Origin of the sequence: Bdellovibrio bacteriovorus str. Tiberius (assembly GCF_000317895.1) — a bacterium.
Classification (GTDB): Bacteria; Bdellovibrionota; Bdellovibrionia; order Bdellovibrionales; family Bdellovibrionaceae; genus Bdellovibrio; species Bdellovibrio bacteriovorus_F.
The window spans coordinates 342,623-400,293 of record NC_019567.1; the positions used below are offsets into that span (position 1 = coordinate 342,623).

At 50.3% G+C, this 57,671-nt stretch carries 54 protein-coding genes (2 of these 54 running past the window's edge); 27 read left to right on the forward strand and 27 right to left on the reverse strand.

Annotated features, from left to right (window positions below; all coding sequences use genetic code 11):
* The 3 genes in view from BDT_RS01710 to BDT_RS01720 are tightly spaced (at most 46 nt apart) and all read left to right on the forward strand, a layout consistent with a single transcriptional unit that may run on beyond the window.
* Window positions 1–338, forward strand: partial view of an ABC transporter ATP-binding protein gene (locus tag BDT_RS01710; protein ID WP_015089529.1) — the 3' portion only. It extends 328 nt beyond the left edge of the window; the window shows 338 of its 666 coding nt (coding positions 329–666); the start codon falls outside the window, past its left edge; it ends in the stop codon at window positions 336–338.
* Window positions 338–2,887, forward strand: coding sequence for an ABC transporter permease (locus tag BDT_RS01715; RefSeq protein WP_015089530.1), 2,550 nt, complete (start codon window positions 338–340; stop codon window positions 2,885–2,887). The genes BDT_RS01710 and BDT_RS01715 overlap by 1 nt, the downstream gene beginning before the upstream one ends.
* 46 nt (window positions 2,888–2,933) lie before the next feature.
* Window positions 2,934–3,950 carry an L-threonylcarbamoyladenylate synthase gene (locus BDT_RS01720; protein ID WP_015089531.1) on the forward strand — a complete coding sequence of 339 codons (1,017 nt, stop codon included), beginning with the start codon at window positions 2,934–2,936 and terminating at the stop codon, window positions 3,948–3,950.
* Here BDT_RS01720 and BDT_RS01725 read toward each other — a convergent pair.
* Both BDT_RS01725 and BDT_RS01730 read right to left on the reverse strand, forming a co-directional pair.
* On the reverse strand, window positions 3,940–4,824 hold the full coding sequence (locus BDT_RS01725) for a cation:proton antiporter (protein ID WP_015089532.1): 885 nt from the start codon (window positions 4,822–4,824) through the stop codon (window positions 3,940–3,942). The two genes, BDT_RS01720 and BDT_RS01725, sit on opposite strands and share 11 nt — an antisense overlap.
* Window positions 4,821–5,339, reverse strand: a complete 519-nt coding sequence (locus BDT_RS01730) for a hypothetical protein (RefSeq protein WP_015089533.1) — start codon at window positions 5,337–5,339, stop codon at window positions 4,821–4,823. The genes BDT_RS01725 and BDT_RS01730 overlap by 4 nt, the downstream gene beginning before the upstream one ends.
* A 120-nt stretch (window positions 5,340–5,459) precedes the next feature.
* On the opposite strand from BDT_RS01730, the gene BDT_RS01735 reads away from it, so the two are divergent.
* From BDT_RS01735 to BDT_RS19265, 5 genes are all read left to right on the forward strand, one after another.
* A complete protein-coding gene (locus tag BDT_RS01735) occupies window positions 5,460–6,335 on the forward strand; it encodes a GNAT family N-acetyltransferase (protein WP_015089534.1) in 876 nt (291 codons plus the stop codon).
* Entirely contained in the window at window positions 6,299–7,135 is an 837-nt protein-coding gene (locus tag BDT_RS01740) for a lysophospholipid acyltransferase family protein (RefSeq protein WP_235046226.1), read from the forward strand. Before BDT_RS01735 ends, BDT_RS01740 begins: the two co-directional genes overlap by 37 nt.
* Before the next feature lie 32 nt (window positions 7,136–7,167).
* Window positions 7,168–8,238 carry a DNA polymerase IV gene (gene dinB, locus BDT_RS01745; protein WP_015089536.1) on the forward strand — a complete coding sequence of 357 codons (1,071 nt, stop codon included), beginning with the start codon at window positions 7,168–7,170 and terminating at the stop codon, window positions 8,236–8,238.
* A 212-nt stretch (window positions 8,239–8,450) separates the two neighbouring features.
* Window positions 8,451–8,621, forward strand: coding sequence for a hypothetical protein (locus BDT_RS19260; protein ID WP_015089538.1), 171 nt, complete (start codon window positions 8,451–8,453; stop codon window positions 8,619–8,621).
* Between the two features lie 67 nt (window positions 8,622–8,688).
* The gene (locus BDT_RS19265; protein ID WP_158320216.1) at window positions 8,689–8,838 is read left to right on the forward strand and encodes a hypothetical protein; all 150 of its coding nucleotides are present in this window, start codon (window positions 8,689–8,691) and stop codon (window positions 8,836–8,838) included.
* 26 nt (window positions 8,839–8,864) lie between these two features.
* Here BDT_RS19265 and BDT_RS01750 read toward each other — a convergent pair whose 3' ends face one another.
* Window positions 8,865–9,224 carry an arsenate reductase family protein gene (locus BDT_RS01750; protein ID WP_041576838.1) on the reverse strand — a complete coding sequence of 120 codons (360 nt, stop codon included), beginning with the start codon at window positions 9,222–9,224 and terminating at the stop codon, window positions 8,865–8,867.
* Window positions 9,217–10,272 carry an agmatinase family protein gene (locus BDT_RS01755; RefSeq protein WP_015089541.1) on the reverse strand — a complete coding sequence of 352 codons (1,056 nt, stop codon included), beginning with the start codon at window positions 10,270–10,272 and terminating at the stop codon, window positions 9,217–9,219. The genes BDT_RS01750 and BDT_RS01755 overlap by 8 nt, the downstream gene beginning before the upstream one ends.
* A 154-nt stretch (window positions 10,273–10,426) precedes the next feature.
* On the opposite strand from BDT_RS01755, the gene BDT_RS01760 reads away from it, so the two are divergent.
* The 5 genes from BDT_RS01760 to BDT_RS01780 all read left to right on the forward strand — a co-directional run bounded on the left by BDT_RS01760 (window position 10,427) and on the right by BDT_RS01780 (window position 15,809).
* Window positions 10,427–12,043 carry a peptide-binding protein gene (locus tag BDT_RS01760; RefSeq protein WP_235046227.1) on the forward strand — a complete coding sequence of 539 codons (1,617 nt, stop codon included), beginning with the start codon at window positions 10,427–10,429 and terminating at the stop codon, window positions 12,041–12,043.
* A 53-nt stretch (window positions 12,044–12,096) separates the two neighbouring features.
* Window positions 12,097–13,125, forward strand: a complete 1,029-nt coding sequence (locus BDT_RS01765; RefSeq protein ID WP_148278663.1) for an ABC transporter permease subunit — start codon at window positions 12,097–12,099, stop codon at window positions 13,123–13,125.
* Window positions 13,122–14,141 (forward strand): ABC transporter permease subunit, encoded by a 1,020-nt coding sequence (locus BDT_RS01770; RefSeq protein WP_015089545.1) that lies wholly within the window; start codon window positions 13,122–13,124, stop codon window positions 14,139–14,141. Before BDT_RS01765 ends, BDT_RS01770 begins: the two co-directional genes overlap by 4 nt.
* A 76-nt stretch (window positions 14,142–14,217) precedes the next feature.
* Entirely contained in the window at window positions 14,218–14,811 is a 594-nt protein-coding gene (locus BDT_RS01775) for a hypothetical protein (protein WP_041576844.1), read from the forward strand.
* A 107-nt stretch (window positions 14,812–14,918) separates the two neighbouring features.
* Window positions 14,919–15,809: a hypothetical protein gene (locus BDT_RS01780; RefSeq protein WP_041576845.1), complete on the forward strand. Its 891-nt coding sequence runs from the start codon at window positions 14,919–14,921 to the stop codon at window positions 15,807–15,809.
* Between the two features lie 73 nt (window positions 15,810–15,882).
* Here BDT_RS01780 and speA read toward each other — a convergent pair whose 3' ends face one another.
* Both speA and leuS read right to left on the reverse strand, forming a co-directional pair.
* Window positions 15,883–17,787: a biosynthetic arginine decarboxylase gene (gene speA, locus BDT_RS01785; RefSeq protein ID WP_015089548.1), complete on the reverse strand. Its 1,905-nt coding sequence runs from the start codon at window positions 17,785–17,787 to the stop codon at window positions 15,883–15,885.
* A gap of 85 nt (window positions 17,788–17,872) precedes the next feature.
* Window positions 17,873–20,263, reverse strand: a complete 2,391-nt coding sequence (leuS, locus tag BDT_RS01790; RefSeq protein WP_041576846.1) for a leucine--tRNA ligase — start codon at window positions 20,261–20,263, stop codon at window positions 17,873–17,875.
* Between the two features lie 504 nt (window positions 20,264–20,767).
* Between leuS and BDT_RS01795 the strand changes: the two genes are divergently transcribed.
* The 4 genes from BDT_RS01795 (at window position 20,768) to BDT_RS01810 (ending at window position 23,906) form a co-directional block, all read left to right on the forward strand.
* Window positions 20,768–21,766, forward strand: coding sequence for a GGDEF domain-containing response regulator (locus tag BDT_RS01795; protein ID WP_015089551.1), 999 nt, complete (start codon window positions 20,768–20,770; stop codon window positions 21,764–21,766).
* A gap of 44 nt (window positions 21,767–21,810) precedes the next feature.
* Window positions 21,811–22,848, forward strand: coding sequence for a cation diffusion facilitator family transporter (locus tag BDT_RS01800; protein WP_015089552.1), 1,038 nt, complete (start codon window positions 21,811–21,813; stop codon window positions 22,846–22,848).
* Window positions 22,817–23,515 (forward strand): tRNA (guanosine(46)-N7)-methyltransferase TrmB, encoded by a 699-nt coding sequence (trmB, locus tag BDT_RS01805; protein WP_015089553.1) that lies wholly within the window; start codon window positions 22,817–22,819, stop codon window positions 23,513–23,515. The genes BDT_RS01800 and trmB overlap by 32 nt, the downstream gene beginning before the upstream one ends.
* Window positions 23,516–23,597: 82 nt before the next feature.
* A complete protein-coding gene (locus BDT_RS01810) occupies window positions 23,598–23,906 on the forward strand; it encodes a hypothetical protein (protein WP_015089554.1) in 309 nt (102 codons plus the stop codon).
* Between the two features lie 8 nt (window positions 23,907–23,914).
* On the opposite strand, the gene BDT_RS01815 is transcribed toward BDT_RS01810, so the two are convergent.
* Both BDT_RS01815 and BDT_RS01820 read right to left on the reverse strand, forming a co-directional pair.
* Window positions 23,915–26,377: a hypothetical protein gene (locus BDT_RS01815; RefSeq protein ID WP_015089555.1), complete on the reverse strand. Its 2,463-nt coding sequence runs from the start codon at window positions 26,375–26,377 to the stop codon at window positions 23,915–23,917.
* A 115-nt stretch (window positions 26,378–26,492) separates the two neighbouring features.
* Window positions 26,493–26,783, reverse strand: a complete 291-nt coding sequence (locus BDT_RS01820; RefSeq protein WP_015089556.1) for a 2Fe-2S iron-sulfur cluster-binding protein — start codon at window positions 26,781–26,783, stop codon at window positions 26,493–26,495.
* Between the two features lie 107 nt (window positions 26,784–26,890).
* On the opposite strand from BDT_RS01820, the gene trxB reads away from it, so the two are divergent.
* The 4 genes from trxB to BDT_RS01840 all read left to right on the forward strand — a co-directional run bounded on the left by trxB (window position 26,891) and on the right by BDT_RS01840 (window position 30,970).
* On the forward strand, window positions 26,891–27,835 hold the full coding sequence (gene trxB, locus BDT_RS01825; RefSeq protein ID WP_015089557.1) for a thioredoxin-disulfide reductase: 945 nt from the start codon (window positions 26,891–26,893) through the stop codon (window positions 27,833–27,835).
* Window positions 27,836–27,842: 7 nt separating this feature from the next.
* Window positions 27,843–28,340 carry a response regulator gene (locus BDT_RS01830; protein WP_015089558.1) on the forward strand — a complete coding sequence of 166 codons (498 nt, stop codon included), beginning with the start codon at window positions 27,843–27,845 and terminating at the stop codon, window positions 28,338–28,340.
* A gap of 181 nt (window positions 28,341–28,521) precedes the next feature.
* Window positions 28,522–29,259 carry a hypothetical protein gene (locus tag BDT_RS01835; RefSeq protein WP_015089559.1) on the forward strand — a complete coding sequence of 246 codons (738 nt, stop codon included), beginning with the start codon at window positions 28,522–28,524 and terminating at the stop codon, window positions 29,257–29,259.
* On the forward strand, window positions 29,246–30,970 hold the full coding sequence (locus BDT_RS01840; RefSeq protein WP_235046228.1) for a S8 family serine peptidase: 1,725 nt from the start codon (window positions 29,246–29,248) through the stop codon (window positions 30,968–30,970). Before BDT_RS01835 ends, BDT_RS01840 begins: the two co-directional genes overlap by 14 nt.
* Here the strand turns inward: BDT_RS01840 and BDT_RS01845 are convergent.
* The 4 genes from BDT_RS01845 to BDT_RS01860 form a co-directional block, all read right to left on the reverse strand.
* On the reverse strand, window positions 30,967–32,097 hold the full coding sequence (locus BDT_RS01845; RefSeq protein ID WP_041576847.1) for a hypothetical protein: 1,131 nt from the start codon (window positions 32,095–32,097) through the stop codon (window positions 30,967–30,969). The genes BDT_RS01840 and BDT_RS01845 overlap by 4 nt on opposite strands.
* Window positions 32,098–32,341: 244 nt before the next feature.
* Window positions 32,342–33,202 carry a PilZ domain-containing protein gene (locus tag BDT_RS01850; protein ID WP_015089562.1) on the reverse strand — a complete coding sequence of 287 codons (861 nt, stop codon included), beginning with the start codon at window positions 33,200–33,202 and terminating at the stop codon, window positions 32,342–32,344.
* A 94-nt stretch (window positions 33,203–33,296) separates the two neighbouring features.
* Window positions 33,297–33,959, reverse strand: coding sequence for an HAD family hydrolase (locus tag BDT_RS01855; protein WP_015089563.1), 663 nt, complete (start codon window positions 33,957–33,959; stop codon window positions 33,297–33,299).
* A 26-nt stretch (window positions 33,960–33,985) separates the two neighbouring features.
* Complete coding sequence (locus tag BDT_RS01860) at window positions 33,986–34,501, reverse strand: OmpA family protein (protein ID WP_015089564.1); 516 nt, start codon at window positions 34,499–34,501, stop codon at window positions 33,986–33,988.
* A 110-nt stretch (window positions 34,502–34,611) separates the two neighbouring features.
* Between BDT_RS01860 and BDT_RS01865 the strand changes: the two genes are divergently transcribed.
* Both BDT_RS01865 and BDT_RS01870 read left to right on the forward strand, forming a co-directional pair.
* Complete coding sequence (locus BDT_RS01865; RefSeq protein WP_015089565.1) at window positions 34,612–35,268, forward strand: O-methyltransferase; 657 nt, start codon at window positions 34,612–34,614, stop codon at window positions 35,266–35,268.
* 217 nt (window positions 35,269–35,485) lie between these two features.
* Window positions 35,486–36,574, forward strand: coding sequence for a hypothetical protein (locus tag BDT_RS01870; RefSeq protein ID WP_015089566.1), 1,089 nt, complete (start codon window positions 35,486–35,488; stop codon window positions 36,572–36,574).
* Window positions 36,575–36,616: 42 nt separating this feature from the next.
* Here the strand turns inward: BDT_RS01870 and BDT_RS01875 are convergent, their stop codons facing one another.
* The 5 genes from BDT_RS01875 to BDT_RS01895 form a co-directional block, all read right to left on the reverse strand.
* Window positions 36,617–37,414 (reverse strand): hypothetical protein, encoded by a 798-nt coding sequence (locus BDT_RS01875; protein ID WP_015089567.1) that lies wholly within the window; start codon window positions 37,412–37,414, stop codon window positions 36,617–36,619.
* 49 nt (window positions 37,415–37,463) lie between these two features.
* Window positions 37,464–40,658 (reverse strand): DNA polymerase III subunit alpha, encoded by a 3,195-nt coding sequence (locus BDT_RS01880; RefSeq protein ID WP_015089568.1) that lies wholly within the window; start codon window positions 40,656–40,658, stop codon window positions 37,464–37,466.
* Window positions 40,642–41,964 carry a hypothetical protein gene (locus tag BDT_RS01885; RefSeq protein WP_235046229.1) on the reverse strand — a complete coding sequence of 441 codons (1,323 nt, stop codon included), beginning with the start codon at window positions 41,962–41,964 and terminating at the stop codon, window positions 40,642–40,644. Before BDT_RS01885 ends, BDT_RS01880 begins: the two co-directional genes overlap by 17 nt.
* The gene (locus BDT_RS01890) at window positions 41,912–42,568 is read right to left on the reverse strand and encodes a recA protein (protein WP_015089570.1); all 657 of its coding nucleotides are present in this window, start codon (window positions 42,566–42,568) and stop codon (window positions 41,912–41,914) included. The genes BDT_RS01885 and BDT_RS01890 overlap by 53 nt, the downstream gene beginning before the upstream one ends.
* Before the next feature lie 139 nt (window positions 42,569–42,707).
* The gene (locus tag BDT_RS01895) at window positions 42,708–43,352 is read right to left on the reverse strand and encodes a hypothetical protein (RefSeq protein WP_015089571.1); all 645 of its coding nucleotides are present in this window, start codon (window positions 43,350–43,352) and stop codon (window positions 42,708–42,710) included.
* A gap of 16 nt (window positions 43,353–43,368) precedes the next feature.
* Between BDT_RS01895 and BDT_RS01900 the strand changes: the two genes are divergently transcribed.
* Entirely contained in the window at window positions 43,369–44,343 is a 975-nt protein-coding gene (locus BDT_RS01900) for a hypothetical protein (RefSeq protein ID WP_015089572.1), read from the forward strand.
* On the opposite strand, the gene BDT_RS01905 is transcribed toward BDT_RS01900, so the two are convergent.
* The 9 genes from BDT_RS01905 to BDT_RS01940 form a co-directional block, all read right to left on the reverse strand.
* The gene (locus BDT_RS01905; RefSeq protein WP_015089573.1) at window positions 44,340–44,831 is read right to left on the reverse strand and encodes a methylated-DNA--[protein]-cysteine S-methyltransferase; all 492 of its coding nucleotides are present in this window, start codon (window positions 44,829–44,831) and stop codon (window positions 44,340–44,342) included. The two genes, BDT_RS01900 and BDT_RS01905, sit on opposite strands and share 4 nt — an antisense overlap.
* A gap of 46 nt (window positions 44,832–44,877) precedes the next feature.
* The gene (locus BDT_RS01910; RefSeq protein ID WP_015089574.1) at window positions 44,878–45,297 is read right to left on the reverse strand and encodes a hypothetical protein; all 420 of its coding nucleotides are present in this window, start codon (window positions 45,295–45,297) and stop codon (window positions 44,878–44,880) included.
* A 121-nt stretch (window positions 45,298–45,418) separates the two neighbouring features.
* The gene (locus BDT_RS01915; protein ID WP_015089575.1) at window positions 45,419–46,438 is read right to left on the reverse strand and encodes a hypothetical protein; all 1,020 of its coding nucleotides are present in this window, start codon (window positions 46,436–46,438) and stop codon (window positions 45,419–45,421) included.
* Window positions 46,439–46,518: 80 nt separating this feature from the next.
* Entirely contained in the window at window positions 46,519–47,178 is a 660-nt protein-coding gene (locus BDT_RS01920) for a class I SAM-dependent methyltransferase (protein WP_015089576.1), read from the reverse strand.
* Entirely contained in the window at window positions 47,175–47,939 is a 765-nt protein-coding gene (locus tag BDT_RS01925) for a hypothetical protein (protein ID WP_015089577.1), read from the reverse strand. Before BDT_RS01925 ends, BDT_RS01920 begins: the two co-directional genes overlap by 4 nt.
* Complete coding sequence (locus tag BDT_RS01930) at window positions 47,939–50,755, reverse strand: pyruvate dehydrogenase (RefSeq protein WP_041576852.1); 2,817 nt, start codon at window positions 50,753–50,755, stop codon at window positions 47,939–47,941. Before BDT_RS01930 ends, BDT_RS01925 begins: the two co-directional genes overlap by 1 nt.
* 207 nt (window positions 50,756–50,962) lie before the next feature.
* On the reverse strand, window positions 50,963–51,133 hold the full coding sequence (locus tag BDT_RS19270; RefSeq protein ID WP_158320217.1) for a hypothetical protein: 171 nt from the start codon (window positions 51,131–51,133) through the stop codon (window positions 50,963–50,965).
* A gap of 126 nt (window positions 51,134–51,259) precedes the next feature.
* Entirely contained in the window at window positions 51,260–52,453 is a 1,194-nt protein-coding gene (locus BDT_RS01935) for a Bcr/CflA family multidrug efflux MFS transporter (protein WP_015089579.1), read from the reverse strand.
* 84 nt (window positions 52,454–52,537) lie between these two features.
* Window positions 52,538–53,488, reverse strand: coding sequence for an energy transducer TonB family protein (locus tag BDT_RS01940; protein ID WP_015089580.1), 951 nt, complete (start codon window positions 53,486–53,488; stop codon window positions 52,538–52,540).
* Window positions 53,489–53,622: 134 nt separating this feature from the next.
* Here BDT_RS01940 and BDT_RS01945 point away from each other — a divergent pair, with 134 nt between their 5' ends.
* The 3 genes from BDT_RS01945 (at window position 53,623) to BDT_RS01955 (ending at window position 56,256) form a co-directional block, all read left to right on the forward strand.
* Window positions 53,623–54,348, forward strand: coding sequence for a Stp1/IreP family PP2C-type Ser/Thr phosphatase (locus BDT_RS01945; protein WP_041576855.1), 726 nt, complete (start codon window positions 53,623–53,625; stop codon window positions 54,346–54,348).
* A gap of 53 nt (window positions 54,349–54,401) precedes the next feature.
* Complete coding sequence (locus BDT_RS01950; RefSeq protein WP_015089582.1) at window positions 54,402–55,406, forward strand: M23 family metallopeptidase; 1,005 nt, start codon at window positions 54,402–54,404, stop codon at window positions 55,404–55,406.
* A 253-nt stretch (window positions 55,407–55,659) separates the two neighbouring features.
* Window positions 55,660–56,256: a hypothetical protein gene (locus BDT_RS01955; RefSeq protein ID WP_015089583.1), complete on the forward strand. Its 597-nt coding sequence runs from the start codon at window positions 55,660–55,662 to the stop codon at window positions 56,254–56,256.
* Between the two features lie 59 nt (window positions 56,257–56,315).
* Here the strand turns inward: BDT_RS01955 and BDT_RS01960 are convergent, their stop codons facing one another.
* Window positions 56,316–57,671, reverse strand: partial view of a hypothetical protein gene (locus BDT_RS01960; protein ID WP_041576857.1) — the 3' portion only. Its footprint extends 849 nt past the window's final position; 1,356 of the gene's 2,205 nt are visible here — the last part of the coding sequence; its start codon lies off the right edge, out of view; the stop codon is at window positions 56,316–56,318.

Genomic DNA, 57,671 nt, shown 5'->3' on the forward strand with positions numbered 1-57,671 from the left:
AAATTCTGAAAATGGAAAATCCCAAAGCCCGTGCCGAGGAAGCTCTGACCGAGCTGGGCCTGGGGCATCGTTTGAATCACTTCCCAAGTCAGCTAAGCGGCGGGGAGTGTCAGCGTGTCGCGATTGCGCGTGCACTGGTGGTGAAGCCGAAAATTCTGCTGGCGGATGAGCCAAGCGGAAACCTGGATATCCACACGGGCGACAAGGTCATGGATGTGTTCTTTGATGTGGTTCGCAAACACAAAATCACCACGTTACTTGTCACTCACAGTGAAGCTTTGGCGAAAAAATGTGAACGTACTTTGCGCCTTGATGAAGGCCAGCTGAAGGAAGCCTAATGATTTTCAGACTTGCTTGCCGGGAGCTTCTGCGCAGCTGGCGTTTCGGGCTCTTTTTCATATTCAATTTAAGTCTTGGTCTGACGGGCTTTGTGTCCCTGCAGGCCTTCAACGTGGCGCTGGAAACTGAAATCCAGGCCAATGCTAAATCCATTCTTTCTGCCGATCTTGCCGTGGCCGCGCGCCGCGAACTGACTGAAGATGAAGCCAGGAAAATGCGTGAAGTGGTTCCAGCCGGTGCTACCGAAGGCAAAATCTATGAATTCTTTGCGATGCTTAGTTCGTCCAAGGGTTCAAGATTGGTTTTGGTCAAAGCCGTCGATCAGGCTTATCCGTTTTACGGGGAGCTGGATCTTGAATCCGGCCGCCAGATCACCGCGGGCAGTGACAACAAAGATATTCTTTCAGCACCCAAAGCGTGGATTTATCCCGAACTGAAATCCCAACTGGGACTTGATGTGGGTGACGAAATTCAGCTGGGTCAGTTGAAACTTAATATTTCTGATGTGGTGAAGAAAGATGCGACTCAGACTTTCCGCATGGCAAGTCTTGCACCCAGAATTTTTGTGAACCGCGAGCTTTTGCCGCAGTCGGGGCTTTTACAGTACGGAAGCACGTTCTCGCTGGCGCACTTGTTTAAGCTGCCAGACACCACGGATCACAAGCTGGTGCGTGATCAGCTTTACAATGTTCTGACTGATCCACAGATCAATGTTGAAACCCCTGAAACAGCGGGTGAAGATTCCGGTCGTCAGCTGGGTTATTTATCAGACTATCTGGGCCTGGTTGCGATCGTGGCCCTGTTTATGTCGGCGCTGGGGGCGGCCTACATCTATCGTCTGTTCCTATCCACGCGTATGAAAGAAATCGCCATCTTGCGCACCCTGGGTTTGCAAAGTGGCCAGGCGGTCAGCGTTTACATCCTGCAGGCCTCGATGCTGGGATTGTTGGCCACCATTCCGACAATGCTGTTTAGTTTGTTGGTTTTGCCTTTGCTAAGTAAGCTGCTTGCGAACTTCACTCCGTTTGATCTAAGCCCGACGGTGACACCGGAAGCGTTTTTCATCTGCCTGTTGATGGCGGTGTTTGGCAGCTTCGTGGTCAGTATCCCGTTCCTGATGAAGATCTTTGATCTGCGTGCGGCGAAACTGTTCAGTGAAGAAAAGTTTGCCGTGGGCGAGGGCCAGCGTCGTTATTGGACGTTCCTGCCTTGTGTGGCTTTGTTCTATTTCCTTTCTGTGTATCAGGCGCATTCCTGGAAAATCGGCAGCTTGTTTGTCGGTTCGATGGTGGCCGTGGTGTTAGCGCTGCTTTTGATCGGTTATGGCACCGTAAAAATGGCCGGCTGGATTCGCGGCTTGAACCGCTGGTTCCTGAAGTTCAGTTTTTTAAGTCTTTCCCGCCGTGCGGGGGCGAGTCTTGCGATCTTTGTGGCGCTGGGTTTAGGTGCTTTGCTGATCAATATTCTGCCGCAGCTGAAGAACTCGTTGCAGGCGGAGTTCCAGCTGGATGCCAACAGCAAGATCCCGTCACTGTTTATGTTCGATATTCAGGATGAACAATGGACGGGTCTTGAAAAGATTCTGGCGGATCGTGAAGTGAAGCCTTTGGGCAGATCTCCGCTGGTGCGCGCGCGTATTCTGAAAGTGAACGATCAGGATTATGAAAGAAAGCTCGACACCCAGGGATTTAAAACCCGTGAAGAAGAGCGTGAAGCCCGCTTCCGCAACCGCGGGATGAATCTGTCCTTCCGTGAAGGTCTTTCTGATTCCGAAATCATGATTGATGGCCGGCCGTTCTCGGGTCCTTTTGATCCGGAAAAACAAAAGCGCGCCGAGTTGTCGGTGGAAACCCGCTTTGCCGACCGCATGGGCTTTAAGATTGGTGATGTCCTGGTCTTTGACGTTCAGGGCGTGGAAGTGGAAGGCGAAATCATCAACCTGCGCAAGGTGAAGTGGACAAGCTTCCAGCCGAATTTCTTTATTATGGTGCAAAACGGTGTTTTGAACGAAGCCCCGAAAAGCTGGATTGCAGCGATTCCGTTCCTGCCAGAACAGCAAAGATCTGAACTGCAAAATGCCATTGCCAAGGAATTTTCCAACGTGTCGGTTATTGATGTTGTGCGCACGGTGGATGATGTCTTAAAGACCGCCGAAAAAATGAGCTGGTCCCTGGAGCTGATGGCGGGCCTGGCGCTTTTGACCGGATATATCGTGCTGTTTTCGATCGTGCGCAGTCAGATCAAGCTGCGCCGTTGGGAGCTGAACATGCTAAAAATTCTCGGCGCCAGCTGGGGAGAGGTCGCAAGCTTCATTCTGACCGAATTTGCCTTCCTCGCATTTATCGCCTCGTTCTTTGGGGCGGCGCTGAGTGTGGTGGTGAGTTTTGCTCTGAATACATTCATCTTTGAAAGTGACTTTAAATTCTCGCTGGTGCAGCCGCTGCTGTCGGTGCTGATTATCACGACGTTAAGTCTGGTGATCTCGTTCCTGGCCAGTCTGGATATCGTGCGTGAAAGCGCCCTGAGCATCCTGCGGGAAGAAAAATAGACGGGAAACCTTTCAATCCCGTCTGCTTTGATGTACAAAAGTATCCATGTTGACGCCGAACGAGGCCTTGGCCAAAGCCAAAATCATTCTGGAAGAAGGGGGAGTCATCGGCTTCCCCACCGAGACCGTTTACGGTCTGGCGGCCCGTATTGATATCCCTTCGGCCATCGAAAAGATCTTTACCACCAAAGAACGTCCGTTTTTTGATCCTTTGATCGTTCATGTGGCGTCTATTGAACAGGCGAAGAAGGTCACAGCCTTCTGGGGACCGGCGTCCCAGGCTCTGGCTGAAGCTTTCTGGCCGGGTCCGCTGACCATGGTGCTGCCAAGGGATCCTTCCGTAAATGCGATGATCACTTCGGGTCTTGAATCCGTGGGTATTCGCATGCCAAATCACCCGCTGGCTTTGGAGCTGTTGCAGCAGGTGGGTGTGCCTTTGGCAGCCCCCAGTGCCAACAAGTTCGGTCGCACGTCGCCGACGTCGGCTTCGCATGTGCGCGTGGAATTCAAAAATGAAAACGTTTTCGTGGTTGATGGTGGCGATTGTGAAATCGGCATCGAATCCACAGTCTTGTTGGTTCGTCACCGTCCGGAAGGTGTGGTGCTGTCGATTCTTCGCCGCGGGCATATTCTGAAATCAGATCTTGCACGCGTGCTGGAAGAAAAAGGCCTGGCTTATGAATTCATCGAGCAGGTCGACAAGCGCGAATCCCCGGGACATATGAAGCATCACTATATGCCGCCAGTTCCGATGGTGGTGTGTCTGGATCCATCCCGCAGCCCGGAAAGTGTGTTGATGGAAGTGAATGAAAAGATCGGTGAATTGCCGGATGAAATTGAAAGCATCAAGATCATCAAACCCAAAGCGGGGATTCATTCCTATGAAATCCTGAAGCTGTCGGAAGATCCATTGCTGGCAACGCGTGAATTCTATGGTCACTTGCGTGAAGTGGCCGCACGCGGGAAAGATTGCATTTTGTTTTACCGCGAAGCCCACCAGACCGGTGAGCGCTGGGAATCCCTGTTTGACCGCCTGAATAAAGCGGCGTCTCTTATTGTCTGAGTTTTCTTTGCAAACGGAAGGTTAAAGCAGGGACCATGGAGGTGATAATCGCCATGGCAACAAGGCTTGTGAACAAAGTCATGTCGATCAGTCCGGCTTTCAAGCCGAAGGTGGCCATCAGAATTTCCATGGCGCCCCGGGCATTCAGTGACAGTCCGATGGTCATGCTGTCCGTGTGATTGAACTTGCGCCAGCGGGAAACCGCGTAGGATCCGATGATCTTTCCAGCAAAAGCAATCAACGTCACAATCGCCACCTGACGGGCATCAAAGTGCTGCGCCAGATTCAGGCCCCAGCCAATGGTGACGAAAAACACCGGAGCAAACACCCAGCGGGTGATACTTTCAAGCTGTTCGATGTGCTTTTCAGAAATCAAATTCCAGTCTGAAATGAAAAGTCCCGCCATAAAGACAAACACCGGCAGATGGGAGGCAATCCATGGTCCCATATTTTGTGGCGGCAGCAGGAACGAGAACATGATCCACGCCAGAATGTCACACAAGGTGGCCGCGCTGACGATCAGGCGGCCCAGGTTGGTGGTGTAAAGGTTTGCTTCTTTTAAAAGCTGGATGATTACCGGCAACGCGGAAACGGCCATGGCGGTTGCCACGAACAAGGTGTTGCTGCCTTCCGGAAGCAGATACAGGGCACCGATATACCCGGCAATCAATGGAAAGATGAAAGCCCCCACACTGATCCAGGAAGCTTCTTTCACATGGGCCAGAGTTTTTTTAAGACTTAGCTCTAAACCCGCGGCAAATAGAAATACATAAGCCGCGATTGTTCCCATCAAGGAAACAGTTTCGGTTTTGGGAATATTCAGCAGGGTCGGGCTTAAGATCAAACCCGCAGCAATAAACAGAAACAATTTCATTTGCGGGATTTTCTCCAGGCAAAGAAGCCCAGGGTTCCGAACGAAGTCAGGATGGCAAGGACCAGCATCACTTTGTTGCTGGTAGAGGGATCTGAAGATCCAGTGATTCCGAAATAATAGACAGCCGTTTTCAGGATGATCATGGATTGAATCATCACCCAGATATACGGCCACAGCTCACGCGCGGTCTTTTGATCCTGAGTCAGTTCTTTCACCGGCTTTTGCGCCTGAACCGGATAGTTCCAGTTGTTCTGCCGGTGATAATCCACCAAGATGGCATTCCAGCCGGAACGCAGATCTTCAAAGCTGACCGGTTTATCGCAAGTATTCAGATGTTGCGCTAAACGTTCCGCCGCATCCTTGGTCAGCAGTTCTTCAGTTTCAAGGGAGTAGTAACCCGAGCGATCTGGAGAAAGGTCCTGAGGCAGGTTCTGAATGATTTCCTTCAGGTAGCTTTCGGCTTCCTGATGAAGTGGAATATCGGAAAGTGGTTTGCGAAAAACAGCTGTTTCCATAGACGTATCCTTCTCATAGCATAGCCCTTTAATGGAACGCCAACAATATCCTGTCGCAGTTCTGACAATCTTCACATTTAAAGCCCGCTACACTGAGGTTGATCTTAAGGGGGGCCTTCGATGATCAACTCTCTGGCTTACGCAAGTCTTGAGCGAGTTTCCACGAATCTGCAGTCTTTCTATCAACTGCGTCTGAATCGCATCCATAAATTCAAAGCCAAGATCCATATTCAGTCAGAAGTGGGTCCTTTTGAAATAAAAACGGTGACCGATGTTGAAGAACTGAAAGAAGCACTGACTTTGCGTTACGAGGTCTTCCACCGTGAAATGCAGGGTAAGAAAGCCCCGACAGGGGTGGACGTCGATGAATTTGACTTCGACTGTGACCACCTGATCATCAAAGAAAAGCGCAGCAATCGGATCGTGGGAACCTATAGACTGAACTGCTCTTTGTTCACTGACGAATTTTATTCCGGCAAAGAGTTCATGATGAATGGAATTCTGGCCCAGCCGGGTGTGAAGCTTGAGCTGGGGCGCGCCTGCATTCACAAGGATTTCCGCCGCGGGGTTTTGATCTCGCTTTTGTGGCGCGGGATTGCTGAATACATGGCAGCCTCTGATTCCAAAATGCTTTTTGGTTGCGCGACGGTGAAGACGGATGATCCCCGCGATGCAGCCCTGTTGACCCGGTACTTTGAAGAGGAAGGGCGTATTGTGCCGGGGCTTCGCACCCGACCGACGCTGGCCTTTACAATGCCGATGCTGAATCACTTTTTAGAAGAAGTCCGAAGCCCTCTCACGGAGACTCAGAGAGCCCAGGCTGAGGAACTTCTTCCCCCTTTGTGCCGCGCTTACTTGAAGGCCGGAGCTTATATCGGCGGGGAGCCTGCATGGGATCGTGAATTCCAGTGCATTGACTTCTTGACGATTCTTCATCGGGAAGATTTAAATAGGACCCTGTGGAAGCGATTCAAGCTGGACTCCGCGGAGTCCTAAAACTTACTGTCTTTGTTCTGATTATCCTGACATTCATGTTGTGTTCGTACATCTGTCATCTGGTGGTGCGCGACCCGCAGAAAAGGCTTCAGCGTTTTTCAAATAACTCCCGCTTTTTCTCAGGCCTGATTCTGAAGGTTTTCAATCTGGATCTGACTGTTATCAACAAGCCAGCAAATGATCAAAAATGTCTGATCGTTTCCAATCACATGGGCTTCGTTGATATTCTGATGCTGGCGTCCTGCAGTCCGATGCTGTTTGTGACTTCCAATGAAATGCGTGAAACCCCATTCCTGGGTCTTTTGACCGAGATGGGTGGTTGCATTTACGTTGAGCGCCGCAGTCGCACGAAAATTCTGGATGAAATGAAGTCCATCGTAAACGCCCTGCGCGCAGGATTCCGCGTGGTGCTTTATCCGGAAGCGACGTCCACCAATGGTGAGCGTGTGCTGCCGTTCAAAAAAACTTTGATGATGGCGGCGGCGCAAGCCGGGGTGCCGATTCAACCGGTGGTGATCAACTTCCGTGAAGTGAACGGTGAAGACTTCAGCCTGAAGTGGCGTGATCATCTTTGCTGGTATGGGGATATCCCGTTTGCGACCTCCATGTGGAAGTCTGCGATTCTGAAATCCGTAAAGGGCGAGATCGAGTTTCTGGAGCCTATCTACTCGACCACGGATGATGATCGTGGCCTGATTGCTGACAAAGCCCACGCGGCTATTTCCGCCAAGTTTGTTCCGGTGAAGGGCTTGCCCACGGAACCCCAGCCTCCAGCCGAGATGCAGGCAGATCCGACTTGATTTAGTTCTTTCGATATGTAAATAATGTGTAAATGAGGAAGATCATTCACATCGACATGGACTGCTTTTACGCGGCTGTAGAGGTGAAGTTCCGTCCCGAACTCAAAGGCAAACCTTTGGGGATAGGCGGTCCACCGAACACCCGCAGCGTGCTGTGCACCGCGAGCTATGAAGCCCGCAAGTTCGGCGTGCGTTCGGCTATGCCTTCTTCCCAAGCGGTGCGCCTGTGTCCGCAACTGGTTTTGATTCCTCCACATTTTGACTTATATAAGGCTGAAAGCCGCAAAGTTCGCGAAATTCTTGAAAGATTCACAAACAAGATCGAGCCGCTGTCTTTGGATGAAGCCTATTTGGATGTCACCGATTGCGAGCAGTTTGGCGGCAGTGCCACCCTGATTGCGCAGGAAATCCGCCGTTTGATTTTCACCGAACTGAAGCTGACGGCGTCGGCCGGGGTGGCTCCGAACAAGTTTCTGGCCAAGATCGCCAGTGACTGGAAAAAGCCCAACGGACAGTTCGTGGTGCGCCCCCAGGATGTGGAAGGTTTCGTCAAAGATCTGCCGGTGGAAAAGATCTTTGGGGTGGGTAAGGTCACCGCCCAGAAGATGCATGATCTGGGGCTTCGCACCTGTGGCGATATTCAGAAATACACCGTTCTTGAATTGTCGCACTGGTTTGGATCGCGCGCCGCCGAGCTTTATGATTTTTCCCGCGGCATAGATCATCGTGAGGTGATCACCGAGTGGGAGCGCAAGTCCCTGACGGTGGAAGAGACCTACAACAAGGATCTTCCGACGTTGCAGGACTGTTTAAAGACGTTGCCTTCGTTGTACGAGGACTTCGTGCGCCGGATGGATCGCGGGCAGTATCACGATCGCATCAAGGGTTTGGTGATCAAACTGAAGTTTTTCGATTTCAAACAAACCACTCATGAAGAAGTCATTCATGACCTTCCCACTTTGCAGGATTTTGAACGCCTGCTTGAAAAGGCCTGGAATCGCAGGGCGGTGCCGGTGCGACTTGTGGGGCTGGGAGTTCGCTTAGGCACACAAAAGAAATCTTCCTCGGAATCCGATTCATCTCAGCTCAAGTTCGCAATTTAATCTTTATAATGGCGAAATCAGGTGGTGCATTTTTTTCTGGCATCACTGTTGCTTTACCAGTCCTTTGACCACCAGCGGGGCCACAACGGCTTCGTTTGTTTTAAGAAAGGACACCACTATGAGAAAAATCGTATTTTCCGGCCTGCTCATAGCCACCTTGTTTCGTTATTCAGGCCTTCACCGTTAGGGCTTTACAGCAAGAGCTGTCGGGTTTGTCTCCGGCTCTGGCATTGATTCCTGGCTCTATGGCGGTCATCACGGTGATGATCGTGGTTCTGCACGTCCTGGTGAATGCAGATGATCTGACTGAAGGGCAGTCGCTGCGTAAGTCGGTGGAAAAATGGCTGGTTAAGCTGTCTGATATGTTGAGAAACAAACGCTGAAAAATGGATCCTCTCTATTTGCTCACTTTTCTTTGTGAAAAGATAAAGGCAGCGATGGGAGGTAGTTATGATAAGCCTGTCAGTCGTGATCTTGGTGCTGGCAATAAGTTTTGGAGGATTCTATTTCATTCTTCGCAGCCGCAAAAACGGCTTCTTTGAAGAAGAGATTGGTAAGAAAGCTCCTCCAGGATTTCATCCGCACCATCGAACAAAATAAAAAGGTCCCGCAAGGGACCTTTTTATTTAGAAAACTTTTTTCCATTCATCTTCTTTGAATCCGACCAGATGAGTGTTGTCGCCGATGACGAACGGACGCTTCACCAGTTTGCCGTTTTCAGAAAGAAGTTTCAGGCATTCTGCCTCGGTCATGGATGGAAGCTTTTCGCTTAATTTCATTTCCTTGTACATCACACCTGAAGTGTTAAACAGGTTGCGGATGCTGCCGCCACGCTCTTTCAAAGCCGAAAGCATTTCTTTCAGCTCTTTTTGTGTCGGGGCTTTGTCGACGATCGGCAGTTTGTCGTATTTGACCTTTTTGCCGTCGAGAAATTTCAAAGCCTTCACGCAGGTGGAACACTTCGCGTACTCGTAAACCTTAAGCATTGGATTTCACCAACCAGCCGCACATTTTGTACAAAATACGCGCGCCCACGTTGCCATCCCATTCAACTTCGCCTTCAGGCAAGCCGCCGGTGGAAACTTCATTCAGGTCAAAAGCCACGATCTTGCGGCCGGAAGCATGCACTTCACGGAACAGGAAGAAGACCTGATCCACGCTCAAGCCGCCCGGAACAGGTGTGCCAGTGTGAGGGCAGAAGGCCGGATCCAGACCGTCGATATCAAAAGAGATGTACACGTTCTGCGGAAGTTCTTTGATGATGTCTTTGCAGACTTGTTCCCAGGTTTCGCCTTTCAGCATGCGGCGTTTCAGCTCCAGGTCGTAGAAGGTCTTGATGTCTTCACGGGAGTTGCTGAAGTCGTATTCTTCCTCGCAGAAGTCACGGATGCCGACTTGAACCAGCTTCTGAGGCTTTTTAGCATCAGTCATCACGTTGTACATGATGGAAGCGTGGGATTGTTTGAAGCCCTGGTAAGCCGTGCGCAGATCCGCGTGAGCATCGATGTGCAAAACGCCGAACTCGCCTTTGAGTTTATCGCTGACGGCGCGGATGGCTCCAAGCGGGGTGGAGTGATCGCCACCAACCAGACCCAGCAGCTTGCCCTTTTTCAGGACGTTAGAGCACTGGTCGTAAACCCATTGGGTCATCTCTTCGCAGGCTTCGTTCACCTGGGAAGCCAGCTTGTTCATTTTGGCTTCGTCGTCGCTCATGTTGGTGCGCATTCCGATCAGTTCCTGAGCCACGGCCTTGAACTTGTCGTTCATGTTGCACAGGTCTTCAGGGAAATCGCGCATGTGGTAGCCGACTTCGTAGGCTTTGCCGACTTCAATGTCGAAAAGGTCAATCTGTTCACTGGCTTGGCGGATGATCTGAGGCCCGCGAGAAGCGCCTTCGCCATAAGAGGTGGTTACTTCCCAGGGAACTGGAACTAGAACGACCTTGGACTCGTCTTCGGTCATCGGAATTCCGAAGATTCCGAACTCTGCAGAGATGGTGGTTGTCGGGTCGAATTTCACAGTCTTTTCAGACATTTTTTACTCCTTAAATTAGCCCCCATGGTATAGCATTTAAGCGCGGCGTCAATCGAGCAATAACTTGATTATTTTTGTCGCATAACCCATTTTAACCCAACTTTGGGAACCACTTAAATTCCCAGCGAAATTCTTTGGAGGAAACACAATGAATATGAAGGGACTCCTGGCTCTTGCACTGAGCTCAGCTTTGACAGCTCCCGCTTTCGCAGCAGCACCAAATGCTTCTGCACCAAAAGGCGGAAATTTCGTAAACAACCTTGGCGGTGAACCACCTACAGTTCATCCGATCACAAGCACAGACGTGTACGGTTCCAACGTGCAAGCAATGGTGTGTGAAGGTCTTTTGTCTCGTGACTCTGAGACTTATGACTGGAAACCTCGTTTGGCTGAGAAATGGGAAGTTTCCAAAGATAACAAAACTTTCACATTCTTCCTTCGTAAAAACGCAGTCTTCCATGACGGCAAGCCGGTAACTGCTGAAGACGTTAAGTTCTCCTTCGACGCGATCTTCGAACCAAAATATGAAGCAGCTCACCTTCGTCCATACTACGAAGGTCTTTCCAAAGTTGAAGTTGTTGACGCTCACACTGTGAAATTCACAGCTAAAGACATGTACTTCAAAAACTTTGAATCTGCTGCGGGTTTGACCATCATCCCTAAGCATATCTATGGCGATGTTGAGAAATCCAAAAAAATGAACCGTCAGTTGATCTGCACGGGCGCATACTCCATGTCCAAATTTGACCGTGGTCAAATGATCCAGTTGAAGAAATTCGACAAATGGTGGGGCTTGAGCGATCCTTTGTACAAAGGCGCTTACAACTTCGACACTGTGACTCTTCGTTTCTACAAAGACGAAAACGTTCAACTTGAGCGCGCTAAAAAAGGTGAGCTTGATTACCTTGACCTGCGTATCGAATCCTTCATGAAAAAAACTGAAGGCGCTCCTTGGGGCAAAACTGTTCTTAAGCACAAAGTTGCGAACAGCGCTCCTAAGTCTTACGGTTTTGTGGGCTGGAACTTCCGCAAAGAATTGTTCCAGGACAAAAACGTGCGTGTGGCTTTGGCTCACCTGTTGAACCGTGAAGAGATGAACAAAAAGTTCCGTTATGGCATGTCTGACCTTGCCAATGGCGCGGTTTACATCAAATCCGAATACAACCCAGGCAACAAAGCTTTGGAATTCAATCCGAAGAAAGCTCAGGAATTGCTGGCTAAAGCCGGTTGGGCTGACGCTGATAAAAACGGTGTTCTTGAAAAAACCGTTAACGGCAAGAAATCTGAGTTCAAGTTCACTTTGATCTATCCTAATAAAGACGTAGAGAAATATTGGACTATGTACCGTGAAGACCTGAAAAAAGCGGGTATCGACATGGAACTTAAGTATCTTGAGTGGAACTCCTTCCTGAAGCTGGTTGACGAAGGTAACTTCGACGCTGTGACCATGGCTTGGGGTGGTGGTTCTGTTGATCCGGATCCAAAACAAATCTGGCACTCTTCCGGTGCGATCCCGGGTGGTTCTAACTTCATCGGTTACAAAAACCCTGAAGTTGACAAGCTGATCGACGAAGCTCGCGTTGAGCCGAATAAAGCAAAACGTGTTGTTAAGTTGAAAGAAGTTTACAGAAGAATCGCTGAAGACGCTCCATACGCGTTCCTGTTCAACGACAAGTACGTATTCTATGCAAATTCTTCACGCATGGGCACTCCTGCAGAGACATTTAAGTACGAAATTGGTACAGACTACTGGTGGATGAAGCCTCAATAGGCTTCTTCCTCTGGATTTGTTCATCTGTCTCTTATTAGTTTGGGAGTAGGGCTTTGATCGTTTACCTGATTCGCCGATTACTACTGATGATCCCGACATTCTTCGGGATCACCATCATGACTTTCGTTCTTATCAATCTGGCTCCGGGCAGCCCCATTGAACAGAAACTGCAAGCTATTCGCTTCGGTTCTGCAGGTGGCGGCGGCGGGGCTGCTGGCGTTAACAGTCGCGGTGATTCCGCAGTTAACGAAGAAGTGATTGAGGCCTTGAAGAAACAATACGGTTTCGACAAGCCTTTGCACGAACGTTACATCATCTGGCTTAAAAATCTGTCCCGTTTGGATTTCGGTGAAAGCTTCACCTACCAGGAACCGGTCATTGATGTGATCAAAAGTAAGTTCCCGGTGTCCTTGCAGTTCGGTATCGCCTCTTTGATCCTGACTTATCTGGTGTGTATCCCTCTGGGTGTTCGCAAGGCCATCAAGGCCGGCGGCGCGTTTGACCGTATCACCACTATTATTCTGAATCTAACGTACTCCATCCCTCCATTGGTTTTGGGTATCTTCCTGATCGTTGTGTTCGCCGGGAAACTGAATATGTTCCCATTGGGCGGTTTGCACTCGGACGATTACGAAGTGCTGACTACGTGGGGTAAGATCGTGGATCGCGCGCACCACTTTGTGCTGCCGTTGATCTGTTACATGATCGGTGGTTTCACAGAGCTTTCCACTTTGATGCGAAATTCCATGCTGGATGTTGTGAAGTCCGACTTTGTTCGTACAGCGCGCGCCAAGGGTCTTTCTGACAATGTGGTTATCTTCAAGCACGCTCTTCGCAATGCTTTGATCCCGATCGCAACCGGTTTGGGTGGCTTCTTCGGGGCTTTCCTGGCGGGTTCTTTGATCATCGAACAGATGTTCAATTTGGACGGTATCGGTTTGCTGGGCTATCAGTCCATCATGGCACGTGATTATAACGTGATCATGGGTCTGACATTTATTTCGTCTTTGCTTTTGATGTTCGGACGTATTTTCTCTGACATCATTTATGTTCTTATTGATCCAAGGATTGACTTCAAATGATCGAAAAATATCTTATTCGCAATGAATTGACGCTGAAGAGATATAAGCGATTTAAGCGCGACCGTGTCGCTGTTGTCTCTGTTTGGATTCTTTTGGCTATGTTCTTCGTGAGCTTCACGGCGGAACTTTGGGCCAACAATCACCCCCACGTGATGAGCTACAACGGGAAGCTGTTCTTCCCATTGTTCAAGGACTATCACCCAACTGCTTTCGGCCGTGATGACATCTATGTGATGGACTATCGCGAGCTTGAAATGAAAGAGGGTGATTGGGCTGTATGGCCGGTCATTCAGTGGGACCCGTATGAAAGCAACAAGCTTGTGGATACATATCCATCCCCTCCAACCAAGGTAAACTGGTTGGGTACGGATGAGAGCGGTCGTGACGTGATGACTCGTCTGTTGTACGGCTTCCGTTACACGATGTTGTTCGCGATCGGATCCTGGTTGGCGACTTATGCTATCGGTATCACGATCGGTGCGGTCATGGGTTACATGGGCGGCAAGACCGATTTGATTGGTCAGCGTCTGGTTGAGATCGTGGAAAGTACTCCGATTCTGATTGTTCTTTTGACCATCATCTCGATCTTTACTCCAAGCTTGCCGTTGTTGATCGGGTTCTTTGCGATCTTCAGCTGGACCGGGATTTCTGCTTACATGCGTGCCCAGTTCCTGTCTTTGAGAAAGCGTGAGTACGTTGAGGCTGCGAAAGCGATTGGTGCAAATCATTCCCGCATCATCGGTAAACACATCCTGCCGAATGGTCTGACTCCGATTGTGACGTTTGCGCCGTTCTTTATCGCTGGTGGCGTGAATACGTTGTCCTTCCTGGATTACCTGGGCTTGGGTCTTCGTCCGCCGACTCCTTCTTGGGGGGAGTTGCTGGCTCAGGCTCAAAAATGGTTCACGATTGCAGAGTGGATTGTTTGGGGACCGATGGTGGCTCTGGTTCTGACTCTGACCTTGTTGATCAACATCGGTCTTGCAGTCCGCGACGCTTTCGACTCCAAAATGTAATTAAAGAAAAAGGTGGCTCAGGCCACCTTTTTTTATATATGCTCCAAGCAATTACCAATTTAGTTTCGGGGGAATCATGAAAGCTGTCTTGTTCGCTCTCGTATCTGTGTTCGCAATGTCTGCTCAGGCTCAAGTTCTTGGTAAAATCAAAGGTGCTGGCGAAATGACAGCCAAGTACTTCCGTTTGGATGGCTCTGCTGACGTTCGTAACGTAAAATGCACAGTGGCTTTGAATTTGGATCAAACCCCTGAAAATGTTGAACTTGGTTTTTCTTTTTATGAGTGCGAACAGCTGGGTGGCTGGAATGATCTGCCGGTGTCCTTGAAAATCGACGGCAACAAGCTGGTAAACTCCAAAGGCATAGAGCAGGGTCGTATCTATGCGGATGGCACTGTTGAGTTCACAAGCCTGTCCCGTTCCCAGGTGACCTACAACGACAACAAGTATGATGGTTTCTGCCGTTTGTACTCGTTCGAGAAAAAGACTTTGAATCGGGACACTGTGATCAAATACAAGTTTGTAAAAACCGCTGCTGGATACGAAATGAGCCGTGAGGTTTCCGAGGACCGTCTGGCTTATAAATCCCGCCGTGATTATCCACGGTGTCCTGCGGTTGTGATCCCAACTGCGGTTAAAATGACCTCCAGTCTCAATGCGGGTCTAAAGTAATATATCAGTTCGAGATTCTTTTCATTCTTGAGGGGCTTGCATAGTCCCTCAATACTTTCCCCCTAACCTGATCCCATCAAACGCACGTGTTCGTGCGGGGGGATCTTATGATGTCCAAAAGGATGTACGCGGGAATCTGGGGATTGTTTCTGGCTCTGATGCTGAGCTCTTGTAAAACGCCGGTGTCTTTCACTGATGATTTCAGTTCTAAAACCTCTGAAGAAACCACCACAACAGACGATTCCACCAGCGATGACAATGCTGATGATTCCACTGACGACCCCAGTGATGATTCGGAAACGGTGCCTGATTCCGAGGTGGTCGGCGAGGTCTGCGACCAGTTGGATTCTGACTCTCACAACGCAGCTCTGGGCGATATCATGCAGGATCCTTTCTTAAATATATCCTTTGCTTCGGGCAAGGGTCTGGTTTTGCCCAAAGGCTCTTGTGTAAAACGAACGGTGAAAGAGGACTCGGACACTCGTCGCGAGATCTTGTATGAATATTCCTGCCGCGAAGTTAAAGGCGTCGTGAATCTGATCAGCACCCGTGAAGAAGAAAACGGCGTCGTGATCTCGGTGATCGATACCGATGTTGATGTTTATGGTAAGGCGGGCTTGATTCGAAACATTCAGTCCACTCACACCCACACGCGCCTTGCCAGCGGGGCGATTCAGATTGATCGCGAGTTTGAGGAAACCTCCACCTTGGAGGGTGTTCAGCATCAGATCACCGGAGTTTCCTTCTATGATTTCATCCCCGACGAAGACGCAGCCAAAGGCGCAGGTTTTGTTCAGATCAGTGGGAATGTCAGCCATGTGAAGGGCGGCGTGACCCAGAACGTGTACAGTGTTTCTTCGGACGGTCTGCACCGTGCGGCCTGCGGGTTTGATGATGGGGTCGTGACGATGAGATCTTCTGATAAAATCACAACGGTCGCATATTCGGGTTGTGGAAAGCCTGCGATCACTCAAGCCGATACGGAAGTGGTTGAGTGATGGTTAAAAAAAAGCGGCGAACTGTTGTTCGCCGCTTTGAAGTTTTCCAAAAAAGAACCAGGAACCTTTTGGGTTACTCGGCTTCTTCCAGGTATGTGTAACCGGAAAGACCTTCTTCGTAGTGCTTGATCAGAAGTTTGGCTTCTTGTTTGGTGATCGAGCCTCGCTGGATGGATTCTTCCGTCGCCTGACGAACGCTGTCGACCATTTCAGAGCGGCCGTACTGAACGTAAGACAGAACCTCAGTCACCGTGTCGCCTGGAACGTAGTGGTCAATAGTGTAGCCCACGCCGTTCAAAGAGATGTGAACTGCATCAGTATCCCCGAACAAGTTGTGCAAATCGCCCAGGATCTCCTGGTAGGCGCCGGTCAGGAACACACCCATGTAGTACTGCTGGCCATCAGTGAACTGATGCAGGCGGATGGTTTCTTTCGGTTCGCCGGAAGCTGTGTCGATGAACTTTTCAATCACACCGTCAGAGTCACACGTCAGATCCGCCAAAGTCGCTTCACGTTTAGGCTCTTCGCCCAGACGGTGAATAGGGATCACCGGGAACAACTGACCTACCGCCCATGAATCCGGTACAGACTGGAACACAGAGAAGTTGGAGAAGTAAGTGTCACACAGCTCTTTACCCAGAGCCGCCACGATGTCTTCGCAATCCGGAGTCGCGCGCGCCAGTTTGATCATCTTGGTTGCGATCGCAAAGTACATGGATTCACACCATGCACGCTGTTCAAGGCTTAGGACGCCGTAAGTGAACAATTGCAGAGTTTCTTGTTTGGCCTGTTCAAGGTCATTGAAGCACTCGTTGATATTGTCTTTATTCACCTTTTCATAGATGTACTGCATGTCCTGCATGATGGAATGATCCGCTTTCGTCGCTGGACGAGGCGGTTCATGGCGGTGAAGATCGTTCACGCCCATCACGTTGAACACCAAAACCGAGTGGTGAGCCACCAGGAAGCGGCCGGACTCAGTCACGATGTTTGGATGTGGAATGCCTTTTTCATCACACAATGTCTGAAGCACAGACACGATGTCGTTGGCGTATTCCTGCTCAGAATAGTTCACAGAGCTGTCAGAGTGGCCGGAACCGTCATAGTCCACACCCAGACCGCCGCCCACGTCGATGTACTTCAGGCCTGCGCCCATTTTGTACAGCTCAGTGTAGAAGCGTGCGCCCTCTTTCAAAGAGGACTTGATGGACTGGATCTGAGGAACCTGAGAGCCAATGTGGTAGTGCAGCAGTTCCAGGCAATCCAGCATGCCTTCGTTTTTCAGGAACTCAACGCCTTCCACGATTTCAGTCGAAGTCAGACCGAACTTGGAGCGGGCACCAGAGGAGTCAACCCATTTGCCGGCACCCTGAGTGTTCAGCTTCGCCCGGAAACCGATTTTTGGACGGGCGTTGAACTTTTTCGCCACGTCCACGATCATTTTCAATTCTTCTTTACGATCCACCACGATGATGGTGTTGCGGCCCAGTTTCTGAGACAGGATCGCAGTTTCGATGTATTCCCAGTCTTTGAAGCCGTTGCAGATGATCAGCGCGTCCGGAGTGTTCATCAAAGCCAGAACAACCAGAAGCTCAGGCTTGGAGCCTGCTTCAAGACCCATGGAGTAGTCTTTGCCGTATTTCACCAGCTCCTGAACCAGGTGACGCTGTTGATTCACCTTGATCGGGTAAACGCCACGGTACTGGCCTTTGTAACCATGATCAGCAAATGCTTTTTGGAAGCAGCCGTTCAAAAGCTCCACGCGGGATTTAATAATTTCCGGAAAACGAATCATGATGGGAACGCGGATACCGCGGTCCAAAAGATCTTGGGTCAGCTCATGCAGATCCACTGTCGGACCTGTGGCACCCATCGGAGTGACAGCAACATTGCCTGCGCTGTTAATTCTGAAATAACCGTTGCCCCAGTTGTTGATCCCATAAAGCTCAGCGCTTTTTTCAGGACTCCAATTAGACATCTCTTCTGGCCCTCACGACTAGGGGGCCCGGATAAAAGGACCCCACGTTGTTTTTTCAGGGGTCCTTTTCGGTAAAAGAACCCAGTTATTTAACGATCAAGTTCAAAATTTTGCCGGCTTTGTAAATCACCTTGTCGGGATTCTTATCGCCAAGCACAGCTGCCACCTGTTGAACGGCTTTCGCCGCGGCAAGAGCTTCCTGTTCGGAGGCTGCCACGCCAATTTCGATCGTGCCGCGCATTTTTCCATTCACTTGCACGCCAATTGTCACAGTGTCATCAGCGCACAGGGTGTTATCATATTTTGGCCATGGAGCCAAAGCGCAAAGTCCCTCTCCGTTCATTTTTTCCCACAATTCTTCAGCCAAATGCGGGGCAAACGGAGCCAGAATCTGTACCAGCGGTTTAACGGCCAAAACAGAGCGGCATTCTGCACGGTAAAGCTCGTTCACCAGGATCATCATGGCGCTGATCGCAGTGTTAAAGCTCATGGACTCGATGTCTTCTGTGACTTTTTTAATCGTTTTGTGAACTAATTTCTCAATCTCCGGAGTCAAAGCCTCGGAAGTTGCCACCAGTTGACCGTCGTCATTCACCACAAGGCGGGTGATACGATCCAGGAAGCGTCTTACACCGTCGATACCAGTCGGAGCCCAAGGTTTATCCTTGTCCACCGGACCCATGAAGCTGATAAAGGTTCTCAAAGCATCGGCACCGTGGGAACGGGCAATGTCTTCCGGAGAAATCACGTTTCCACGGGATTTCGACATTTTCTCGCCATCCGGGCCCAGGATCATCCCCTGATGCGCCAATTTCTGGAACGGTTCATCGTGGGTCACAAGACCGCAGTCAAAAAGAACCTTTGTCCAGAAGCGGGCATACAGCAAATGACCGACCGTGTGCTCAGGACCGCCGACGTAAAGGTCGACTGGCATCCAGTACTTTTCAGCCTCGGGGCTGAACGGAGCTTCGGTGTTTTTCGGATCAATGTAACGCAGGAAGTACCAGGAAGAACCCGCCGCACCCGGCATGGTGTCGGTCTCACGACGGCCTTCTTTATCGCCATCCATGTACTTCACCCAGTCCGCGTTGCGGGCCAAAGGTGCTTCGCCAGTGTCAGCTGGTTCGTAGTCAGCGACTTCCGGCAGAATCACCGGAAGTTCATTGACTGGAACCCCTTTGGATCCGTCAGCAAAGTGAACAATCGGGAACGGCTCGCCCCAGTAGCGCTGACGGCTGAACAACCAGTCACGCAGCTTGTACTGAACTTCGCGAACACCCAGTTTGTTTTCTTCCAGGTGCTTCAGCATTTTGGAGATGGCTTCAGTTTTATTCAGGCCGTCCAGGAATTCAGAGTTGATCATGATGCTGTCGCCTTCAAATGGCAGCAGATCACTTTCAAGAACGGACTTGATTGGGATGTTGAATTTGGTTGCGAACTCAAAGTCGCGGGCATCGTGACCTGGAACAGCCATGATGGCCCCTGTGCCGTAATCCATCAGCACATAATCAGAAATCCAGATTTCGATTTTGTCGCCCGTGATCGGATGGGTCGCATGCGCCCCGGTGAACACGCCGGTTTTTTCCGTGGAAGCCTTGCGGTCCACTTCGGATTTTTTCGCCGTGTCAGCGATATAATTTTCCACCGCCGTGTATTGCGGCTGGGACGTGATTTTTTTAACCAGCGGATGTTCCGGAGCCATCACCATGAAAGTCACACCGAACAAGGTGTCCGGACGGGTGGTGAAGACTTCGAAGGTGTCTTTTTCGCCGTGAACCTGGAAGGTGATGCGCGCACCTTCGGATTTTCCGATCCAGTTGCGCTGACCTTCTTTGGTTCTTTCCGGCCAGTCCAGTTTATCCAGATCATTCAGAAGGCGTTCAGCATAGTCCGTGATTTTCAGCATCCACTGTTTCATCGGAACGCGGATCACCGGGTGACCACCACGCTCGGACTTGCCGTCGACAACTTCGTCGTTGGCCAAAACAGTTTTCAAAGCCGGGCACCAGTTCACTGGAACTTCTTTCTGGTAAGCCAGACCACGCTCATAAAGCTTCAGGAAGATGAACTGGGTCCACTTGTAATAATCAGGCTCACAAGTGGAGATCTCGCGGCTCCAGTCAAAGCTGAAGCCAAACGTCTGCAATGTTTTGCGGAAGCTGTCGATAGCTTTCTTGGTGGTGATTGCAGGGTGAACACCTGTCTGGATCGCATACTGTTCAGCAGGCAAACCGAAAGCGTCATAACCCATCGGATGAAGAACGTTGAACCCGTTCACACGTTTGTAGCGGGAAATAATATCGCCCGGAGTGTAAGAGGCCATGTGACCCACATGCAACCCGGAAGCCGAAGGGTAAGGGAACATATCCAGGGCATAATATTTCGGCTTGGAGCTGGTTGTCTCAGCCTGAAACGCTTTCGCGTCCATCCATCTTTTCTGCCACTTTGCTTCGTACTCGGTGAAGTTCAAACTCATAAAAACATCCTTCAAAATTCAAAGAAAAACACCACAACCATAATTAACGAAAAACCCCAGACAATTCAACGAATAAGACCCCCTTAGCGCCCACATCAGACCCCTCCACAAAACACAGAAAATGTAAGAAAAATCCCCGGCCCAAAGTCCACAAATCCCAATCCAGTCGAAGCGCATCACGTTGTCTCCAAATAGCCGGCACTTCGCGCGCGGGCGCACCAACAAGATCTGTCTGAGGGGGAAGGGGTGGGGGCTGAGCTCCGCCGCAAGTTCCGCAGGTCCGGGGAAGTGTGGGATGCAAGGTGCCCCCGACGAGCCAAAGGGCCTGTAAATATGGAAGAACCCACCGAGCGAGGACTGTCCGAAGCGCCGGAGCTCAGCCACCAGTCCTTCTCCCGGCGGGGCAGGATTAAAGTTTGGTTACCCAGTCTTATGATTAGAAAATTGTCTAAATAATTCCCAGAATTAACCGATCAGTATCCCAAACGTTACACTGGTATGTAGATGAGTTTTGAAGTCAGCCCCAAACAACCTAAAAGTCGCCGTATTCTAGTAATCGACGACGACAAGGACAGCCTGGAAATTCTCCTGGAGCCATTGCGCTGGGAGGGCTACGACGCGCGCGGTGTGACCACCGAGGCGGAAGCTCATAAGCTGATTGAATCCTGGATCCCTCACATTGTTATTTTGGACTGGATGGCGCCTTCCATGGCGGGTTTGCGGGTGTTGAAATCCGTGCGTGAGCGTCTGTCTCACGTTTCCTGCGTGTTTGTGTCGGAAAATTCCAGCACCGAAGCGATTATCGAGGCTCTGGACTCGGGTGCGGATGACTACATCGTAAAACCATTTGTGCCGCTGGAACTTCTGGCGCGCATTCGCTCGCAGCTGCGTATCCGTGATTTGCACGAGCAGTTGCTTTTCGCCAATGAAAAACTCAAAGAGCTTGTTGATACCGATGACCTGACGGGTCTGTACAACATGCGTTCGCTGTATCAACGTCTGGACTTCGAGATGGAGCGCGGTCGTCGTTTCCACCGTGATGTCTGTGTCGTGATGATGGATATGGACTATTTCAAAACCGTGAATGACGGTCATGACCATCTGTTCGGCAGCTATGTGCTTTTGGAAGTCGGCAAGATCATTCGCGCCAACACCCGCAATATCGATATCCCAGCCCGTTACGGAGGGGATGAGTTCCTGATGGTGCTGACGGAAACCAATCACGCCGGTGCGATGTATTTCTGTGAACGCTTGCGTGAAAATATCGAAAAGACCACCTTCCGCAATGGGGAAGACTCAATGAAGCTGACCGCTTCTTTGGGCTTTGCCATCACAATTCCGGGTGAAAATATCAGTGCCCGTGAACTGGTTCGTCGTGCCGACCACGCGCTTTATGAAGCCAAGCGTGCGGGACGCAATCAAGTGGCTCATTACAAGCCCGAAGCTGCACCTGTGGTGGAAATCAAATCTGCCATTCATAAGCGCCGTAAGGCTGCTGGCTAATTAGTCATTGACCTCGTCCGGGGTATCTAAGAAAACGCTCTTATATGCAAAGCTCTGTTTCGTCCGCTGATAAAATCCGTAATCGTGCCGCATGGATTTCTGCCATCGCCAGTGTCGTGATATTCACGATGAAGGTTGTCGCCTATCGTCTGACGGGCTCCACGGCGGTTTTGTCGGATGCGTTGGAAAGCATCGTGAATGTCATTGCCGCCATCGTGGCGCTGTTTGTGATTCGTATTGCCGCTCAACCGGCGGACGAGGATCATCCTTATGGTCATGGCAAAGCCGAATATTTTTCTTCCGCCTTTGAAGGCGGGATGATTTTCTTTGCCGCGATCATGATTATTGCCGAGGCCGCCAAGGCATTGATTTATCACGAACCGACCCAGAAGCTGGAAGTGGGTTTACTGATTGTCGGCGGAGCTGCTTTGGTGAATCTGGCTTTGGGTTTGTATCTGAAGCGAGTGGGGACGACCCATCAGTCCGACGCACTGAAAGCCAGCGGGGCCCACGTACTGTCCGACGTGCTGACAACCGCGGGTGTGATGGTGGGTTTGGGGCTGGTGCTGCTGACCGGAATTCAATGGCTGGATCCGGTGATCGCCATGCTGGTGGGTTTGCAGCTGGCGTATGCCGGATTCAAGATTGTGCGTGAATCCCTGGGGGGTCTGATGGACCAGCAGGATGTGGAATCGCTCGAACTTCTGGCCGGGGCGCTTGAAAAAAACCGCGTGCCCGGGGTGATCAATATTCACCATCTGCGGGTGATCCGCTCGGGACGTTTCCATCACGTGGACGCCCATATGGTGGTGCCGGAATATTGGGATGTTTCTCAGGTTCATGCCATGACCGGTGAATTTGAGGCGGCCGTGGTAAAGGATTATGAGTTTGACGGGGAGCTGGCTTTTCACCTGGATCCTTGTAAAAAATCCTACTGTGACAGCTGCGAGGTCCCTCAGTGCCCGATTCGTTTGCAGCCGTTCCGCCACAGACAGGACTTCTCTGTGAAAAGCTTGACCGATGACCCGGGTCCGACTAATCAAGGGACCCATGACAGATCAGGCCCTAAGAAGACAAATTAATATCACCAAAGACCTTCCCAACCAGAATGCCTACACCCTGGCGTTGAACGGCGAATACGCACATGTGGCTTTCGATGAGCTGCGTGCTCCGCTGAACAAAGGCAAATGGCGTTCTGACGTTTTCAAAGCTGATCCGGCTTTGCCAATGGACGTGGAAGTGGGCACCGGGAACGGGACTTATTTTGCACATCACGCAAAAACCCATTCCGACCGTCTGCTGGTGGGCCTGGAACTGAAATACAAACCTTTGATTCAGTCCATCCGTCGCGCCATGAATGCGGGCTGCAAAAATGCGGCGATCACGCGTTTTCATGCGTTCAACATTGATCATCTTTTTGCGGAAGGCGAGATCGACAACGTCTATATCCATTTCCCGGATCCATGGACGTCGCCGAAGAAACCGAAAAATCGTTTCGTCTGCAAAGACAATCTGGAATTGCTGTTCCGTCTGCAAAAGCCGGGTTCATTCATCAATTTCAAAACGGATTCTTTGGTGTACTTCCTGTGGGCGATGGATGAAATCCGTCAGTCTCCGTACAAGATCATTTTTGAAACTCAGGATCTGCATAATTCCGAAATGAAAGATCAAAACTTCGAAACGGCTTTTGAGAAAATCTTCCTGCGTGAAGGCATCAAAATCAATTTCGTCCGTTTGCAAAAGGCCTAAGGTTCTAGGTCCAGCGTTAAAACGCAAAATTCAAAATTAGTCCCGAACTCGGGATACAATGGGCCCATAGAAGGAGATTTCTATGGGTTCTTTATTAAAGGCTACTCTGGCACTCCTTGCTTTGATTCTGCTGCTGGGCTTTGAACAGGCCGGTGCGGCTGTCACGCGCGAAACTGACTTTGTGGCTCCGGCAGAGCCGACCACGGTTTTGCGCAGCTCAGTGATTCCTTGTTATGGACGAAATCAATCGGGCATTGGGCGAAAAACCAATATGTCACGCGTTGAAGGGGAGCGCTGCGCGGTTCCGCAGCCGGTAGAAGCCCGTCGTCTGGATCGTCCCGATCATGAATCTGATGATCCTGGCAGGGACTTTCAAAAGCGGGCTCTTTGAAAGTTGCACTAGCGAACGCCATCCTTGTCATAAGGGATAACAGCAACGTCGATGACGCCATTGTTATTAACTTCGCCAGTTGTAAGGATACCGTCACCTGCAACGATCGCTATTGTTTTGAATTGCAAATAGTCATCATCTACCACGTAGCCGTTGTTGCCAAAAGTGGTGTCCAGAGTTCCGGCTGGAGTCAGGCGGGCGATAAAGGCTTTTCTATAGTTTTCCGTTCCCGTCAGAAGCCATCTTCCTTGAGAATCGCAGACGGCTGAAGTCAGCATGTTTGCTGGTGCCGTCGGTATAGCCAGGATGCCGCCCGTGCCCCAAGTCGCATCCGGAACTCCATCTTGGTCCATTTTCAGAATGAACTTTTCTTCAGAATCATAGTTTGCATAAAACAGGGAAACATTTTGATCGCTGTCGAAGTGAAGCGACATGTATTCGTTTTCCATGTTGATACTTTGCATGGTGTACCCGACAGAGTTAAACGTCAGATCAAGCGATCCGTCAGGCAGAAACCGGATGACATAGGCATCATCATAGCTGTTGCCCGCAACCATCAAGCGGCCGTTCCTGAAGGTGGCGTCCAAAGGCCAGACTTCAAGTGTGGTCACAAGCTGCCCGGAACTGCCAAAGCTTGTAGCAAGGACGCCGGCCGGATTGTATTTGGAGATCATCATTTTCTCCGAGTTAGCCCCTTCCCAAAGCTTGTTCAGGACGTACAGATTTCCATTTGCATCGGCGGCAGTAATTCCCATCGACATGGCTTCAGGGTTGGGAAGTGAGATGATGCCCGTTCCATTAAATGAAGTGTCCAGAGCGCCCGCAGCGGTGATTTTTAAAATTTTTTGAGTCGTTATCTGGGTGGCCTCGTTGCCGATATCCACTGACAGAAAGTAGCCTCCAGCAGGATTTTCAGCCAGGAACATGTATTCAATATATTCGAAGTTGTCGGCGTAAAAAGTAAAGTGCCCCTGAATTCCGAAGTTGGTGTCGAGTGCGTAATTGTGCTCTTTGGATAAAAACACGGCCCTTCCTTCAAGCATCGTCCCGGCCACCAGGAGATTTTCGCCCTGTATTAAGGATCGCTTCACCTGTTCATTTGAAGAAATCAAAAAATGCGGTCTGAGCACTCCGGCAGTGCCAAAAGAGTTATCAAGACTGCCGTTACTTTCCAGTTTGGTCACGTAGTAACCGCGAGGGCTGTCCGGACTGATGGAGATTCCATACAGATAGATGCGGTCGGATCCATCCAGGGTCACAGAAGTCGCAACTTTATTCAGGGCGGTGTTTTTGATTTTGAAATCGCTCAGCGACACAAGTCCCGAGGTCCCGAAGCTGGCATCCGAAGTTCCATTTGCCAGGACTTTGGCGACCCGCAGTTCGGTGTTGGCGCCGTTTACTTTGCTGCCTGTGATCAGCAGATCGCCTGAAGATGTTAACGTGATATGGTCGGTGTAGGAAAAGTTTGGGGCCAGGCTGAAAAGGCCGCTGGTGGCAAAAGTATTATCACGGGTGCCATCATCATTCAGAGCGATGATTCGTGGACCTGCGACAGTCCCGCGACCCAGACCGAAGATTTTGCCAGGCTTGGTAATAACAGAATGGATGCGGTCCATATCGAACATCGTGGCTTGATAGTAGTCGGTTAGAATGCCGTCTCCGGAGAAGGTTGTATCCAGAACACCGCTTGTGTTGAACCGGACAACAAAGAATTGGTTCCCAGCCGCGCCGGCACACACCATCTTTTGGTCACTTTGAAGGGTGCAGTCTTCAAGCATGCTGAAGGCGGAATTCACATCCGTTTTGGCAAATCCGGCGGTGCCATAGCTGGTGTCGAGGCTGCCGTTGGTAAGATAGCGGCTGATAAAGATCTCGCTGACGCCAGTGTCGGTGAATTCCCCAATCACATAGATTCGCTCTGAAGAATCCACTTTCAGCCATCGGGCGATGTATTTGGTTTGATCCAGATTGATATTTACAGGATTTCCGCTGTTAAAACTGGTGTCGACGACACCATTGATATCTGTTTTCACAAGGCCGATGAATTCACCCGAGGGATCGTAAATGTAACCCAGTTGCACCATCACGTCGCCAGTGGAATTTAAGGCCGAGTGCGCTTGCGAAAAATACGGAGTCTCTTGTTGTGACTTCCCGGTGGAAAGGGCAACCGGGGCACCCTGGTTGTTTATCTTTTTGAAGTAGCTGTTCGTGTAGTAGTCATTGTAAATGACGCTATTAAAGATAATTTGTCCGTCGCTGCCGATATGGATCTGTTGGGCGTTCCCGCGTCTTTCCGGGAAATTCGTGCGCACATTGAAGGACGAGGCGGTGACCTTGGAAGGATTTCCTCCCTCAGGTGGGCTTAGAGACGGCAGACCATCGGCGGCCAAACGAAGCAGTTCAGCCTCAATGGTGCAGCCGCTTAAGAATAAGCAGGAAAGAAGTAAAATCCAAAGGTGCCGAATATTCATGATCCTCCCGGACTAGAATTTTATCGGCCTGACGGTCGAGGTTCTGAATAGAGAATATGAGACAAAGCCCTCTTTTAACTATCAATCTGAGACAGAACCAGGGGGGTAATTGTAATTACCAGTACGTAGCATCGACAGTGATGTCACCGAGAACTCGGGTTTGGCAGCTGATACGGACTTCTTTGGGAAGATTATTGGCGTCCCTCAGGAAGCATTCTGTTTCGTTCTCAGCGCTGAGGTGTTCCTGGCCTTCAACGACAACGATTTTGCACTTTGCGCAAACCCCGTCACCGTCACAACTGGAGGCGACGGGAAGTCCGGCCTCCAGCAGAGCCGTCATCAGGACCGTTTCGGTGGGGACATCCACCGGAGTGCGTATGTTCTTTTTAAAAGAAATCAAAGGCATAGCCCAGTGTAGCTGACGCAGTCCAAAACGTGCAAAGAACTAATGAAAACGGGCCCATTTGTGGTAGCCTTGATCCGTTATTGTCCCGACCAATTGTGAGGTAATCTATGACTCAGGATCAAAAAGTTGAAAATGTCATCATCATCGGTTCCGGCCCTGCAGGCCTGACTTCCGCTATTTATACTTCCCGCGCCAATCTGGAGCCTTTGATGATCGAAGGTGAAGAGGCCGGCGGTCAGTTGATGACCACGACTGAAGTTGAAAACTTCCCGGGCTTTGACCACGGAATCACCGGTCCGGACCTGATCACTGTCATGAGAAAACAGGCCGAAAGATTCGGCACTCGTTTCATCACCCGCAACGTGACGAAAGTGGATTTTTCCCAGCGTCCGTTCAAAGTGTGGATCGGTGACAAACTTCACCTGGCCAAATCCATCATCATTTCCACTGGTGCCAGCGCGAAGTATCTGGGTCTGCCTTCTGAAAAAGTTTACGCCAACCGCGGTGTTTCTGCGTGTGCAACGTGTGACGGCGCCTTCTTCCGCAATCAGGAAATCGGTGTTGTCGGTGGTGGTGACACGGCGATGGAAGAAGCTCAGTTCCTGACTCGCTTCGCAACCAAAGTGTACCTGATCCACAGACGTGATCATTTCCGTGCTTCCAAAATCATGGTGGACCGTGCACTGAAGAATCCAAAAATCGAAGTGCTTTACAACACTGAAGTGACCGAGGTTCTGGGTGACGGCAAGGGTATGACCGGCGCAAAAATCAAAGGCACCGTTGATGGCGCTGTCAAAGAACTTCCGATCACCGGTCTATTCCTGGCCATTGGCCATAAGCCGAACACCGACCTTTTCAAGGGTGTTTTGGATATGAATGAGACAGGCTATTTGATCACCCAGCCCAACACCACGTATACTAACATTCCAGGTGTCTTTGCGGCGGGAGACGTGCAAGATCACGTATATCGTCAGGCGATCACGGCAGCCGGTACAGGTTGTATGGCGGCGATCGATGCTGAAAGATGGCTGGAAGCCCAGGAAGCTCACTAAGGAAGATATGAAGGACAAAAGAATCAACACCAAGGATTTGATCGAAAAGATCGAGAAAATGACCAAGGCCCGCATTGCTTCTCAGGAAGTTGTGCCTTTGGATCAGTTCCGTGAAGCCAAGAAAAAGCTGGATCCAAAGATCATTCTTGTGATCGAGGACGACGAAACCATGCGCCTGGCGATGAAAAGAATCCTTGAAAGTGAAGGTTACGTGACAAAGCTTGCGGCTGATGGCACCGAGCTTTCCACGGTACTGGATGATCACTCGGTGGATCTGATTCTGATGGACGTGGGTCTGCCATGGATCAACGGTTTTGAACTGGCGCAACTGCTGAAAGAACACCGCGATCTTAAAAAAATCCCGCTGGTGTTTGTCTCCGGAAAAGCTTCTGAAGAAGACATGAAAAAAGCTTTCGAGATCGGCGCTGATGACTATATCAAAAAGCCATTCGACGTTGAAAAGCTGAAAAAAACTGTGGAAACGCTTTTGAAGTTGAATACGTAATCGAAGAGAAAATGATTTAAAAAAATATGGACCCCTCAGTGAGTGATTGCTGAGGGGTTTTTTATTACAGACCAAAGTTCTGTCTCAAAACGAGAACACAGGCTGTTTCCATACTTTCCCAATACTTCTTGCAGAAAATAGTGAACGTGGCCCCCTTTTTAACGATAGAATTAAAGGACTCATGGCACGTAAACACGTCATCATCTTACTTATTGTAATCACAGCGGTTGTAGCGCTTTCCCTGTTCCTAAAAAAGGATCAGGAGCCGACATTGACTGAATCCCTGAAAGAGGCCGCCGATGTTGTTGAATCCTCAGAGGACCGTCTGAGCGAAGAGGACATCGCCATGCAGTCCCCGGGTGCGCAAATGCAGGTTACTGAAATCCCGTCGCACGGTCAGAACCAAGCGGAAGAATCCCGCCGTTTGCTGGAACCAAAAAGAAAGCAGATGGTTTTACCAAAACCTGATGATCGCCGATTGGCACAGTCATCAGTTCTTTCCGGGACTGCCTGGAAGGTGTGGGAAGGTGTAACCGCGTATCCGCAGTCTGCCGGAAAGCGCAGCGCCTATCTTGCTGAAATCAACGGTTACTATCTGGTCGAAGAAGACGGCTTCCGCGGCGATGACCGCCACTTCTCGGCGTCGCAGCCATTGGCAGTTTATAACGAACGCAAAGGTATTGCGGGCGTTGTGACCGGCACCATTCAGATCACCGTGAATGAAGGCGTGAATATCGATTCTCTGATTCAGGAATATGACCTGAAAGTTGTGGGTTCGATGCCGGAAGCAAATATGTATTTTGTGACTTCGGCGCAGGACACTTTTAATTTGTCCTCTTTGAAAGAACGTTTAAGCAGCGAACCTGGCATCAGTCAGACCCAGCTGGAGATTTTAAGCAGGAAGTATGAAAAGTTTTAGTCCTAAAGCCAAAATGCTGATGGGCCTTGCGGTGATAGCTGCTATCACGGGGACTTTATTTACCAACTGCGCGAAAAACAGTTTCACTGCGGTTGGTGAAGAGCTGGCGGGCACGGGCGCGGATCCGTTGTTGGGTTATGCCTGGCATATCAATAATACCGGACAAAAAGTTTTTGCCAGTGATGCCGGAACGGCCGGTGTGGATTTGAATCTGTTACAGACTTGGACTTCCGGGTTAACCGGAAATGGAATCAAGATCGTGATTTCCGATGACGGTGTTCAGGATGTCCATCCTGACCTGAAGGACAACTTCCTGTATGGGGTTTCCAGGAACTATCACACCTCCGGAACAAACAATGCTCCGCCGAACTCTGCCGACGACAATCACGGGACTGCGGTTGCGGGATTGGCGGCAGCTGTGGGTGATAATGGCGTGGGCAGTAAGGGTGTTGCCTATAAGGCAAAGCTGCTGGCGTACAATTTCCTTTCCACCGGAGTTTCACAAACTTTCACTCGTATGGCCGAACAACTTGGTGGCGGCCATGATGTTTACAATATGAGCTGGGGGAATTCTCAGAACTATCTGCCGGATCCGGTGGCTGCCTGGGAAACGGCTTTGCTAAACGGTGTGCTTAATGGTCGCAGCGGTAAAGGCTCGATCTATGTGAAGTCTGCGGGAAATGACTTCCTGGTGGAATGCAAAGGATCGACAGATACTTACTGCATCGGTAACTCCAATCTGGATCCGGACAACAGCACTCCGTACACGATACTTGTGGCGGCTTTAAATTCAACAGGCGATGCAGCTTCGTATTCTTCTGTGGGGGCCAATGTATGGATTTCTTCCTTTGGTGGAGAGTCCGGTGATGACTCTCCAGCGATGGTGACCACGGACCGCACGGGGTGCACGGCGGGTTATGCTCAGACCAGCATTTCGGGCAAAGTGGAATTCGAACGGGGTAATAACGGAAACCTGAATTGCAATTACACAACGACATTTAACGGGACTTCTTCGGCGGCTCCGGTTCTGACGGGGGCGATTGCTTTGCTTTTGGAAGCCAATCCGAACTTGAACTGGCGTGATGTGAAATACATCCTGGCCAAAACAGCCGTGCAGGTTCGTCCGAATTCAGGGGCGATTAGCAACCATCCTCTGCGGAATTATCCGGGGAATGCTGCCAAGAACGTGATTCTGCCTGCGGGTGCTGTCTGGGAAAATGCCTGGGTCACCAACAGTGCCGGTTTCAAATTCCATAACTGGTATGGATTTGGCCGCGTGAATGTGGATGCGGCCGTGGCAATGGCAAAGAACTATACTTCGACATTTACGGCCGGTCTTTCGGGGACCAGCTGGGTTGAAAACACCACACGGGTGGCAATTCCTGATTACAGTGCGACGGGTGTCAGCAACACCGTGACGGTGACCGACAATCTGCGCATCGAAGGGGTTCGTATTCGTTTGAAGGTGGATCATGACCGTGTGGGCGATCTGGGTGTGGAATTGACGTCTCCGTCAGGCACCAAGAGCATGATTCTGAATATGCGAAATTCATTGTTGGGTCAGGTGGATTATGACAATGAAGTTTTCCTGAGCAATGCCTTCTTCCAGGAACGTTCCAACGGCACCTGGACAATCAAAGTCATTGATGGTGGTTCAACCTTTAATGGGGATCTGGTCAGCTGGGGCGTTCAAATCATCGGAACGCCTTAATTTCCAATAAACATGGACGAGATGCAGCGGGTTTCAAGATTACCGCTGTAATACGACGTTGAACCCACGCGGGTGAAGGTCTTCGTCGTGCTGTCATAGCTGAATTTTTCAATATTGTACGGAATGTTTCCTGTCGTGAAGTTCGTGGTCACAGCGCCGCCGGTGGCAACGTACAGATGCCCCTTCACTTCGTCATAAACCATCGCGGAAGCTCCATAGATCACACTGGGAACCTCATAGGCATTCACCGCATCTGAAATGGTGTTGGCGGTTTCATCAACATCATAAGTGTAGATTGAATTCAGCATGGATCCCGAGATCCCTGCGTAAGTCACCGCGATACGCCCGGAATCAGGCATGTACACCGAAGACGTCGGGTAAGCGGTCAGGGCCGGGCCGGATTGTGCCGCCAGACATCCGGTGGTTCCGTTCCAACCCGTCAGTCCGTTCATGATACCAATACGATTGTTGGCGCTGGAGGCATTCTGGGAATGAGTGTAGATGATGTTGTAACCAGCGGCATTGGATGATGTCGGATAGGTGGCAAGTGAAGTGATGTTGGTGACCGAGGCACTGCAAGCGCCACCCGGTCCCTGCACCCAGGCATTGGTGCCTGTCCCGGTTTCGCGGGACTTGCCCGTGTCGAGCTTTTCAATCGCCGTTGTACGGCTGATCAAAAGACCATCCACGACTGAAAATAAAAAGCGAGCGGCCGATTGTAACGCGCCAATAGGGGCCGTCGCGGAAGTGTTGTTATAAAAAGTTTGTCTTTCGCCGAGCAGTTCTTTTTTGATCCGCTCGATACGCCGTTGTCCGGTGTGCTCAAGCAGGGCCAGCAGATGTTCATCGTCGTGATTGACAATACTGACCGGAGTTGTGCCCGGAGCATCCAGCACAGAAGAAAAATCGGCGATGCGGCCTTCATACTGAGCAGTTTCAAGACCGATGCGGAAGATCACATTGGAGGAAGTCGTTGCACTGTAAGTGGTGTTGCCAGTGCCGGAATAACAGGCGCCGCTGGCGATGTACAGGTAGCGGGGTTTGGAAGCTTCTTCCAATTCTTTCTGACAACCCGTCAGCAGACCAAGTGCGGTCCCCATCACAACAACGTACTTCAGTGTACTCATAAAGACTCCTTAATGGATTTCTCAAAATTAGATATCGGGTTTGTGTTAAAGAGTCTTGACGTTGATATGAGAAAACTGGCCTCGATCTTTCATTAAGAGGGTTTAACGCAATAATTATTCTGAAAATTTGAAGGATGATTAAGGAGCAAACAATTCAGCATCGCAATTTATACGACGATAGTCGTGAAGAGGCGCCGATGCGCGGTCCTGCAAAACAGTATTTTTTGATAAGGTTGGAGTAAGACTAGCCGGCGCTGCGACGGACCTGATCCTGATAAGCCACGTAAGCTTTCAGCAAAGCATCCAGACGCAATGTCATGGTGACGTCTTGTTCGATGAACATCAGACGGCGAGGGTCTGCCAGGTCACCCACGATTTTCGCGCGGAACAGCAGACGGGCTTTGGATGGATCCGGTTCAAATGGATTTACAATGATCAGATCGAAAGGCTTATTCAGGAAGTCTCTTGGGATTTCGTCTTCAAGCATGGTTCCGCTTAAAGAGATGTCCTTCGAATAAGTGCGGAACGAGCGCACCTTGGATACCAGCACGACTTCAATTTTGAAGTTGTGACGGGGATCACGACGGCGATCAGAACCTTTGGGTTCAGGCTTCGCGGTCTGGGACAGCGGATCTTCTTCAGGCTCGTCACCTTTCTTTTTAGGTTTTGGCATATCGGATTTGTCTTTGCGGATCTTGGCCAGATCCAGATCATCTCCGTTAAAATCTTTCTGGTGATAGCCACCGACTTCACGGTGCTTCAGGGGAATATCGCCCACCACAACCTGCGTGTACGGACTGTCAACACCACCATTGGTGGCTGGAGCATTCTTGGTCGCGGTCAGGGTGTGTTCATTTTCACCCGGAAGAGAAGGCATGCCGCCTGGCTTCGGGGGTTGAACGATGACGAAATAGTTTTGATCAGATTCCAGGAAGTCTTTGATGGACAGCCAGCTTTCCCAGCCCGGGGTCCACAGGAAGAATTTCGAGTGTTCATGTTCAGGAATGGACAGGATCGAAACTTGAGCTTGAACCACAGACATTGGCTTTGTCTGCGTCTTGGCCTCAGCATCATAGATGATCCAAATTTTGCCTTGGGTCTTCATTCCACTCCTCAAACTAATTCCTATAGAAGTTATCGGAGTTTTTTGGTTAATCCTTTACACTGTCCCCACGAATGGGACCAAGGTCCAGCATCCATCAGGCCCGGACTGAGATTCGTTCAATCAAACCTGAGAGTTCCTGATAGTGTTCCAAAACAGCCAGGGGTTCATATGACTCCAGTATAGGAGTCGCCGTATATCCAAACCCAATGGCGATAGAGGCAACCCCAGCCCTTTGAGCTGAGACCATATCCGGGATGCCATCGCCGATCATCAGGGTGTTGCCAGGCAGACGGCCCGCCAGTTTCATCATTGTTCTTAAAGGAAGCGGACTGGGCTTTCTTTCTTCCAAAGTATCCGCGCCGAAAACATTTACCCACGGGTATTTGTCCAAGCCCAGGTGTTTCAAAATGACCTTCGCGGGGATTTCATTTTTGTTCGTGATGATACCCATCGGTCCCTGATAGCGGGACAGGAAGTCTTCCACGCCCGGATAGATGCGGGTTTTTTGCAGCATCTCTTCTTCGTAGGTTTTCAGGAATTCCATTTCCAGGGCGATGATGTCGGCGGGTTCCAAAGGGGCGTCTTTAAATAAATCGGCGATAAGCTTTTTAATGCCCTCGCCGATGTGAGAGATGATCAGTTCATCGCTCAGAGTTGGTTTGGAATGGTTTGCCAAAGTGCGATTGACGGCCACGATAATATCCGGGGCCGAGTCAATCAAAGTGCCATCAAGGTCAAAGACAAGAAGTGGATTCATAGGCCACTATCTTGCCGTTTTTGACGTTATTCGACAATCTCAAAGTCCACGCGGCGATCCCGCGCCATTTGCGAGGATGTGCCCATGGTGTCGCGGGCGACAGCTCCTTTGCCAATCGTTTCCAGTTTGTCTTCAGCCACACCGCGAGAAACCAGATAGTCACGCACGCGCATCGCACGGGCTTCCGACAGGCGCAGGTTGCGATCGGTGTCGCCTTGAGGGTCCGTCAGGCCGGAGATACGGATTTTTTCATAGGAGTTGGCGGTCTTTTTCAGCTCGCTGGCGATTTCATCCAAAGCACGGCGGCTGGAGGCATTTAGTTCTGAACTTCCGACATTGAAGCGAATGTTCTGGGAAAGGGTTGAGAACTTGGTGGATTTTTTTAAATCACCGGCGGCTCCGGACAGGGCCGAATCAGGACCGCGGTTGCCGCGTTGACCGATGACGTTTTCATCCTCTTTTTTGGATTTGCTGGAGCAGGCCCCCAAGGCAAACACCAGGGTCAAGGAAGCGGCAATTTTAATAGCTGAAGACAAATTCATGGAAATACCTCCGTGTTAGAGAAACAGGTCCCTTAAGGCTATGCGCGAGCAGAATGACGGGCAAATTAACTTCCTGTTAACTTCAAAGGCGGGATGTGCGAAGATAGGGCATGCGTGAATCCGTGTTAACCCACAAAGACAATTATATGCTTTCACTTCTTTCTGAAGAAAGTGATCTGAAAAAACGTTCTCGCCAGTTTGCGGATGAATTGAATCTGGGAAGAATCAGCATCAATGCTGCTGAAGCGAAGTTGATTCAGACTTTGGTGCGCACGCATGGTTGCCGCAAATTTGTCGAGATCGGCACGCTGACAGGATTGTCTGCCCAGTACATCTTTGAAGCCCTGCCTGAAGGCGGGGAGCTGTGGACTTTGGAAAAAGATCCGAAGCATGGCGAGTATTCGTCACAGATTTTTGCACAACTGGATCAGTCCCAAAAGAAAATTCATCTGGTGATGGGTGATGCTCGTGAAGAGCTTGAAAAAATCGCAGCTTTGGGGCCTTTTGATGGCGTCTTCATCGACGGGAACAAAGCGGCTTACTTTGACTATCTGACTTGGGCCGAGAAAAACGTTCGTAAAGGCGGCTTGATTCTGGCTGACAACATCTTCCTGTCAGGCTCGGTGTGGGGAGAACCCACGCAGAAATTCTCAGACAAACAAACCCGCATCATGCAGGACTTCAACAAGCGCCTGGCGGACCCAACCCTGTTCGAATCCGCCATCATCCCCACCTTCGAAGGCCTCTACATCGCCCTCAAAAAATAAACTAAAAGGTTCCCGGTTCTTTTTTGGGTCCCCACTGCGTTAGACGCGTTGTAGACCCAAAAAAGAACCGGGAACCTTTTTCCTATCTCATTTTGAGACGGCGGCTTGGCCCTGCCTTTGCTTTACTCCTTAGCTATCAGGTCCGCCTCGAACCACGAGGCTCCGGCCCGCGGAAGTGCCGTTTTTCAGTACTCACGCGTAAAGAAAAGGAGCAGTTATGAAAAAGCTTAGCGTTATCCTTGCGATCAGTTTGGGTTTGGCCGCGTGTGCGGAAAAAGATTCTGATTACGCAAGAAAGTACCGCAACAAGGCCACCGACAAAGCCAAGGCGGAACAAATTGTTCCGGGCGCGAGATCTGCTCCGATCTGCGAAACACCTGAAATCAATATCTGTGAAAAATCGGTTCTGCCCATCGTGGCGGATATTAAAAAGAACGGTTTCGCCGCCGCAGTGAAAGCCCTGAAAGCCGAGCTGTCTTTGCCGGAAGAATTTGATGGATCCAAAGAGTCGTTCCAAAAAACCATCACCGATGGAGCCAAAAGATTCCAAGCGCAAAGTCGCCTGCTGGTCCTGGCCGACAAAGAATACCGAACCATCTATAACTATGATGAAGAAGTGAAAGAAGCCACTGAGATCGTGCGCAAGCTGATGATTGAGTTTGTGACGTCAGAAAAGCTTGAAAATGGCCGTATGGATTTGGTCGGGACCTTGAATACGACAGTGGTTCAGTCCGTGTCAGAGACTTTTGAAAATTCCTATCAAGGCAAAGACACGGTCACGATTGATATGGCCGTGGGCTGCGGAGTTGACGGTTTGAGCGTGATGGCTCGCTCATTGCTGCCGGGGGGTGGTCCCAGTGGTGTGATCTATATCTGTCCTGGTCAGTTGTTGCTGAATGCCGGAAAAACCAAGACGGAAAGAATCGCAGGCCTTGTGATGACCCTGGCGCATGAGATGACTCATCAATTGCAGTTCCGTGGATTCGAACTGGATAACCGAGTGCTGTCATGTGTGAACTCGGATATGGCGGACAAGTCTGCGAAGTTCATTGAAAACAAAAACAAAGAAACGCAGGCTGATATCATTGGTTTCCGCATCTTGAACAAATTCCTGGCGCAGGATAAGGAGCTTTCAGTTCAGTCAGAAAAAGCCAAAGCGGCATTGTCCTGGATGTGCCATCTTGAGGATGCAGAAAATGAAAGTGACAGCTCAACTCATCTGGATAACAAGTCCCGCCTGAAAAACTTCTTCAAGTTGAAAGAGACCGAAGACCTTCTGGGTTGCAGCAAAGGACCTCGCTGCTAAAAAGAAAAGCCGCATGATCTGTGATGCAGAAATGCGGCTTTTTTATTTGGAAGAGTATGCTTCCACTTTCATTTCAATGGAATATTCCTTCGAGGCTTCCTTCAGTGGAGCCAGAATCCAATCCCATTCGCGCAGTTTGGTGAAGCCGTCAAAATTGACTGGATAAGATCCTTGATAGATCTTTTCCCCTTCCGGATTGCGATAGGTGACTTCACGGTCTGTGTAAATCAGCTTGTGGCCGGAACACTGGCGCAGGTTCTTCAGATGAATTTCCCCAAAGGCTGTGCAGATCTGGTCTTTTTCAGCCAAACTCAGATCCTTTTTCATGTGTTTTTCCAAGGCTTCCATCGGAAGCAGCGCCAGCTGGGACAGCAGGTTCCCGGACACAATCAGGTCGGCTTCAAAGTGGAAAATCTGTTTTTCAGTCAGATCCTGAATCAGTTTGTTCAGGTCCTCCAGGGATTTCAGATTTTCCAGTTCATGCAAAGATCCGCCCAGATCCTGGGTGACCAGCTTCAGGCGTGAATTGCGTTTGGCCGCCCAGTGGTGTTTCAAAGGATGAATGACATCCACCAGGGTGATGCTTTCAAAATTGTCCACCAGCAGGTGCAGCGGGATTTCATGCAAATGGGCACTGCCCAGAACCACCACGGATTTTTTCTGAGGCAGGCCTTTTACAACTTGCAGAAAAGTGTCCTGACAGTTTTTCAGATGCGGTAGCCATATTTTTTTACAGCGTTCAAAGCGGTGCTTCAAAGAAATCGAATGATAGACGAATCCGTATTTTTTGGCGACGGACGTGGCAGGGGTGAAAATCATTTCAATGGCTTCGCGGATCATGCCGGCACCATAACACCGCGGGATCGGACTTGAAAAGCACTTTCAGGGCCTATCCCAGCGGCAGAATACGTTCAGCGCGGATATTGGTGATGACGCCCACTTTTTCAACCTGGCCGTGGATTTCCAGCAGCGATCTGGTGTAAATCGTGGTGCGGTCCTTTTGATAGATCTCGGGGTGAATGACGATGTTCATAAAGCCGAATTCGTCTTCCAGCGTGATAAAACACATTCCTTTGGCGGTGGGCGGGCGCTGAGTGATGGCCACCAGACCCGCAACCCGCACCTTGGTTTTTGTTTTCATGCGCTTCAGATCATCCGAAGAAAAATAAGGCACAAAACGTTTTTCGCGCAGAGCTTCGCTTTTACTGTGCAGATAGGTTCTAAGTACCGACATCGGGTGGGATTCAACGGAATACCCCTTGCTGTCGTATTCGCGGCGCAGGCGGTCCCAGTTGGATTCAAACGGCAGATGTTCAGGTTCATCCTCGTCTTCACCCAGTTCAAATTGCTCTTTGGGGTGCCCCCACAGGAAGCTTTGCTGATCAAGGCTTAAAGATTCCAGATTCCAGATCAGTTCCCGCACATTGCCGTTGAAAGATTCAAAAGCACCGGCGGCGGCCAGTTTCAGCAGCATACTGCGGGGAAGCTGCGTGCGACGGATAAAATCCGCCAGATCCTGATACAGACCTTCTGTTTTGCGACTGTCTTCAACCCGGCGAAGCAGCGTTTCGGGAATGCCATAGATAGATCTTAACCCCACACGCAATTGATCACCCGAGGCCGTTTTTTCAATAGTGTAGTCATAGTCAGATTTTTGCACGTCCAAGGGCGCCACCACCACGCCATTTCGCTGGGCTTCGGCGATGATCGTGCGGGGCGCGTAAAAGCCCATGGGCTGACTGTTTAAAAGGCCGCAGGCAAACACATCCGGGTAATGACATTTCAGATAACAGCTGGCATAAGTTAAAAGAGCAAAGCTGGCCGAGTGACTTTCCGGGAAACCATAGTTGGCAAAACCTTCGATGGTTTTATAAATCTGATCGGCGTATTCACTGGAAATCCCGTGACTGGCAAATCCGGTGCGCAGGCGCTGCTCGATACCACCCATGGTGGCTTTGCGTTTCCACGCGGACGACATCACCCGGCGCAGTTCATCAGCTTCACCCGGAGTAAAGTCCGCCACAGCGACCACCATCTTCATCACTTGTTCCTGAAATATGGGAACGCCCATGGTGTTTTTCAGAATCTCCTTTAAAGCGGGATGCGCATATTTGATTTCTTTCGGCGGATTCTGGCGCAGCTTCAGGAATGGATGCACCATGCCCCCTTGCAAGGGGCCGGGGCGGATCAGGGCGATTTCAATCACCAGATCATAAAAGTTTTTGGGCTGCATGCGGGGCAAAGTGTTCATCTGCGCGCGGGACTCAATTTGAAAGACGCCGACAGTTTCCGCGCGGCAGATCATGTCGTAAGTGAGTTTGTCATCGGCAGGCAAAGTGGCAAGGCTGTAGTCCTTGCCTTTCACATCACGCAAAAGATCAAAGCACTTGCGCAGACACGTCAGCATTCCCAGACTTAAAACGTCAATCTTCATCAGGCGCAGGAAGTCCACGTCGTCTTTGTTCCACTGAATGACATAGCGGCCGTTCATGGTGGCTTTTTCCACGGGAACCATTTCAGTGATGGGATCCTGAGTGATCAGGAAGCCGCCACTGTGAATTCCCAGATGACGGGGGAATCCGTGCAGCTGCTGAGCCAGCGCCATGAACATCTTCCACGGCCCCGGCTCCATGCCGAAATCCGCAGCCACCGCGGGATCCAGCAGGCGCTTCATGCCATCACGGCCCATGAACTTGATCATGGCATTGATTTTTGCCAGCGGCATGCCGAACACCTTGGCTGTTTCACGAATGGCCATGCGGGAACGATAACGAATCACCGTGCACACCATGGCCGCGTGGCGTTCGTTGTATTTTTCATAGATGTGCTGAATCACTTCCTCGCGACGGCTGTGTTCAAAGTCGATATCAATATCCGGCGGTTCGCGCCTTTCACGTGACAGAAAACGTTCAAACAGCAGATTCATTTGCACCGGATCAATCGCGGTTAATCCCAGACAGAAACACACCACGGAATTGGCCGCCGAACCGCGGCCCTGATAAAGAATCCCTCTGGATGAAGCGAAATCACAGATCTCTTTCAGAGTCAGAAAGTAATCTTCGTACTGAAGATCTTTGATCAATTCCAACTCGTGCTCGATCTGTTTTAAGGTTTTGTCAGGAATCCCTTCAGGGTAGCGGTTTTCCGCGCCCTTCAATGTGAGGTGGTGCATGTGTTCGGTGGGAGTCATCCCCAAAGGCAAGCTGGATGCGGGATAGCGGTAACGTATCTCATTTAGTGAAAACGTCACATGTGCCGAGATCTCCACAGTTTTTTCCACAAGATCCAGGCGGTCTTGCCACAACCACGAAATATCATCGAGGCTTTTTAAGCATCTCTCAGAATTCTGAATCAGTTTGTTTTTCGCCTCTGCCAAAGTGGTGTGATGAAGAGTGCAGGTCAGAACATCAAACAAAGGTTTGCGTTCCGGACTGTGCATGAACGGGCGCTGGGTAACAAACAGACGCGCCTGGTATTTTTCTTCCAGCGCAAAGCCCTGTCGGCAGAATTCCTGGGATTCCCAGGTCAGATCCCGCCACAGCGGCAGATACAGGCGGTTGTCGAAAATCTTTTCAAGTTTTTCATAGCGTTCGTCCGTCCACGGCGGGATGGCCAGGCACAAAAGACCCTGATTGTATTTTTCAATCTGTTCCAGACTGAGTTTGGAAAAACCCTTGGCCGCCTGACGTTTTCCCAATGTCAGAATTTCACACAGATGCGAATAACCCTGTTTGTTCATCGGGATCAGCACGACGGAGCTTTCATCGGTCAAAGTCAGCTCTGAACCAATCAGATAATGAAAGCCTTCCTTCACTTGCGGCGAAGCGGTGAACAAAGAAGGTGACTGAATGGTCTGAAAACCGCGGACCACGCCGTACAGGCCGTTCAGATCACACAGCGCCATACCGTCGTAACCGAACTCCACGGCTTGCGACACCATCTCTTCAGGACTGGAAGCCCCTTGCAGAAACGAAAAATTACTGCGACCCAGAAGTTCGACGAAGCCTTTGGCGCGCGGCCGGGGTTTGGCCGGCAGCCTGGAATTTTGTGAAGCAATCAAAGCTTTATTAGTCAAAGTACCCATGCAAGTAGACCTGTGAATTTATGCGATCTTTGAAAACCCACAGCAGTTGACCTTGATGAGAGAGCGCAAAGTAATAATCTCTGTTTTTTAAATCCTGAACTGAAATTTGCCACCAGGCCGATTCAATGCGTTCACTGGGAAGGGACGACACAAACCGAAGCTTTTGCACCTCGCCAGTGCTCAGGGCCTGTGGCTTTTCCAGCAGCAGGGACGGGCGCGGGCTGGAAGCCAGAGCTTTTGCATACACTGATTTGATTTGCAAAGCCTCGTCCTGTCTTTCCACCAGATCCTGAGGTTTAAAGTCCTCGGGCCAGTCGGTCACCAGACGGAAACTTTGTTCGGGGAAGTGGCTGGCTTCCATTTGCAGAAAGCCCATTTCACACTGGGATTGTTTTGCAAAGCTGATCAGGCGGCGCCAGCGGTCCTCGGTGTTGTCCCGGGGTTCAAAGAAATCCAGCTGCTGGATTTTTTCCGGTACATCAAACAAAGTGATTTCAAATTCCCGGATCGGATTTTCCAGAACCTGCTGTTCTAGTTTCTTGAATAGCAGATCCTCGAACAATTCCTGATCGCGTGTCGGGCTGACGGGTTCAATCGAAAGATTGTAGTGTTTGTCCGAGTATTCACAGTGTAAAACCACATCCAGGCGCTGCGCATGACGGGCCAAGCCCTGCAGGCGCGCAAACAGAATGTCCAGATGAACCTTGAGCCGGTTCATTAGCAGGGGGGCGGAACCTAAGGGATCATCCAGGTAGCCATAGCCCACAAGAGGGTCGCGAGGCACAAGAGGTGAAATGACCTGAGAGTCCTGAGAATGCAGACGATTCCAAAGTAAAACCCCAAAATCCCCCCAGCGTTCACGCAGTGAATTAAGACGAAAATTCAGAACACCTTCCAGCCCGTACACACCCAGGGTGTGGAAGAAGGCAATCATGTGCTCGACCGGTTTTTTCTGGGCCCACGGCGAAAGACCTTCAAGATCTTTCAGGGCATCCAGTCCCAGGCCTTTGAAGCTTTCCTGTTCTTTGCCGCGCAGACTGATATGCGACGGGCGCCATTTCGCCAGCATCTGTGCGCCGGCCGGAGTATCACCAATGGCAGCACTGGCATCCGGAGCAAACTTGGCTGCGATTTCCAGCGCTTTTTCAAGGCAGCCCATTTCGCCGCCCATCAAGTGCTGGGTCGAACCAATGTCCACGAAGATATAGTGCGGGAAGCGGTACTGAACGCGCGGGTTCAGCACCAAAAAGGCCTCAGCTGAGGAGCTTTCTTGCGGTGTTTTTAAATTGATGCATAAAGTTCGCATGAATCATACTCCCTGCCAGATTGAACGGCGTCGGACGGTGCAAGGCCCTTTGGATGGTGATAAAGTCGCGTTGAAAATGGATCATCAGACTGAACAGCGGGTTTACAAACTTGCTGGCTTTCTGATTCACAAAAACCAAAGCGACCTTGTGCAGACGACAAAGTCGTTTCAATTTTTGCAGCTGATGGTTTTTCAAAAACATCTCTTTCAGATTGCAGCCGATCACTTCAAACAGGGAACTGGTGATGAGTTCCTGCAGCAGCCAGAAAAGCTGTTCATTTTCTTTGGGCTCTTTGACCACCAGCAGTTTTTTCAGATTGATTTTGTAGTTGCTTAAATGAGCGGGGAAAAGCTGAGCATCCCCGTTGATCCATGCCGCCCACTTGTTTTGGGAATGCACGTTTTGAACGATGCGAATCCACAAGGAAGTGGCGCCGGTGCCGGGGGCCCCTTGCAACAGGCTGAGGTCGCCTTGCGGGACTCCTTTCCACAGCAGAAAGTCATCCAGGACATTCACGCCGGTGGAAAGGCCCGGCGGCGGTTGCAGTTGCTCGGCAGAAACAAAGGGGATGTTAGCCAGTTCGGGAAGGGCGAGGGTGCTCATTTGAAGCTCTCCATTTACATATAAATTACTATGTAAATTATATGTAAGTAAAGAGGCTATTTTCAAATATGGACCAAAGTTTGTGTTTCTTAAAAGACCCACAAAATCAAATATTTAACTTATCTAAATTAGGACCTGATTATTCTCGAAGCTCTTTCGGGGACGCCACTTTGCTTTGAATGAAGTATCTGATCCCGATGCTGGCGCCGTACTGGTCGGCGTATTCGTTGGACTTTTTGGTCAGCGAGTACGAGTAGCGCCCTTCAGCCACGATCGTGAAACGTTCGCGGTTGATCAGCTCATACTGAAGAGCCAAATCCAGCCCGGTTTCAGTGGTGGAGCGAGCGGTGGTGCCCATGTCTTCTTCCGGCGTGAAGTCGTTGTGAAGCACGTCCACAAGTCCCATCGGATAAGAGGTGTAAAGAGCCAGTGAAGTTGAAAAAGGTTCTGTCCACCAGCGACGGTATCCCATCGTGATGTGCATCAGCTGGGTTTTTTCTGCAACGGTTCGATTGCCGTCTTCACGGAAGTAAGTTTTGTTCATGTAGATTGCGGCGATTTCAAGACTGCCTTTGTTGTCGACATCCCCATTGGCCACCAAAGAAATCCCGGTGGTCATCTTGTTTTGTCCCTGCTCGTGGCCGTCATAATTGGTTTTGAAGAAATAGGGACTGAGGGTGGCCACGACGTTACCACGCTGAGGGATGTAGGCTTGGACTGATTTTGCAGCCAGCAGTGAGATACTCAGCGACAGGAAGCAAAGGATAAGTCTAAAATACTTCATGTTTGGAGACTAAAACGTGAAGGGGAAAAAAGCACCAATATCTTTCGCGCGCAAAAGTGCTCTGGGGTCAGTGATGCTGGCCTTGGCCCTGTATTGCGGAAATGCGCGCGCAGAATACTCGGAAGCCGAGTCGGAATCCAAGGAAGGCAAATGGGAAAAGTCCTTCATCACCGGTAACGTCGCCATTTCTGAATGGTTTGACGGTTTGGCCGAAGGGGTGGACTTGTTTCTGGCCGGTCAGCAGTACACCACCAAACAGAATAAAACCGCGTTCCTGATAGAGCCGTCTTTTTATTATAACGAAAAAGAAGGTTACAACGATGCCTTCGGTTTCAATTTCAATTTGCGTCTTCCCAATGTGGAAGAATACTGGCAGATCACTTTTACCAGCTATGATGAAACCAAAGAGCGCGGTATTTCCCAGACATACCTTCGTCAGACTCCGCGCGAACGGGATTACGGGGCGACACTGGGATTCTTCCGCAAATTGGGGGATGTTAAAGCGTCTTTCCAGCCGCGCATTAGCTTTGCCGGCTCTTTTTTGATTTCCCACACGCTGACACTTGAAAGCGTCGTCGAGCGCGGCAAAAACTATCGGGTGAACCCAAAGCTGCAGTTTTATGCCGATGCCGACAAGGGCACGGGGATCTTTCTGGCCTTCAACTTTGCCTTTCAGCTTTCCCAGCGCTTTAATCTGACTTTTGTGAATGAGGGTGACTATGAAGACCGTGCCCATTTGTTCACGGTGACCAACGGTGTGGCCCTGGGGCACTGGTTCAGCAATCGATCGAATATCTCGTATAATATTTTTGTGACGTCAACAAACCGGCCGAACTATCAGATGAAAAGCTATAATTTGGGCATTGCCTGGAGCCGCGTCCTGTACAAGAACATGCTGGATGTGCAGGTGATTCCCAATGTCGACTTTGCTGATCAGTACGACTATGTTCGCAATCCCGGCATCACGCTGAATTTCAATCTGAAGTTTTAAAGCACGCCTTCTTTTATCAGCAGATATTCTTTCACTTCCGGGCCCCAGTGATATTTCAAAAGATTGCTGCCTTTGCCGACCACGCGGTGGCAGGGAATCCAGTAGCTGATGGGGTTCTTACCGACGGCGGTGGCCACAGCGCGAACTGCGGATCCTTTACGCAGTTTTTTAGCCAGCTCAGAATAAGTGACGGTTTTGCCTGCGGGTATTTTCAGAAGCTCCAGCCACACCTTCATTTGGAATTCGGTGCCCTGAAGCTTGATTTGGTGCTGGGTTGTCCAGAAATTGCCATTGTTCCATTTGGCTGGTTGGAAAGAGCCAATGCGCACGCTGTAGAATTTCTCAATCAAAGAGGCCAGATCGCCTTCCACCAATTTTTTCCCGGCATTGTAGCTGCCCAGAAAAATCAGCTGATCGTCCTCGAAGGCCGCCAGCCATTCGCCAAATTCGGAAGGAACTTTGAAAATTTTGAATTCAAGGTCGGTCATCTGTCACCTCACAAAGAATGTGACAGATGTACCCTAGAAAGAATCCTTAAACAACCTCTTCAATCGCGATGCCCGTGCAGTAGCGAATATCAAAGGCCTTGTGTTTTCTTAGAAGCGGCACCGCCACGTCCTTTTCTTCGACGTTCATGGTCACCAGGCACATCAGAATATGCCCACGGCGCAGTTCATCGTCGGCCTCGGTCAAAAAATGCCATTCGGCCGAGTCTGAAAACTTCACGAATTTTCGATAGTACTTTTCCATCAGGTCGGCGTGGATTGAATCCAGGTCCACAGCTTCAACCCCATCATCGCCTTCAAAGACATTGATGTCGGCCTCATGAAAGCCGGCATTGACCAGCGCCGAAGCCGCTTTGCGAACGTCATCGGGATTGGAAAAAAAGGCCAGTGTATGGTGATTCAGAGAAGGCAAGCGGCTGGGGTGAGGCAGATGTTCAAGCTGACTCATGATTTCCTCCTTCGGCTATGATGTTTTTATTATAGTAAAAGGAAGGATCAAGGCCGACGCAAAAATCAATCTTTGCTGATTTGCAAATCAAGGCCGGACATTGCTCCGGCCTGATGTGAGTTTATTCAAACATTCCATCCATGGTGATGTACTTCTGATTGCCACTGGTCATACGAATGGACTGATAAAAGCTTTTTTGGCACTGACCGCGCAACAAAGCATCCACCGCGCCGATCATCGCGGTATAGACATAGTCCACGTTCAATACATCCATAGAACTGATGACTCCGGAATTTGGCGCCACCGCCCGCGTGCGGCGCAGGAAATGGTCGCGGGAAGCGCAAGCCATCAGCCCAATCACCGGGGCCTGACGGGAAGAATCCAGTGCATTTAGCATCTTGTTAAACCCAGGCCGCTTGGCTTTGTAATAGCCGCTGTAATTCAGCTTGTTTGTGCCGGGAAGAAAAACGGGAGGATAGAAATCAGGTCCCCCGCCGTTACGGGCATGCCCAAAGTAAAAGACGGCGTCGGCTTCCCGCAAAGAACGCGTGAAAAAGTCATCCGCATAGCGAGATCTTTGATTTTGAGTATCGCGGTATCTTCCCAGGTTTTCTGACAGAATTTCAGTCGCGGAAGAAAAGCGAATTTCCACACGGGCCAGGATCTTTTTTCCATGGATGGTGACTTCGCGAGTGAATAGTGAACTGTTCTGCGGATCTTTGCGGAAGCCGCAGAAGCGGGCCTTGCCGCCGCAAGAAGACGTCAAAAGATCTTTCAGGGCCTCGTAGGCACCGATGTCCAAGGAAGGACTGACGCCGTAACTGCGCCCGGCGTAATGCACGTTGCTTCCGGTTGTCCAGTCGAAGTAGCCGATGGCGATGCGAATATCCAAAGTGTTGTCATTGATAATGGTGCCATAGCGTTTGTAGCAGGCATTGCGCTGGGATGATTCCAGGGTTTTGGGATCATCCGTGCTTTTGTCTTCAAGCAGGGACAGATAACGCCATCCCATGGATGAAAAACTGGTTTCGTAAATGTAGCCGACATTTCGTTTTCCGAACCCCCAGCCTGCCAAAGATTCTTCAGCGAAGGCAAACAGGGCGGCAGTCAGCAGCAGTGCTGATGGCAAAATCATTTTCATGGGTCCCCTCCAGGATTTCCAGAATAGAAAATGCGGCCGGATTCAGCTACAAAAACCAAAGCTTGTTGTGTAAGTGCAAATCAGGAACGGTAGATGGAAAAATGCGCGAAGTGCTGGGGATTCTGAATGGCCGTCAGCCAAGGGTGATCCTTGTGAATGCAGAATCTGGACAATTTTCCGCGGGCCACCACAGTGATGGACTGGCGTCTGGCAAGATCTTTCAGGTCGTTCAGGGTTTTCTCAACGGATCTTTGATTGCCGAAATCAAAGATGAAATAAATGTCCGCCGCCGGGGGAATAAAATCGGTGGTTGAAAGATCCTGTGATAGCGCATTCAGATTCTTTCCCGTGTGATGGAAATAAACCCGTTGGGCCTCATGGACACGCAAAGACTCCAGCTCAAAGCCGGTGAAGCGGCAGCCGGGATAGTGGCGATGCAGGACAAAGGCCATCCGTGCATAAGCGCATCCCAGATCCACGATGTGTTGACCCGGTTGTGGCTGCAACAGATCCAGAATGTTGTGAATCTCGCAGTAAGGGGTTTGAAAAGCCTGTAGGGAAAGGTGTTCCCAGTTCTGATGTTCGCCCGCGTTTTTTGGCAGGGCGCGGATTTGATTTTCCACCTCAAGGCACTGAAAGCCCAGCCAGTCGTCCACCAATGCCGCATGGGCTTGGGCTTCGTGATAGGCATAGTCCGTCAGGGGCATCAGGGGGAAAGGGTTTTGCGGATCAAAGATCATGTCAAAGGGGTTGCGACACTGTTCAGGAATTTTTCCAGCGTGGGCGCGTATTCGGATTTGAAATCACGCAATCCAGTCAAATGACCCGCCTCGGGCAGGGAAAGCTTGGTCCAATCCAGATTCGTGTGCGGTTCAAACACGTGGTCGATGTGATCCGGCGGAATCAGCAGGTCCTTCCAGCCACGAATGGAAAGAATCTTAAAGCCCTGCGGGAAGGTCTTTAGATCCTTGTCCAAATCCTTGTGCAGGAACGGACTCCAGGCAAGACTCAGCACCGGGGTCAAAGCCAGACGCAGTGGCAAAGGGCGGATCTTGTATTCGTGCGTGTAAAGGTTGTAAGCCGACGGAATGAACTTTCCGGAAGGTCCGCTGTCACACACCAATGCCACGGTGTCGCTGCAATTGCGACGGGCCATGGCTTCAATTGCCGAAGCCGTGGGATTTGAAAACGAGAAGATGATTTTTCTGCCGGGCACCTGATTCAACAGGGTTTCGATCTGATCAGCATAGATATGTTTAAGCCCGAATCCGCCTTTGGAGCTGATTGGCAGTTTGAGTGATGTCAGATCTTTGTGGGTGCCGGTAAGATTGAAAGCGAAGGCATCAAAACCCATTTCATTGACGAGCTTGATGTGACGAAGCAGCTGTTTTTTGCTGCCTTCGAAGAAGTGAACGAAAAAGACGACTTCTTCAAAACGTTTGCTGCGGGAATAAAAGAACTCCCCATCGAAGGGGAGTTCTTGTTTTTGCGTTTTGCGCATTAGTGTTTCTGGCTGTGAGTTGCGGATGGCCACAAATCAGTCCAGTGAGCGGCTTTGTGGGAAGCCTGGTTTGCTTCGCCCAATGCCTGTTCAGAAACCATGACTTTTTCAAGAGCGGTTTCAGAAAGAACCTTGCCGCAAGCCTCAACGATCGAAGCGTCGTCAAGGTGGTGATACTTGAAGATCTCAGAAGGGCGACCGCACTTGGAGTGTTTGCGAACCGCAAGGCATTCCTGACGAACACCAATGATAGAACCCAAGTTATCCAACAGACCTGCTTCACCATCGTGAACGCTGACAACAGGAACACGGCGACCCGCAACAGTGATCAGATCACCAGTAGAGATCTCTTCTGCTTTTTTCAGGTAAAGATCCGCATTGATGCCCAGTTCGTTGCGCAGATAATGGTAATCGTTTTCGTGCGCCTGGATACCAGTCAACAAATCAGATGAAGTCACCACGATCACGTTGGCATAGATACCACGAGCCAGAAGAGCTTCGGAAGCTTTCATGGCTTCAGCCACCAAGGCACCCATTGCGAAGATGTTGATCACGTTGTCGCCCGGCTCATATCCTGCGTAACCACGGTAATCAATCAGGAAGTACGCACCTTTCAGAACGTCTTCACGAACAACGGCGAACATTTCTGCTTCGCTCATCGCTGCCACTTCTTCTTCGTTCACTGCGCCCGCCACCGGGAATTCCGCGCGGGACAGTTTGCCTTCCAGACCCACTTTGAAGCGGGCTTGTTTGGAAAGATACTTCGTGAAGTCCTTTTGTTCTGCGCCACGAGTCACCAGACGAAGCAATACGCCGGAGCGGCCTGCGTTGTCGTTCAATACGTGTCTGCGGATCGCATCCACCATGATCCAGTCAAGCTCTTGGCAGAAGTATGGTTCCCAAGTGATTTGATTTGGAATCTGAACGTCAGATTTCCAACCGTGCTGAGCACCTTCCGGAGAAAGTGTCACACCTGATGGCGTGCCCACGCAGATGAAAGAGGACTTCCAGTAAAGGTTGTAGAAGTACTGATCCAGTGCACGTTTCAGGAAGAAGTCATAAACGGTCATCAATGGGATGATTGGCACGCCCACGATATCACGCATTTTTCCGAATGCGCCCACGCAGGACATAACGTTGCCTTCTGCGATTTCAAAGCGCAGGAAACGATCCGTAACGTCTTCACCAGGAACCAGATCCGGAAGTTTGCCGTCTTTTACGCCCAGCTCAGCCTCGATGTCCTGAACTTCCTGAGCACCGAAGATCTTGCCATCCATCGCTGGATTCAAGTTCGTCGAAGTACCCACGTCCGGAGCCATGGAGATGAACAATTCACCCGGCAGCTTGAACGGTTTTTCATTGTCAGTCAGGGCTTTCTGGCCCGCTTTCAATTCAGATTCATTCAAAGATGTATTGGAGATACGAGTCAGTTTTGCAGTCAACTGGCCCAGCATCCACTGCGTGTGCGGGTAGCTTGTCATCTTCGTGTTGATTTCCAAAGAAGATGGCATGTCGCCGAACTCAGCAAGTTTAGTCAGGAAGTAATCCTGATTTTTTGCTTTCAGAGCATTTTGAGCTTTGATGTCAGCATAGATTTTCTCGCCGCGAGCGGAAAGGAATTTGCCTTCAACGGATTTGTCATCAAAGCGAGCATAAAGTGTATTGCCAGTGATGCCTTGTTTTGCGCGCAGTTCTTCAACTTCATCTTCGTGTGGAAGAGAAGAGTGGTTACCCTGCTGAGCCGCCGCTTTCAAGCCCCAGCCCTTAAGGGTGTGAGCGATGATGATGGTTGGCTTGCGCTTGGATTCTTTGGATTTCATCATGGCTTTCGCCAGGGACATCATATCGTGTCCACCGAAATCACGAAGAGCTTCGTAAACGTCCTGGTCCGCAGTCGCAGTCAGGAATTTTTTAAGAGACGGATAGTCCTTGGCCAAAGTGTCTTTAAGCAGCTTCAGGTCATGAACCAAAAGCAACGCCTGAAGGTCGTAATCAGTCAGTTCTTTTTCAAGGAAGTTTTTGAAGGCTTCGCCTTCTTTTTTCGCGAACAAAGCTTCACGCTTGCCGCCGTGACGAACCTGGATCACTTCCCAGCCGTTGGCAGCCATTGTTCTTTCAACACGGTCTGCATCCGTACCACCCAAAATCGCATTGTTCACCAGACGGTGACCATCCAGGGATTGACGGTTGTAATCTAGAATCCAAGTCAGGTTGCCGATTTCACGTTCAGAGAAGTCAGGCACCGCTTCGTACATGGAACCTTCACGGAATTCAGAGTCACCGCAAACAGCCCAGAAGTGAGCGTCTTTAGGTACATCGTAACCGTGCTCAGAAGCATAACGGTAAGCCAAAGCCATGTAACCCGCTTCAACAGGTGGAATACCCACAGAGCCAGACGGGAAGAAGTTGTGTTGATCCGGATCGTACGCAGAGTGGTAGGACTGGAACACATATTCGTCACCGTTAGTGAACTTACGAAGACCGTGCATAGCCTGGTTGGCTTCATCCAAAGAAAGTTTGGAAAGATCGGACTTCAGCAAATTGTCCAAAAGATAGTTGTAAGCATGGTCTGTTGGGGATGCATGCGGTTTGTTCGCGATGTGATCGAAACCGGATTTTACCAACAGGTGCAAAGCACCCATGATGTGAAGGGAGCTTGCGCAGCCGGCCGGGTGACCACCAATTTTTGGGTCGCCTTTTTCTTTGTCGGTGCGGTGATTGGCTTGCCAGATCATCTGGGTAGCCAGGTAATGGGCACGTCTAGCGATAGAGTCCAGAACCTCAGGTTTTGCGTTTTTGAGATTAGTGTTATCCACGTGGTTCTCCTAAGTTTTTTCAGTCTTTTACAGCGACTGCAAACTAGCACTCTACAGAGGAGGAGTCCATGCCTTTAAGCCCCGCAGCAAGAGTTCTGGCTCTATTTAGGACGAAGGGGCTGCGCTATTCGCGGCCCCGAATGAAAAATTGTAAAAAAGCGAGCATTTTCGGCCCCCTAAATGGGCCTGTTTTCGCTTGTTTTTCACTTAGGGAGCCTGTTCTTCGTGGCTTTCCTCGATTGTGCCTTCCGGAGTGTGCTGTACGCGGCCTACTTCAGGCTTTGACGGTTTTTGATGTCGCCCGGTTTCATGAAGCGGGGGACTGCGTTTTTGTGTGGGTTTTGTTGCAGAGACGGGCTTGGTTGGATGGTGTTTCACGAGAGCCTCCTGAATAAGAAGGCCATGGATGCAAGTTTCGCGCAGAATGTGTTCGCATTAAATTGCTATACAGTGTTCAGGGCAGGGCAGAGTGCCCTGCAATGGGGGCAATGTGCCCGCAGACGATCAGGCGGCTTTTTTCACCAACAAACGGTGCAGCGCCAAAGCCAGCACACCACAGAAACCAATCATCGCACACATCGGCAAAGTTGTGCCGTCATGCAAACGGCTGACCGCCGCAGAAGATAGCGCGGCAATACCGTACTGCAAAGTGCCCAAAAGGGCCGAAGCACTGCCGGCGGCTTTTCTTTGTGTGGCCATTGCGCCCGCGGTGGCATTCGGGAAGGTCATGCCCAGGGCCGCGATGAACAAGAACAATGGAATCGCCAGTCCCCAGAAACCCCAGTTAAAGATGCCGGCCATGGCCAGAACCACACCGAGCACCCCAAGAACGACAAAGATTTTTTCCAGAATCACGTCATAGCTCAGGCGTTTCAGCAGGCGGGCGTTGATTTGTGAACAGGCAATCAGGCCGATGGCGTTGGAGCCAAACACCCAGCCGAAACTTTTCGCGGGAATTTCAAACAGATTGATGAATACGAAGGATGAACCAGTGATGTAGGCAAACAGTCCCGCCTGAGCTGCGCCTCCCGCCAGGGCATAACCCATGAAGTGGCGGTCTTTGATAATTTGCAGATAGTTTTTCAGAGAGTCTTTGATATGCACCCGTTGATCCGGCTGATGTGTCTCAGGAAGGAAGATGGCCAGCATCACGATGCAGGAAGTGCTGATAATCACCATCAAAGCAAAGATGGCGCGCCAGCCGAAGAATTCGGAAATATAACCGCCAAAGAACGGAGCCAGGATCGGAGCAACCCCCATCACCAGCATCAAAAGCGAAAACACACGAGCGGTTTCCTGATGCGTGAACAGATCACGCACAATCGCACGTGAAATCACCACGCCCGCACAGGAACCCAAAGCCTGCAGGAAGCGGAACAGAATCAGCATTTCCACATTTTTGGTGAATGCACACACCAAAGACGCCAACGCGTAAATTCCCAAACCCACATACAAAGGTTTCTTGCGACCGAAACGATCGGTGATCGGGCCATAAAAAATCTGACCTGTGGCAAGTCCGATAAAGAAAGACGCCAGTGACATCTGCACCGATGACAAAGGCACATTCAAATTTTCAGCAATCGCCGGAAACGCCGGCAGATACATGTCGATGGAAAGTGGACCGAAAGCAGTCAGGCTGGCCAGCAGAAGAATCAATAATGCGAAGGGAGTGTTGGGCTTTGCGGAAGTGGATTGCATAGGCCCGTCATAACAGGAAGCGAAGTGATTTGCACGAGGGAAGTCGGCAGAGGCCTTTTATTGAAAAAGCCTCACGAAAAGAGCTTAGGTTTCCAGAACAAAGTCCCAGCGGATTTTCACAGTGCCGTCGCCTTCCACGATGCCTTTTGGCGGATTCGGGAATGGAGCCGCCGCGCGGAAAGCCTCAATGGCAGCGTCATCCAGATCCTGCACGCCAGAGTCACTCAGAACTTGAACACGCACCAGAGTTCCTTTGTCATTCAGAACGATCATCAGTTTTGTGATGCGATCCTGATTGGCAGCGGCTGGAGCTCGTCCTTCTTTGAACATTTTGCTCAGTTTGTCACGCACACGGCCTTCCCAATGCTGGGACAACTGTTTGCGAATACGGTTGTAGTAAGAGTAGTACTTGAACTCACGAGTGTTCAGCAAAGTCTCAAGACCCACTTCAACGTCTTTAATATAATCATTGGATTGGCTGGCTTCAGCGCCTGTTCCGGTGTTTTGTTCACCGGTACCACGACCTTCACCCAGTCCAGTTTTTTGGTCAGCAACCTTCTGTCTTTCGATGGTCTCATTGGCATCAAAACCTTTGAAAAGATCCTTGGCGATTTGTTTTTGGGACTCTTCAGACTTGGCCACATTTTTGTGGCGGCCATCGCCTTTTGGGCCCGATTTTACAGCCTGGTCTTTTTTAGTGTTCTGGAATTGACCACGTTCAGCGGCGATAGTTTGCTTGTTAACCTTCTGATTTTTGGCGGAAAGGAAGCGCGTGTCGACCTCTTCCTCATTCGCAGAGGTCTCACTTTGCTCTACAATCTGATTGGCAGGCACCTGCATAGCCTTTTTTTGCAGGGCTTGTTCAGCTTGGGCAAATTGTTGCAATTGTTCCGGCGTCAGAAAATCAATACTGACAGTCTCTTTCAGGGGGGCTTCTTCTTTTAGCAAACTCGTGATGTAAAAGCCTCCTACGACCACAAAGTGCAGAAGCAGGGACAGCACAATATATTTTCTGAAAGTCGGTGACTTCTTCATAAGACCTCACCCCTTTCTATCGGTATTATGACACTTGAAATTGAGAAGATGGTGAGCCGGACTCAAAGATTGCGACCCAAGTCTAGGGCCAGACTTTGACTCTTCTGTCGGTAGTGGGTGAAAATGATACAACTATGAAATTTGACTCGTGGTATCTGACAGATAAAGGTCTTCGTCGTGATTCGAACCAGGATTCCTGCCTGATTAATCGGGAACTGGGTTTGTTTATCGTGGCGGATGGAATGGGTGGCCATATGGGCGGGGAAGTCGCTTCCAGCATGGCTGTGGAGACGGTTGAAGAAATCATGCTTCAGCCCGAAGCTGCAAAAAAATCGCCGCGCGAAATGATTTTGCACGCTTACGAAGAGTCTTCAAAACGCATCTTTGACAAGGCCGCCAACGAGCGTCCCGAGCTTGCCGGCATGGGCACCACGATGGTGATGGCTTACATCCGCGGCAAACACCTTTATGTCGGAAATGTCGGTGATTCCCGCTGTTATTTGTTCAAGCGTCCGAACCTGTGGCAGATCACGGAAGATCATTCCCTGATCAATGAACAGCTGCGTGCCGGAGTGATGAGCGAAGAGCAGGTGCGCCAGTTCGTGGGGCGAAATGTCATCACCCGCAGCGTGGGTTATGAGCGCGAAGTTTATCCTGATATCATTGAGCGCGAGATCTTCCCTGGGGAAATTTTCCTCATGTGCTCCGATGGTCTGTCGGGCCTGGTGGAAGATGGAAGAATTTCTGAGATTTTAAATCAAAATACACCTGACAAAGCCGTTAAAGCCTGTGTAGAACAAGCCCTGGCAAATGGTGGAGATGACAACGTCACAGTGATGCTGGTGCATTTCCACGAATAATTGTGAATAGTTACTGATAGTTTTAGCGAAGATATCTAAGTAGGGGTCAAGGTTTGGATAAAAAGAAGGTCACGCTGTTTATTGTGAGCAATCAGACGGGGAAAACCCGTAAGCTTGTGCTCTCGGCTGCCTGGCTTAAAGCCATCTCTTTTATTTCCGCGATCGTTATCATCATTTTCGCCGCTGGTCTGGTGGATTATTTCGGTTTGCTTCTGCAGGCCATGGAAAACAAACGTCTTAAAGCTGAAAATGCTCAGCTGATCAAACAGTTCCAGGTGGTTGAAAGCAAAGTCAGCGCTTTGGAAAACTCTTTGGAGCGTGTGAAGACCTTCACCACCAAGCTGAAATTGATCACCAACGTCGATGCCGACGACCGTATCACCAAGCTGACCATGGGTCCAAAGCCTGCTGCCGGTCAGCCAGTGGAAGAATACGAACCGATGGAACAGCGTGAAAGCGCCGACGTTCTGGAAGAACAGGATCAGGTCTTTGCCAACAAAAAGCCTTTGAACGATCAGGCCGGTGAACTTGCCAACGAAAATGCGGATAAGGACTATGCGTCTTTGGTGGTCCGTATCGACAAGGCCGTCAAAGAAACCCAGTTGAAAGAACAAAGTGTCATCGATCTTTGGGAAAGTCTTTCCGAACGCCAGAGCTTGTTGAATTCCACACCGAACATGAAGCCGGCCAAGGGCTGGATCACATCGCGCTTCGGTTATCGTGTGTCCCCGTTCACGGGCAAGACCGCTTTGCATGCGGGTCTGGACATCGCGGCAGCTCCGGGGTCCCCTGTATATGCTCCGGCTGACGGCGTGATCGTCTTTGCCAGTTACGATGAATCTTACGGTAAGCTGATCACCATCGATTATGGTTATGGTGTGACCACTCGTTTCGGTCACTTGTCACAAATCTATGTTCAAGTGGGCCAGCGTGTGAACAAGTGGGACGTTGTCGGCGCAGTGGGTAATACCGGCCGTTCAACAGGCCCGCACTTGCATTACGAAGTGCGTATCAACGGCACGGCAGTCGACCCAATCAACTACATCCTAGACGAATAAGTCGGAACCGTTGAAAAAGACCCATCTGACTGCGTTGTCAGCGGGCTTTCTCGCTTCGACGTGCTTGGAGCACGCCTGCGCTGCGAGGGCCCACTTCCGCCTTGCATCTGGACCTTTTTGAACGGTTCCTCGTCCCTCGCTTTTAAAAGGTACCTGCTTACTTTTTCCGAAGCAGTGCGGCTTTGGCAAATATCAGTGAAATTATTGAGCCATGATTTTTTGTAGGCACTACACTTGAAGGTGTGAGGTGCTTATGAAGGGCTTTGCTTTTGTCTTGGTGATCTTGGTCTCTAGTTCGGTGCCGGCGGCGTTGCCGCCGCAGTTTTCGGAGTGTTTGCAGCAGAATTCGGGTTCGAATATGACGGCGACGGATGTGACTGAGATCGCGAAAGTGTCGCGTATCACTTATTGCCAGAATCAAGTCAGTTTGATTGGTAAGGCCGAACTGCTTTCAATGCTTTCCAATCCCAATGTGAATATGGGGCTTTCAGTCAGTAAGACCAGCTATACCAGTCAGGACTTTATCGACATGGCGGCGGCGGGCACCTATGTGCTGTATGTCGATAGCAGTCGTCTTTCCCGTGACAACTTGGTCGCTCTTTTAAACGCCAATGTTCAGTTGGTGGTGATGTCGGGAAGTTCGGGTTTGTCGCGTGCGGATCTTTTGATTTTGGCTGCGGCAAAGCCGTTTATCTATAATGTGAACTCGGTCATTTTGAAAGCGGACTTGCAGGACTATGTTCGTGCCGGGGTGCAGGTGGTGATTCGCACGGCGCAGGCGGGGTTAAGTCGTCAGGATATTCTGGATGTGGCTCAGCTGAACTCGGAGCGTGTTTCCATCTTCCCTTAAAAAAGAAAAGGGCCTCTTTGCAGAGACCCTTCACTTGGCATTAATTTAAGAAACTCGAATTATTGATTCATGACGGAAACAGCTGGCATTGGGCACTGAAGCTCTTTCAGCTTCTTGCTGACCAGTGTAGCTTCGTTCTGATAGCCCTTGGTGCTTAGAACCTGCTTCGCCAGATCCACTGTGGATTTAACGTAGCCACGGCCATTCAACTGAGCATTACCACGGCAGGAAGTCACAACAGACGAATCCATTTTAACATCCAAAACCGGATCGATCATATCGCAGAAGAACTGGATCGCACCGATATGGTCAATCGCTGCAGACCAATCCAACCAAGCGGATTCAAGCTGCTGACACGCGATTTCGTTTTCACGGGAACCCACTGGCAACTGATCCAAAGTGAAGTTCGACAGGTTCTGGCTGATCTTCTGGCTTGCCGCCTGAATAACCGGATCCTGATAGTAACCACCAGCTGGAGTAATGATAAAGGCTTTACCCAAACCAGCGTCAGTCAGGCTGTAAGAACCAGCACGAAGTGCTTTCATGTTGGCGATGAAGCCGGAAACAGCCTGGTCATGCATGGTTTTAGTGTGGTTGATCCACGCCAGAACCGGTGGTTTGCCGAAGCCCCAAGCGCTGCGGGAACCGAACAGACCGGATTTCAGGTTCACCATACGCTGAGCCAGCTCAGAGCGGTCGATGATGGAATTGTCCTGAGACAACTGTTGCATCGCTTTTTCAACACGTTTGATCGTGGTTCTTTCTGTTTCGATCAAAGTGTACTGAGCTTTCCACTGACGGTAATCAGCGTTGGTGGAAAGTTGAACTTCCAGATCAGACTTGGATTTGGCAACCACGTTGCCAGTTGTGTTCACAGCCTGACGGATGCCCTGGATCCAGGAACGACCGGTCTGCGCACAAGCTTTCAAAGCCGCTTCATTGTCACCGGATTTCGCTGCGTATTCAGCAACACGTTTCATAGAGTTCGTGTGCAGCGTTTTCAACGTCAAAGCCTGAAGTTTTGTTGTACGGTCCGATTGAACTGTCGCACGCTCCAGGTTCAGGATTGCAGAAGACGGGAAGGTCTTGCCATCCGCACCCCAGTTCACCAGCTCGTTAGCCAGTGTACAAACCATCAGGTCGTCGTTGTTGCTCAGGATTTGTTCTTCAACCGTTGTGATATCCGCTTTGTCGCTGGTGTATTGAACGCCCACAGCGGACAGATATTTCTCGGAAGAATCCTTATACTTCAGCAGGTTTGCCAGTTCGCCTGTTGGCTTGGCAAATTTCGCGTTGTAGAGATCCACGTTCTTTTCAAGTTCCTGAGTGATCTTTTCGATCTTGCCGGATTGAGCCAGTTGCATGAAACGAACTTTTTTCGCCACTTTCGTGTATTGGCAGGTGTTCTGAAGAAC

Coding starts and splice junctions, on each gene's coding strand:
- BDT_RS01850 (WP_015089562.1), bottom strand. CDS start 33,202: ATGAAGACCCAAGGCAAAATTTGGATCATCTATGATGCTGAGGCCAAG.
- BDT_RS01795 (WP_015089551.1), top strand. CDS start 20,768: ATGAGTTTTGAAGTCAGCCCCAAACAACCTAAAAGTCGCCGTATTCTA.
- BDT_RS01715 (WP_015089530.1), top strand. CDS start 338: ATGATTTTCAGACTTGCTTGCCGGGAGCTTCTGCGCAGCTGGCGTTTC.
- BDT_RS01775 (WP_041576844.1), top strand. CDS start 14,218: ATGAAAGCTGTCTTGTTCGCTCTCGTATCTGTGTTCGCAATGTCTGCT.
- BDT_RS01750 (WP_041576838.1), bottom strand. CDS start 9,224: ATGCTTAAGGTTTACGAGTACGCGAAGTGTTCCACCTGCGTGAAGGCT.
- BDT_RS01880 (WP_015089568.1), bottom strand. CDS start 40,658: ATGGGTACTTTGACTAATAAAGCTTTGATTGCTTCACAAAATTCCAGG.
- BDT_RS01810 (WP_015089554.1), top strand. CDS start 23,598: ATGGGTTCTTTATTAAAGGCTACTCTGGCACTCCTTGCTTTGATTCTG.
- BDT_RS01835 (WP_015089559.1), top strand. CDS start 28,522: ATGGCACGTAAACACGTCATCATCTTACTTATTGTAATCACAGCGGTT.
- BDT_RS01855 (WP_015089563.1), bottom strand. CDS start 33,959: ATGAATCCACTTCTTGTCTTTGACCTTGATGGCACTTTGATTGACTCG.
- BDT_RS01945 (WP_041576855.1), top strand. CDS start 53,623: ATGAAATTTGACTCGTGGTATCTGACAGATAAAGGTCTTCGTCGTGAT.
- BDT_RS01770 (WP_015089545.1), top strand. CDS start 13,122: ATGATCGAAAAATATCTTATTCGCAATGAATTGACGCTGAAGAGATAT.
- speA (WP_015089548.1), bottom strand. CDS start 17,787: ATGTCTAATTGGAGTCCTGAAAAAAGCGCTGAGCTTTATGGGATCAAC.
- BDT_RS01875 (WP_015089567.1), bottom strand. CDS start 37,414: ATGATCCGCGAAGCCATTGAAATGATTTTCACCCCTGCCACGTCCGTC.
- BDT_RS01915 (WP_015089575.1), bottom strand. CDS start 46,438: ATGAAAATGATTTTGCCATCAGCACTGCTGCTGACTGCCGCCCTGTTT.
- BDT_RS01830 (WP_015089558.1), top strand. CDS start 27,843: ATGAAGGACAAAAGAATCAACACCAAGGATTTGATCGAAAAGATCGAG.
- BDT_RS01780 (WP_041576845.1), top strand. CDS start 14,919: ATGATGTCCAAAAGGATGTACGCGGGAATCTGGGGATTGTTTCTGGCT.
- BDT_RS01955 (WP_015089583.1), top strand. CDS start 55,660: ATGAAGGGCTTTGCTTTTGTCTTGGTGATCTTGGTCTCTAGTTCGGTG.
- BDT_RS01845 (WP_041576847.1), bottom strand. CDS start 32,097: ATGAGTACACTGAAGTACGTTGTTGTGATGGGGACCGCACTTGGTCTG.
- BDT_RS01735 (WP_015089534.1), top strand. CDS start 5,460: ATGATCAACTCTCTGGCTTACGCAAGTCTTGAGCGAGTTTCCACGAAT.
- BDT_RS01910 (WP_015089574.1), bottom strand. CDS start 45,297: ATGAGTCAGCTTGAACATCTGCCTCACCCCAGCCGCTTGCCTTCTCTG.
- BDT_RS01890 (WP_015089570.1), bottom strand. CDS start 42,568: ATGAGCACCCTCGCCCTTCCCGAACTGGCTAACATCCCCTTTGTTTCT.
- BDT_RS01895 (WP_015089571.1), bottom strand. CDS start 43,352: ATGAAGTATTTTAGACTTATCCTTTGCTTCCTGTCGCTGAGTATCTCA.
- BDT_RS01815 (WP_015089555.1), bottom strand. CDS start 26,377: ATGAATATTCGGCACCTTTGGATTTTACTTCTTTCCTGCTTATTCTTA.
- BDT_RS19265 (WP_158320216.1), top strand. CDS start 8,689: ATGATAAGCCTGTCAGTCGTGATCTTGGTGCTGGCAATAAGTTTTGGA.
- BDT_RS01865 (WP_015089565.1), top strand. CDS start 34,612: ATGCGTGAATCCGTGTTAACCCACAAAGACAATTATATGCTTTCACTT.
- BDT_RS01720 (WP_015089531.1), top strand. CDS start 2,934: ATGTTGACGCCGAACGAGGCCTTGGCCAAAGCCAAAATCATTCTGGAA.
- BDT_RS01730 (WP_015089533.1), bottom strand. CDS start 5,339: ATGGAAACAGCTGTTTTTCGCAAACCACTTTCCGATATTCCACTTCAT.
- BDT_RS01755 (WP_015089541.1), bottom strand. CDS start 10,272: ATGTCTGAAAAGACTGTGAAATTCGACCCGACAACCACCATCTCTGCA.
- BDT_RS01940 (WP_015089580.1), bottom strand. CDS start 53,488: ATGAAGAAGTCACCGACTTTCAGAAAATATATTGTGCTGTCCCTGCTT.
- dinB (WP_015089536.1), top strand. CDS start 7,168: ATGAGGAAGATCATTCACATCGACATGGACTGCTTTTACGCGGCTGTA.
- BDT_RS01725 (WP_015089532.1), bottom strand. CDS start 4,824: ATGAAATTGTTTCTGTTTATTGCTGCGGGTTTGATCTTAAGCCCGACC.
- BDT_RS01840 (WP_235046228.1), top strand. CDS start 29,246: ATGAAAAGTTTTAGTCCTAAAGCCAAAATGCTGATGGGCCTTGCGGTG.
- trxB (WP_015089557.1), top strand. CDS start 26,891: ATGACTCAGGATCAAAAAGTTGAAAATGTCATCATCATCGGTTCCGGC.
- BDT_RS01870 (WP_015089566.1), top strand. CDS start 35,486: ATGAAAAAGCTTAGCGTTATCCTTGCGATCAGTTTGGGTTTGGCCGCG.
- trmB (WP_015089553.1), top strand. CDS start 22,817: ATGACAGATCAGGCCCTAAGAAGACAAATTAATATCACCAAAGACCTT.
- BDT_RS01860 (WP_015089564.1), bottom strand. CDS start 34,501: ATGAATTTGTCTTCAGCTATTAAAATTGCCGCTTCCTTGACCCTGGTG.
- BDT_RS01760 (WP_235046227.1), top strand. CDS start 10,427: ATGAAGGGACTCCTGGCTCTTGCACTGAGCTCAGCTTTGACAGCTCCC.
- BDT_RS01885 (WP_235046229.1), bottom strand. CDS start 41,964: ATGCGAACTTTATGCATCAATTTAAAAACACCGCAAGAAAGCTCCTCA.
- BDT_RS01820 (WP_015089556.1), bottom strand. CDS start 26,783: ATGCCTTTGATTTCTTTTAAAAAGAACATACGCACTCCGGTGGATGTC.
- BDT_RS01920 (WP_015089576.1), bottom strand. CDS start 47,178: ATGATCTTTGATCCGCAAAACCCTTTCCCCCTGATGCCCCTGACGGAC.
- BDT_RS01800 (WP_015089552.1), top strand. CDS start 21,811: ATGCAAAGCTCTGTTTCGTCCGCTGATAAAATCCGTAATCGTGCCGCA.
- BDT_RS01935 (WP_015089579.1), bottom strand. CDS start 52,453: ATGCAATCCACTTCCGCAAAGCCCAACACTCCCTTCGCATTATTGATT.
- BDT_RS01905 (WP_015089573.1), bottom strand. CDS start 44,831: ATGACCGACCTTGAATTCAAAATTTTCAAAGTTCCTTCCGAATTTGGC.
- leuS (WP_041576846.1), bottom strand. CDS start 20,263: ATGAGTTTGAACTTCACCGAGTACGAAGCAAAGTGGCAGAAAAGATGG.
- BDT_RS01925 (WP_015089577.1), bottom strand. CDS start 47,939: ATGCGCAAAACGCAAAAACAAGAACTCCCCTTCGATGGGGAGTTCTTT.